At 41.2% G+C, this 57,671-nt stretch carries 53 protein-coding genes, 4 pseudogenes and 2 riboswitches (1 of these 59 running past the window's edge); of the genes and pseudogenes, 48 read left to right on the top strand and 9 right to left on the bottom strand.

Annotated features, from left to right (window positions below):
* Positions 1-415, bottom strand: the beginning of a protein-coding gene (locus tag DSBG_RS07455) for an aminopeptidase (protein ID WP_068963537.1). It extends 815 nt beyond the left edge of the window; the window shows 415 of its 1,230 coding nt (coding positions 1-415); its start codon is at positions 413-415; the stop codon falls past the left edge of the window.
* 204 nt (positions 416-619) lie between these two features.
* On the opposite strand from DSBG_RS07455, the gene DSBG_RS07450 reads away from it, so the two are divergent.
* From DSBG_RS07450 to DSBG_RS21715, 3 genes and pseudogenes are all read left to right on the top strand, one after another.
* Positions 620-1,372, top strand: coding sequence for an AAA family ATPase (locus DSBG_RS07450; protein WP_068963536.1), 753 nt, complete (start codon positions 620-622; stop codon positions 1,370-1,372).
* 132 nt (positions 1,373-1,504) lie between these two features.
* Complete coding sequence (locus DSBG_RS07445; protein ID WP_068963567.1) at positions 1,505-2,092, top strand: DNA-3-methyladenine glycosylase; 588 nt, start codon at positions 1,505-1,507, stop codon at positions 2,090-2,092.
* 299 nt (positions 2,093-2,391) lie between these two features.
* Positions 2,392-2,706 (top strand): annotated as a pseudogene (locus tag DSBG_RS21715) (arsenate reductase family protein); the annotation flags it as partial.
* Positions 2,707-2,839: 133 nt separating this feature from the next.
* Here the strand turns inward: DSBG_RS21715 and DSBG_RS07440 are convergent.
* Positions 2,840-4,003: a DUF4317 domain-containing protein gene (locus tag DSBG_RS07440; RefSeq protein ID WP_068963535.1), complete on the bottom strand. Its 1,164-nt coding sequence runs from the start codon at positions 4,001-4,003 to the stop codon at positions 2,840-2,842.
* Between the two features lie 195 nt (positions 4,004-4,198).
* On the opposite strand from DSBG_RS07440, the gene DSBG_RS07435 reads away from it, so the two are divergent.
* The 20 genes from DSBG_RS07435 to DSBG_RS07330 all read left to right on the top strand — a co-directional run bounded on the left by DSBG_RS07435 (position 4,199) and on the right by DSBG_RS07330 (position 30,313).
* Complete coding sequence (locus tag DSBG_RS07435; RefSeq protein ID WP_068963534.1) at positions 4,199-4,585, top strand: GntR family transcriptional regulator; 387 nt, start codon at positions 4,199-4,201, stop codon at positions 4,583-4,585.
* Positions 4,578-5,477: an ABC transporter ATP-binding protein gene (locus tag DSBG_RS07430; RefSeq protein ID WP_068963533.1), complete on the top strand. Its 900-nt coding sequence runs from the start codon at positions 4,578-4,580 to the stop codon at positions 5,475-5,477. Before DSBG_RS07435 ends, DSBG_RS07430 begins: the two co-directional genes overlap by 8 nt.
* Positions 5,478-6,066: 589 nt before the next feature.
* Entirely contained in the window at positions 6,067-7,464 is a 1,398-nt protein-coding gene (locus DSBG_RS07425; RefSeq protein ID WP_242877465.1) for a DUF6449 domain-containing protein, read from the top strand.
* A gap of 188 nt (positions 7,465-7,652) precedes the next feature.
* Positions 7,653-7,850, top strand: a riboswitch (cobalamin riboswitch).
* Between the two features lie 95 nt (positions 7,851-7,945).
* A complete protein-coding gene (gene grdA / locus DSBG_RS07415) occupies positions 7,946-8,416 on the top strand; it encodes a glycine/sarcosine/betaine reductase complex selenoprotein A (protein WP_083236771.1) in 471 nt (156 codons plus the stop codon).
* Positions 8,413-9,879, top strand: a complete 1,467-nt coding sequence (gene grdC / locus DSBG_RS07410; RefSeq protein WP_068963529.1) for a glycine/sarcosine/betaine reductase complex component C subunit beta — start codon at positions 8,413-8,415, stop codon at positions 9,877-9,879. The genes grdA and grdC overlap by 4 nt, the downstream gene beginning before the upstream one ends.
* Before the next feature lie 83 nt (positions 9,880-9,962).
* Positions 9,963-10,139: riboswitch (cobalamin riboswitch) on the top strand.
* A 289-nt stretch (positions 10,140-10,428) separates the two neighbouring features.
* Entirely contained in the window at positions 10,429-11,886 is a 1,458-nt protein-coding gene (locus tag DSBG_RS07405; protein ID WP_068963528.1) for a sodium:solute symporter family protein, read from the top strand.
* Positions 11,887-11,901: 15 nt separating this feature from the next.
* A complete protein-coding gene (locus DSBG_RS07400) occupies positions 11,902-13,206 on the top strand; it encodes a glycine/betaine/sarcosine/D-proline family reductase selenoprotein B (protein ID WP_242877463.1) in 1,305 nt (434 codons plus the stop codon).
* 14 nt (positions 13,207-13,220) lie between these two features.
* A complete protein-coding gene (locus DSBG_RS07390; protein ID WP_068963525.1) occupies positions 13,221-14,513 on the top strand; it encodes a glycine/sarcosine/betaine reductase component B subunit in 1,293 nt (430 codons plus the stop codon).
* Between the two features lie 519 nt (positions 14,514-15,032).
* Positions 15,033-16,403, top strand: coding sequence for a DUF4830 domain-containing protein (locus DSBG_RS07385; RefSeq protein ID WP_068963524.1), 1,371 nt, complete (start codon positions 15,033-15,035; stop codon positions 16,401-16,403).
* A gap of 144 nt (positions 16,404-16,547) precedes the next feature.
* Positions 16,548-16,742, top strand: a complete 195-nt coding sequence (locus DSBG_RS07380) for a hypothetical protein (RefSeq protein WP_068963523.1) — start codon at positions 16,548-16,550, stop codon at positions 16,740-16,742.
* Between the two features lie 304 nt (positions 16,743-17,046).
* Complete coding sequence (locus tag DSBG_RS07375) at positions 17,047-17,673, top strand: TetR/AcrR family transcriptional regulator (RefSeq protein WP_068963522.1); 627 nt, start codon at positions 17,047-17,049, stop codon at positions 17,671-17,673.
* Between the two features lie 40 nt (positions 17,674-17,713).
* A complete protein-coding gene (locus tag DSBG_RS07370) occupies positions 17,714-20,380 on the top strand; it encodes a PEP/pyruvate-binding domain-containing protein (protein ID WP_141694258.1) in 2,667 nt (888 codons plus the stop codon).
* 236 nt (positions 20,381-20,616) lie between these two features.
* Positions 20,617-22,170: a sigma 54-interacting transcriptional regulator gene (locus tag DSBG_RS07365; protein WP_068963521.1), complete on the top strand. Its 1,554-nt coding sequence runs from the start codon at positions 20,617-20,619 to the stop codon at positions 22,168-22,170.
* 268 nt (positions 22,171-22,438) lie between these two features.
* A complete protein-coding gene (gene ald / locus DSBG_RS07360; protein ID WP_068963520.1) occupies positions 22,439-23,590 on the top strand; it encodes an alanine dehydrogenase in 1,152 nt (383 codons plus the stop codon).
* 228 nt (positions 23,591-23,818) lie between these two features.
* Complete coding sequence (locus DSBG_RS07355) at positions 23,819-25,237, top strand: amino acid permease (RefSeq protein WP_068963519.1); 1,419 nt, start codon at positions 23,819-23,821, stop codon at positions 25,235-25,237.
* 401 nt (positions 25,238-25,638) lie between these two features.
* Positions 25,639-25,827 carry a DUF4177 domain-containing protein gene (locus DSBG_RS07350; RefSeq protein ID WP_242877461.1) on the top strand — a complete coding sequence of 63 codons (189 nt, stop codon included), beginning with the start codon at positions 25,639-25,641 and terminating at the stop codon, positions 25,825-25,827.
* A 134-nt stretch (positions 25,828-25,961) separates the two neighbouring features.
* Complete coding sequence (locus tag DSBG_RS07345; RefSeq protein WP_068963518.1) at positions 25,962-26,564, top strand: BsuPI-related putative proteinase inhibitor; 603 nt, start codon at positions 25,962-25,964, stop codon at positions 26,562-26,564.
* Positions 26,565-26,762: 198 nt separating this feature from the next.
* Complete coding sequence (locus DSBG_RS07340; protein ID WP_068963517.1) at positions 26,763-27,428, top strand: Crp/Fnr family transcriptional regulator; 666 nt, start codon at positions 26,763-26,765, stop codon at positions 27,426-27,428.
* A gap of 114 nt (positions 27,429-27,542) precedes the next feature.
* Positions 27,543-29,507 (top strand): anaerobic carbon-monoxide dehydrogenase catalytic subunit, encoded by a 1,965-nt coding sequence (gene cooS, locus DSBG_RS07335; protein WP_068963516.1) that lies wholly within the window; start codon positions 27,543-27,545, stop codon positions 29,505-29,507.
* 17 nt (positions 29,508-29,524) lie between these two features.
* Positions 29,525-30,313, top strand: a complete 789-nt coding sequence (locus DSBG_RS07330) for an ATP-binding protein (protein WP_068963515.1) — start codon at positions 29,525-29,527, stop codon at positions 30,311-30,313.
* 79 nt (positions 30,314-30,392) lie between these two features.
* Here the strand turns inward: DSBG_RS07330 and DSBG_RS07325 are convergent, their stop codons facing one another.
* The 3 genes from DSBG_RS07325 to DSBG_RS07315 all read right to left on the bottom strand — a co-directional run bounded on the left by DSBG_RS07325 (position 30,393) and on the right by DSBG_RS07315 (position 34,813).
* Entirely contained in the window at positions 30,393-32,063 is a 1,671-nt protein-coding gene (locus DSBG_RS07325) for an ABC1 kinase family protein (protein ID WP_068963514.1), read from the bottom strand.
* A gap of 353 nt (positions 32,064-32,416) precedes the next feature.
* Positions 32,417-34,399 carry a M56 family metallopeptidase gene (locus DSBG_RS07320; protein ID WP_068963513.1) on the bottom strand — a complete coding sequence of 661 codons (1,983 nt, stop codon included), beginning with the start codon at positions 34,397-34,399 and terminating at the stop codon, positions 32,417-32,419.
* Between the two features lie 18 nt (positions 34,400-34,417).
* Entirely contained in the window at positions 34,418-34,813 is a 396-nt protein-coding gene (locus DSBG_RS07315; RefSeq protein WP_068963512.1) for a BlaI/MecI/CopY family transcriptional regulator, read from the bottom strand.
* A gap of 102 nt (positions 34,814-34,915) precedes the next feature.
* Between DSBG_RS07315 and DSBG_RS22975 the strand changes: the two genes are divergently transcribed.
* The 9 genes and pseudogenes from DSBG_RS22975 (at position 34,916) to DSBG_RS07290 (ending at position 39,381) form a co-directional block, all read left to right on the top strand.
* Entirely contained in the window at positions 34,916-35,071 is a 156-nt protein-coding gene (locus tag DSBG_RS22975) for a hypothetical protein (protein ID WP_176716208.1), read from the top strand.
* 81 nt (positions 35,072-35,152) lie between these two features.
* Positions 35,153-35,284: pseudogene (locus tag DSBG_RS24290) on the top strand (DUF3298 domain-containing protein); the annotation flags it as partial.
* Positions 35,285-35,472: 188 nt separating this feature from the next.
* A complete protein-coding gene (locus DSBG_RS07310; protein ID WP_068963511.1) occupies positions 35,473-35,769 on the top strand; it encodes an ArsR/SmtB family transcription factor in 297 nt (98 codons plus the stop codon).
* A gap of 83 nt (positions 35,770-35,852) precedes the next feature.
* Positions 35,853-36,509 (top strand): NAD-dependent epimerase/dehydratase family protein, encoded by a 657-nt coding sequence (locus DSBG_RS07305; protein ID WP_068963510.1) that lies wholly within the window; start codon positions 35,853-35,855, stop codon positions 36,507-36,509.
* Positions 36,510-36,546: 37 nt separating this feature from the next.
* Positions 36,547-37,602, top strand: a complete 1,056-nt coding sequence (locus tag DSBG_RS07300; protein ID WP_242877459.1) for an NADH:flavin oxidoreductase — start codon at positions 36,547-36,549, stop codon at positions 37,600-37,602.
* Between the two features lie 195 nt (positions 37,603-37,797).
* A pseudogene (locus DSBG_RS23630) lies at positions 37,798-38,001 on the top strand (pentapeptide repeat-containing protein); the annotation flags it as partial.
* Between the two features lie 33 nt (positions 38,002-38,034).
* The gene (locus DSBG_RS21700) at positions 38,035-38,202 is read left to right on the top strand and encodes a hypothetical protein (RefSeq protein ID WP_282434203.1); all 168 of its coding nucleotides are present in this window, start codon (positions 38,035-38,037) and stop codon (positions 38,200-38,202) included.
* A gap of 98 nt (positions 38,203-38,300) precedes the next feature.
* Positions 38,301-38,615: a hypothetical protein gene (locus DSBG_RS07295; protein ID WP_068963508.1), complete on the top strand. Its 315-nt coding sequence runs from the start codon at positions 38,301-38,303 to the stop codon at positions 38,613-38,615.
* Positions 38,616-38,898: 283 nt separating this feature from the next.
* Positions 38,899-39,381 carry a GNAT family N-acetyltransferase gene (locus tag DSBG_RS07290; RefSeq protein WP_068963507.1) on the top strand — a complete coding sequence of 161 codons (483 nt, stop codon included), beginning with the start codon at positions 38,899-38,901 and terminating at the stop codon, positions 39,379-39,381.
* Between the two features lie 577 nt (positions 39,382-39,958).
* On the opposite strand, the gene DSBG_RS07285 is transcribed toward DSBG_RS07290, so the two are convergent.
* Both DSBG_RS07285 and DSBG_RS07280 read right to left on the bottom strand, forming a co-directional pair.
* Entirely contained in the window at positions 39,959-40,177 is a 219-nt protein-coding gene (locus DSBG_RS07285) for a hypothetical protein (RefSeq protein ID WP_068963506.1), read from the bottom strand.
* Entirely contained in the window at positions 40,155-40,391 is a 237-nt protein-coding gene (locus tag DSBG_RS07280) for a helix-turn-helix domain-containing protein (RefSeq protein ID WP_068963564.1), read from the bottom strand. The genes DSBG_RS07285 and DSBG_RS07280 overlap by 23 nt, the downstream gene beginning before the upstream one ends.
* Positions 40,392-40,536: 145 nt before the next feature.
* Between DSBG_RS07280 and DSBG_RS07275 the strand changes: the two genes are divergently transcribed.
* From DSBG_RS07275 to rnhA, 8 genes are all read left to right on the top strand, one after another.
* The gene (locus DSBG_RS07275; protein WP_068963505.1) at positions 40,537-40,842 is read left to right on the top strand and encodes a helix-turn-helix domain-containing protein; all 306 of its coding nucleotides are present in this window, start codon (positions 40,537-40,539) and stop codon (positions 40,840-40,842) included.
* Positions 40,843-40,991: 149 nt separating this feature from the next.
* Positions 40,992-41,450: a phospholipase D-like domain-containing protein gene (locus DSBG_RS07270; RefSeq protein WP_068963504.1), complete on the top strand. Its 459-nt coding sequence runs from the start codon at positions 40,992-40,994 to the stop codon at positions 41,448-41,450.
* 170 nt (positions 41,451-41,620) lie between these two features.
* On the top strand, positions 41,621-41,878 hold the full coding sequence (locus tag DSBG_RS07265) for a hypothetical protein (protein WP_068963503.1): 258 nt from the start codon (positions 41,621-41,623) through the stop codon (positions 41,876-41,878).
* A 149-nt stretch (positions 41,879-42,027) separates the two neighbouring features.
* On the top strand, positions 42,028-42,594 hold the full coding sequence (locus tag DSBG_RS07260; protein ID WP_068963502.1) for a hypothetical protein: 567 nt from the start codon (positions 42,028-42,030) through the stop codon (positions 42,592-42,594).
* Between the two features lie 95 nt (positions 42,595-42,689).
* Complete coding sequence (locus tag DSBG_RS24000; RefSeq protein ID WP_282434201.1) at positions 42,690-42,821, top strand: hypothetical protein; 132 nt, start codon at positions 42,690-42,692, stop codon at positions 42,819-42,821.
* A 587-nt stretch (positions 42,822-43,408) separates the two neighbouring features.
* Positions 43,409-44,605, top strand: coding sequence for an MFS transporter (locus DSBG_RS07255; protein ID WP_207647221.1), 1,197 nt, complete (start codon positions 43,409-43,411; stop codon positions 44,603-44,605).
* Between the two features lie 604 nt (positions 44,606-45,209).
* Positions 45,210-46,163, top strand: a complete 954-nt coding sequence (locus tag DSBG_RS07250; RefSeq protein ID WP_068963501.1) for an Rpn family recombination-promoting nuclease/putative transposase — start codon at positions 45,210-45,212, stop codon at positions 46,161-46,163.
* A gap of 562 nt (positions 46,164-46,725) precedes the next feature.
* Positions 46,726-47,244 (top strand): ribonuclease HI, encoded by a 519-nt coding sequence (gene rnhA, locus DSBG_RS07245; RefSeq protein ID WP_176716207.1) that lies wholly within the window; start codon positions 46,726-46,728, stop codon positions 47,242-47,244.
* Positions 47,245-47,358: 114 nt separating this feature from the next.
* Here rnhA and DSBG_RS07240 read toward each other — a convergent pair whose 3' ends face one another.
* On the bottom strand, positions 47,359-47,829 hold the full coding sequence (locus tag DSBG_RS07240) for an AraC family transcriptional regulator (protein WP_068963500.1): 471 nt from the start codon (positions 47,827-47,829) through the stop codon (positions 47,359-47,361).
* A gap of 598 nt (positions 47,830-48,427) precedes the next feature.
* Here DSBG_RS07240 and DSBG_RS07235 point away from each other — a divergent pair.
* The 6 genes and pseudogenes from DSBG_RS07235 to DSBG_RS07210 all read left to right on the top strand — a co-directional run bounded on the left by DSBG_RS07235 (position 48,428) and on the right by DSBG_RS07210 (position 55,420).
* Positions 48,428-49,333 carry an NUDIX hydrolase gene (locus DSBG_RS07235; RefSeq protein ID WP_068963499.1) on the top strand — a complete coding sequence of 302 codons (906 nt, stop codon included), beginning with the start codon at positions 48,428-48,430 and terminating at the stop codon, positions 49,331-49,333.
* Between the two features lie 16 nt (positions 49,334-49,349).
* A complete protein-coding gene (locus DSBG_RS07230; protein WP_083236766.1) occupies positions 49,350-50,015 on the top strand; it encodes a cysteine hydrolase family protein in 666 nt (221 codons plus the stop codon).
* A 23-nt stretch (positions 50,016-50,038) separates the two neighbouring features.
* Complete coding sequence (locus DSBG_RS07225) at positions 50,039-51,388, top strand: nicotinate phosphoribosyltransferase (RefSeq protein ID WP_068963497.1); 1,350 nt, start codon at positions 50,039-50,041, stop codon at positions 51,386-51,388.
* 27 nt (positions 51,389-51,415) lie between these two features.
* A pseudogene (nadE, locus tag DSBG_RS07220) lies at positions 51,416-51,958 on the top strand (NAD(+) synthase); the annotation flags it as partial.
* A 343-nt stretch (positions 51,959-52,301) separates the two neighbouring features.
* The gene (locus DSBG_RS07215) at positions 52,302-54,560 is read left to right on the top strand and encodes a DEAD/DEAH box helicase (RefSeq protein WP_068963496.1); all 2,259 of its coding nucleotides are present in this window, start codon (positions 52,302-52,304) and stop codon (positions 54,558-54,560) included.
* A 107-nt stretch (positions 54,561-54,667) separates the two neighbouring features.
* Positions 54,668-55,420 (top strand): NERD domain-containing protein, encoded by a 753-nt coding sequence (locus DSBG_RS07210; protein ID WP_068963495.1) that lies wholly within the window; start codon positions 54,668-54,670, stop codon positions 55,418-55,420.
* Between the two features lie 202 nt (positions 55,421-55,622).
* Here the strand turns inward: DSBG_RS07210 and DSBG_RS07205 are convergent, their stop codons facing one another.
* Positions 55,623-56,006, bottom strand: coding sequence for a LytR/AlgR family response regulator transcription factor (locus DSBG_RS07205; protein WP_068963494.1), 384 nt, complete (start codon positions 56,004-56,006; stop codon positions 55,623-55,625).
* A 105-nt stretch (positions 56,007-56,111) separates the two neighbouring features.
* Here DSBG_RS07205 and DSBG_RS07200 point away from each other — a divergent pair, with 105 nt between their 5' ends.
* Both DSBG_RS07200 and DSBG_RS07195 read left to right on the top strand, forming a co-directional pair.
* A complete protein-coding gene (locus DSBG_RS07200) occupies positions 56,112-56,324 on the top strand; it encodes a helix-turn-helix domain-containing protein (protein WP_176716206.1) in 213 nt (70 codons plus the stop codon).
* Positions 56,325-56,948: 624 nt separating this feature from the next.
* Positions 56,949-57,308 carry a hypothetical protein gene (locus tag DSBG_RS07195; RefSeq protein WP_068963493.1) on the top strand — a complete coding sequence of 120 codons (360 nt, stop codon included), beginning with the start codon at positions 56,949-56,951 and terminating at the stop codon, positions 57,306-57,308.
* The last annotated feature ends 363 nt before the right edge of the window (positions 57,309-57,671 follow it).

Raw genomic sequence — 57,671 nt, 5'->3', positions numbered from 1 at the left:
TATTTTTGTTGCTCATAAGCCGATCTCGGTAAGCTTTAAGGGCTGTATTGCTTGCTTTTTGAGATTTGGTGATTCGTTCGGGATTGACATCTTTGAATAGCTCGGGGTCTGAGGCGGCTATGCTCAAGAAAGCGGCTCCCTGATGGACATAGGAAAGGTAAAATTCCTTCTGCCATTCAGGAAATTCCTCAAAAATCTCTTCCGGTGCATGGAGAAAGCGGATCTTGGAAGATAATTCATCACGCCATTGGATTACAACATCTCGTGCGCCTTCTTGATAAGCCTTTTCAGCGATCAGGCGTGTGAAGGGAGCACATTCGATGGGAGCAGAAATTACAAGCGTTTGTTTCTCTTGGAGGTTGATGCCTGTTCTGACGATGAGCTGAGCATATTTTTCTAACAAATTATTCTGCATAAAGACTCCTTTTAACTTTTAATAAAACTTTAATAGCATCTTTCTATCCTAAACTTGAAAGAAATTATAACATATAATTTTTGTTTAATACAAAGTTATAACGTAGCTATTCGTTTTTAAATCAATAAGACATTTAGACGTAATACATTAACACTCTGCTAAGTCGGCGCGGTTGGAGTTACTATAGTCTTAGGAGATGATGTGATGGACCTAAATAGTATCAAACAGTACATAAGATATATCGAATTAGATAGAGAAAAAGTTCCATCATTTTCTGAATATCCTTTTAAGCTACCAGCGATCAAGAATTTACATAGGTTATCATTTCATCCGCAAGTAACGTTTATTATTGGAGAAAATGGCTCCGGAAAGTCAACAATCTTAGAATCAATAGCCGTAGCCTATGGATTTAATGCTGAAGGTGGAACCAAGAATTTTAATTTTACGTCCAAAGCTACACATTCTAAGCTGAATAATTATATTAAAGTTGTTAAAGGCACCAAAAGACCTCGGGATGGATTTTTTTTACGAGCAGAAAGCTTTTATAATTTCGCCTCAAATATAGATGACTTGGATTCAGAACCTTTCGGCGGACCACCAATAATTAAGTCCTATGGCGGCATATCACTACATCAGCAATCACATGGAGAGTCATTTTTTGCTTTATTTCAAAATAGATTCAGTGGTAATGGTATATACATTCTGGACGAACCTGAAGCTGCCTTATCGCCAACGCGGCAAATGGCGATGCTTTCCATAATGCATGAATTAGTTGAGGAAGGGTCTCAGTTTATTATTGCAACCCATTCGCCAATAATAATGGCCTATCCCAAGGCCCGGATATACGAAATTAAAGAAGGTATTGAAACGGTAACGTATGAGGATACTGAACATTATCAAGTTACGCGTGCTTTTATTAATAACACCAAGAAGATGCTAAAAGAACTGCTAGAATAAGCTTTTTTTACTTCTAGTAACGTAGGGTTATCTGTAGAAAAGATAGGGATTCAAATCCTTTAAGCTCTTCTGAAAGGAAAACTTTAATACGGAGCAGCATCTATGGGTTATGGAGATAATGAGGTAAAGACTATGGTATTTCAACCACTAAGCTATTCGTTTTTCCAACAACCCACGCTTAGTTTAGCTCGTGCTTTGTTGGGAAAATTGCTTGTTAAAGAAACAGAGTTAGGTATGGCGTCAGGATGGATAGTAGAAACCGAAGCCTACATAGGACCTGAAGATCGTGCGGCACATGGTTTTGGAAATCGAAGGACTAAAAGAACTGAAGTAATGTTTGGACCACCTGGGTATGTCTATACTTATGTTATGCATACCCATTGCCTTATTAACGTGGTTAGTGGAGAGATCGGGTGTCCGGAGGCGGTATTAATTAGAGCACTAGAACCATGTTGCGGAATTGACCTGATGTATCAACGGCGCGGAAAAGAGAAAAAGGAACTAGAGCTAACCAATGGACCAGGAAAATTAACGAAATCCCTAGGTATAGTAAAGGAAGATTACGGGAGAGCGATGTTTGAGTATCCACTATTTATCGCAGAAGGAAAAGAAATCGGACCCATTGCAGTTGGTCCGAGAATTGGTATCCATAACAGAGGAGAAGCTGTACACTATCCTTGGCGTTTTTGGGTACAAGATAATCGCTTTGTCTCTAAATAAAATATACTTAGTTTAAGTTTTATCTTAATCGGCATTTTGCTGAGCTATAATACTGCGATGCGAGGGTAGTAAAGCGCTTATCATTAAAGTTACCACTGAAATGGCGAATACTAAAATAAAAACCACGTGCAACCCTTGGGCCATACCGTAAACAGCGCCGCTCCCCAATAATCAATGGTTTTCTTCGAATTATATCACTGCCAAGTCTGTAACATAACCCAGGGTTAGAAATAGAAGCTTGCGAGGAGGAGAAACAAATGTATACATTCTATTGTTTTCCACAGTGAACGACTTGTCGTAAAGCAGAAGCGGGTCTTCTGCAAGAAAATGTTAAGTTTGAGTATCGAAACATTGTTAAAAACCCTCTCTCAGTCGATGAATTGTTTGACTTAGCAAAACTCGGGGGGATTACGGTTCAGGGTCTCCTTAACAAGAAGAGCAAAACTTACAAGGATCTAGGGAAGGAACTTGAGGAGTCCAACGAATTGGCTGTTGCGAATTTCCTGGCCGCCAATCCAAAAGCAATGATCAGACCCTTAGTTGTAGGGAACAACGAACTGATTATTGGATTCAAGGCAGGAATGAAGATTAAAGACCCTTCAAAAATATTTTGAAGTAAGCATATATGAGTCCGCTTTTTTAACAAGAAAAAAGTAAGCAGGAGTTAATAGCTATCCTGCTTACTTTTTTTAATAGGTCCTCTTCACAATGCCTACCCAGTGGTTATGGGCTAAGTCTTTCTCCTGATTAAATCGCCTCAGTGCTTAATTCAAAACCTTCGAGGTTTGCTGTCTCATCAATTTCAATCAGTAAGTACCGCTTGCCATCTTTCTTGACTTGCTTAATGTTTTTTAGGTCTTGGGGACTTACGGAAATGCTCACTGTATTATTTTCGATTTTTATGGATTTTCCTGTAAAGTTAGGGACGATGTTTGATGCTTTAAACTCATACTTATCCGTCCCAGTGATTTTCAGGAAAGCTGTCTCTAAACTCTGAGTAGTTTCAACGCCGCTGGCTTGAAGAATCTTTTCCATATCCTTCAAGCCAACACTGGCGATTTCACTGCTTTCTTCTTCCTCATTCCGCGTTAAAATGTAGTTGACGCTCTCATAGATGTTGGCTATCTTCTCAGCTTCAATCTCTTTACCTGCAACTTCTTGAACAATTTCAAGAAATTGAGCTTTTTCTGTTTGAGCTGTTGAATGGAGATCGCATTCTAAGACCTTTGCTAAAAACTCCAGGTTTGGGGTATTCGCTTTATTTGAGTAATAAACGACACAATTAACATCTGCGGAATTATCATTCCATGAGGGAAATATAAATCCGTCTAAGGGAGTAGTTAAGTTAATATTGACATCCATTGGAATATCAGCTTTAAAGGCTTTACCTTCAAAATCAAATCTGAGGGCAGTTTTAGGGATTGTTACGGGATTAACACATGCCATAAAAAATTTAAAGGAGAATACTACGTCATCCAGGCCTGACTCATCTTCTCCTCTTTCCGTCCGCATCGGTTTAAAGACCTCACCTCGTAAAAAGGAAATCATAAAATCACTTGGATAATCACAGTTGTTGATAACTTTAAGCGCTATTTCCTCAGTTTGTTCGATAAAATTAGTGGCGTGGAGTGTATCAATTAACGCTCTTTGGGTAGGGTTTTGTCCTAATTTATTGTCCGAAAATTCAAGTTCAAATAGTTTGGAGTCAAGTTGTCCGGTTAGAAGCTTTTTGAAATTTTTGAGATAAAGGTCTTGCTTCTCTGTATCCATCCTGTCAAAATACTCTTTTTCGAACCCGATGATTTGCTTTATATCCCCCTTAACGTAAATACCTACAACTTCTTCGAGTTTTAATTTCGGATTATCTAATTTAAATTCTTTTCTAATACTTGAGACATCGTTTTTCTTCATCACGTTATTCCTCCTCTAAGCTGCCTATCTAAAATAGCAAATTTCTTGGTTTATAGCAATAAAGTGAAGGCTAATAATATCTGGCGTTGGGCAGACGACGCACATTTTATTGCCTATTGACAATAAAGGAAATTCCTGCTAGCATACAAACTGTATTAACTGTACTAATGAATATAGAACAGACGGGTGGTAACTATGTTTCAATTGGATTATATGGATCATAGCCCTTTGTACGAACAGATTAAGGATAAGATGAAAGCACTCATTATTAGCGGAGTATTGAAACCTAATGAGAGGGTTCCATCTGTTCGTGAGATGGCCCAGTCCCTCACAATTAACCCCAATACCATTCATAAGGCCTACAAAGAACTTGAGCTCGAAGGATACATATACTCCATCCGGGCCAAAGGAAGTTTTGTAACCCCTATAAACAGTAAACTCAATCAAGCAAGAAAGGATGAATTAATACTGGAGATCGACAAACTAGTCTCAGAGCTGGCCTACATGAATATTCCAAAGGAGCAGCTCATTTGCAGAATTGAGGAAATATATAGTAGAGGGAGGCAAAGGGAAAATGATTGAGGCCCAAAAACTAACGAAATCCTTTGGCAAATATAAAGTTCTGGATGATCTGAATTTGAGGGTCAAGAAGGCATCAGTCTATGGTCTGCTAGGGCCTAATGGTGCCGGTAAAACTACTCTGATTAAACATTTAACTGGATTATATCGTCAGGATCAAGGAATAGTGACGATTGATAATCAACCAGTCTACGAAACTCCTGAGGTTAAGGCTCAAATGGTATACATTCCTGACGATTTGTACTTTTTTTCTCAATACAGCATTGATGAAACAGCAAAGTTTTACTCGAAAACTTATCCTGAATGGAATTGGAACAGATACGAGCAATTAAAGCAGGTATTCCCTATAAACAGCAAGAGAAGGGTTGTCAAACTGTCTAAAGGAATGCAGAAACAGGTGGCCTTCTGGTTGGGAATTTGCACAATGCCGAGGGTTATGATCCTTGATGAACCTGTCGATGGTCTTGATCCTGTCATGCGCAAAAAGGTATGGAACCTTATACTTCAGGATGTAGCTGAAAGGCAGGTAACCGTATTAGTATCATCCCACAATCTGAGAGAACTAGAAGATGTTTGTGATCATATCGGAATACTTCACAATGGGAAAATCGTTGTTGAGAGAGAACTGGATGATATGAAATCGGATGTTCACAAGTTTCAGCTGGCATTTTCTGCTGAAATTCCAGCAGGATTCCTTGAAGGTCCGGAGGTTCTGCACAGAACACAGACAGGAAGCATCCTGTTGCTGATTGCCAGAGGGGATAAGCATGAGTTGTTACAAAAGGTGAAATTAGCTAATCCAGTTATTTTGGATGTACTTCCTCTGACACTTGAAGAAATATTTATTTATGAATTAGGGGGAATGGGTTATGACATTCAAAATATCATTCTTTAAAAAAGCTTTGATATTAAGTGATTTAAAACGTTATTGGTGGGTAAGTGCTCTCTATACACTGGCTCTTATGGCTAATATTCCTTTCAGGCACCTGATGGAAACCATGGAAATCGACATGCAGAGAACTCAATGGATCCAAGACAATATAGACAGAACTCTAAATCTTTCACAGGATGAGGTTCAAATTATTCTAATGTGTATTGTGCCAGTTGTTATGGCAGTTTTAATCTTCAGATACTTACAGGTAGACAAGTCATCCGTTATGATGCATAGCCTGCCCTTTAAAAGGAGCTCGCATTATGTCAGTCATTGTTTTTCAGGCCTTGTTCTTTTATTAATACCTTCAGTTCTAAATTGTCTAATTATGATATTGTTAAATTATTTGACCGTACTGGGAAGCTTTTATACTCTGCCTAAGATCTTTATGTGGCTTGGATTCAATACATTTTTCAATGTTTTGTTTTATAGTATCGCTGTATTTGTAGGTATGTTTACTGGATCTTCCGTAGCTCAAATCGCATTCACTTATATCGTCCATATTCTGCCGGTAGGAATTTATACTTTGCTTAGATTTAGTTTAGCGCAATTGTTGTACGGATTTGGTAATGCCTCCTATTCACTTTTTATCGAGGATAATTATCCATTATTTTTGCTGCTCAATGGAACCTCCTTGAGAGACGTGTATACTGTTGGATACTTTATGACTTACATAATTGCAACAGTCCTGTTTTTAGTACTGGGATGGTTCGTATATAAATATAGAAAGCTGGAAACGGCCGGAGACATTATTGCATTTCCAGCCTTATACCCGGTATTTAAATATGGGATGACGTTCTGTTTAATGCTGGTTGGAGGAACCTATTTTTGTGGTTTTTCCAGACAATCCTTTCCCTTGCTGATTATCGGATATATTTTGGGTTCGGTTCTAGGGTACTTCGTTGCGGAAATTTTGATCCATAAATCTTTCAAAGTTTTGCATTTCTATAAGGGTTATCTGTGCTATTTAGCTGTAGTTTTGATCCTTTTTGGAGGTATATCACTGGATGCTTTTGGTTTTGTTAACCGTGTACCAAACCCTGAGGAAGTAAACAAGGTTTATTTTGGCAGTAACTTTGATGAGTGGATTTATTTTGAAAAAGAAAAAAAACCTGAATATCTGGAGTATAGATACGGGAAGGGATACTTTGAAAACAACAAACCCCTGTTACTAGAAAGCAAGGAGAATATTGCCGGAATTACTGAACTTCAGAGACATTTAATAAAGGAAAGGAACAAGGGGGAAGGCTCATCCCGTTATATAATTTATACGCTGAAGAATGGAGGATATATCATTCGGCAATACAAAATTAATGAAACTGATCAGAATGATGCCGCTTTGCTTAAGCCGATATATGAATCCGTTGAGTATAAAAAATTTAGATTTCCGGCAATGGGTCTAGTGCCGGATGATATAAAATTGCTGACACTCAGCGACTATCGCAGCGGCAAAAAGCCAGTAATTCTCACAGAAAACACGGATATTCAGGAATTCACAGAACTTCTGGAAAATGAAATAATTAAGATGCCCTATGAGGATATGATATCTGGAAAGGACCAATATATAAGGATATCTGTATTAGACAATAATGCTAAAGAAACAAACATCTTAATTCAAAGCAGTTTTACCTCACTGATAAATTGGCTTAAGAACAAGGGGTATTATGACAGATTTGCACTTTTATTGGACGACATTGAATCTGTTGAGCTGGAAAAAGCAGATAGTACAAGAACTCCAAACCAAGCAGTAATTCCCAAAAGAGTAGAAATTAATGAGCGAGAAGTGATTGAGGAATTATTAAATATTGATTCTAGTACTGATTACAACAGCAACAATACTGTCCTTGTACGCTTTAACATACGGAATAGTACCTGGGAAAGACATGTCAACATTAATGCAGCTGTTTCAGAAAGATTAAAAGGATATTTCGGGGAGTTGGAAAAGAATTAGCAACATTTATCCCAAGTTTAGCAATCAATAGACGGAAAAGTCGAGTCAAATAGGTAGACACACCACGATATTCCTCTTCGAGAGTATTTTCGTAAGAAAATGAAAATTCTCCTGTGAACAATGATCACTTGTGGAAGCATAATCTGAGCGACTTGACAATCTATTCAGATTATTATAAGCTCAATTCAATTATATAATCCTATTAAGGTGCCCCGTTAAGAGGGGAGAATAGGAAATTCGAAAATAGCTTATTTAGGCTATTAAACGGAGCGGACCCACCACTGTAATCGGCGAGCTATCGAATGGTCACTGGCATAAGCTGGGAAGGCCTTGGAAATTAGCAATGACCCGTTAGCCAGGAGACCTGCCTTATTATTATTGTCTTCGGGGATGAAGGTAAAGTCCTACGGTCAAATTATTTAATTTGATTGTAGGACTTTTTTGATTTTAAGAAAAAAGAGAGGTAAAGGAGTTTTAGTTTATGTTAAAAGGGAAGAAAGTTGTTATTATTGGTGACCGGGATGGGATTCCGGCTCAATCTTTAGAGGAGTGTGTCATTAGTGCTGGCGGAGAGGTAATTTATGCGATGACGCATTGTTACGTTTGAACATCGGCTGGAGCAATGGATCAAGAAAATCAGGTTCAAATCCGAGCACTTGCTCAAAAGTACGGTGAAGAGGAACTTATAGCTGTACTTGGTAGTGCTGATCCTGAAATGGCAGTTATCGCAGCTGAAACGGTAGCAGGCGGTAACCTTACGTTTGTTGATTCGTTCGCAGGAGCCCAGTTAGGGCTCAAAGCTTATCATATCGTAGAACTCAAAGAATTTATTGATCATCAAGTCTATTTAGGACATATGGAAATGATCGAAATGATCCTTGATATCTCAAGAATTATTCATGAGGTCTCAGCCGTACGGAAACGTTATTTCCCATCGGAAGTGAGCCTATGAAGTATCCAGTCATCAAAGGGACAGGCTATGCGTTAATTCAAACCCCCGGACTTCTTCTGCAGCAAGCAAACTTAGAGGGTTCATCGTTAAGTCATTTGCTTACGGATCAACTGAGAAGTTTTGATAGTGCAGTCCGTTATCCACCGAATCAAGCGTTTATCGGTAATCTTTTACCTGAAGATTTACCAAATATTCCTAGACCCTGGTATAATAGTCTTTTGCCCAACGCAAAGCGCCAAGGTCATTTCGGTGAAATTTTCCCTGAGGACGAATTTTTAGGTTTGCTAAATGCGGTTGATGTTTATGGACTCGTGTGCTTGGAAGCAGGATTTAAGCAGGCCGTCCTAGAAAAACTTCGTTCTCATCCTGCTTTATGTAGGCTTAAAGGGATAACAATGGCTCAAGATAATAGGTTCTCCTCTGAAGAAATTGAAGAAATGATTAAAACACGTGAAGCCCTGCCACTAACTTTTGGGGGAAGGATTATCGGGTGTGTTCGGAAGGCGAACGCGTCGGATTCTAATCTAGCCGCATCTAGGGTATTGGAAAACCTTACGGCAAAAGCTTCAGCTGTAGTGGCTATTCAACTCCTCCTTTGGAAGACAGGGCTTAAGTCCCAGGACGTAGACTATATCATCGAAGCTTCCGAGGAAGCCTGTGGAGACATTCGACAGAAGGGAGGCGGTAGTTTTGCCAAGTCTATTGCCGAAGCCTGTTCTTGTTCCAATGCCAGTGGGGCCGATACGCGTGCATTTTGTGCTGCCCCAGTGCATGCTTTGATGCAAGGTGCAGCGTTGGTTCAGTCAGGGATTTTTAAAAATGTAATTGTGGTCGCCGGGGGATGCAGCGCGAAACTCGGGCTTAATGCCGGGATTCACCTTGAACACGAGATGCCCATATTAGAAGACATGCTAGGAGCATTTGCAATTCATATCAGTGAAAATGACGGGATAAACCCAATCTTGCGTACTGATCTGATCGGTGGAATGAACGTTGGCTGCGGTGATTCACCTCAACAGGTTTATCATTCTCTTGTCGCTGAGCCTTTAACAAAGGGTGGATATAAAATCTTAGATATTGATCGTTATGCTGCAGAACTTGTGAATCCAGAAATTATCGAGCCAACGGGGTGTGGTGATATAGCTAAAAAGAACTATAAAATGATCGCTTCTCTAGGTGTTCTAAATCGAGAGCTAGATCGTACCGAGATCGAGGAACAGATTCACCGCTTTGGTGTACCTGGATTTGCGCCAAACCAGGGTCATATTCCTTCAGGTATACCCTATATCGGGCCCGCCCGTGAACTTATACTGAGGAACAAAGTGAAGCAAGTGATGATTATTGGTAAAGGGAGCCTTTTTTTAGGTAAACTCACTCGTCTCTATGACGCTATTTCTTTGATTATTCAGAGGAACCCGAAACAAACTCCAAAAGAGCAGCAAAAGGTGATCCCTGAACTGTAACCCGAAGATAATAAAATGCAAATTTTATGTTTGTCTTAATATTTACATAAATGTTTATTTGTGTTAGCATGAAATAAGAAAATTCAATAATTTTGTTTACAGGTGCCCGTTATAGGGAGAATAGGGAACCGGGTGTGATTCCCGGACGGACCCGCCACTGTGAAGGGGAGCTTTTACTTATACCACTCTATTTAGTATGGGGGAAGGAAGTAAAATGCTATGATCCTAGTCAGGAGACCTGCCTGTAAATTTTCTATGTCGGCTTCGTGAATGGGTCGGCTTAGGTGAGGATGATGGAAAAATCTGCACCCTATTTGGGATGTGGATTTTTTTTATTTATGCTAGGGGGGAGAAACTTAGTAAGTTAACTTATATAAAAATTATCTTAAAAGGGGGAGAAAAAAGTGAATGCCAGTACCATTTTTATCTCAATATTATTACTATTTTGTGGCTTAGCGATAGGAATATCAATATTTGGTAAGAGTTTCTTTAAAAAGTTTGACTAGACAATTAACTAATTAAAACCTTTAAATGAAAGGGGAATTCTCTATGGAAATAAGTAAAATAGCAGCATTATTTGTGTTTTTTATACTATTACCGGGCTGGGCTTTGTTTTACACACGGAGTGGTTTAAAAAGTGTTGAAGGCTATGTTTTTGGTGGCCGTTCATTAGGTCCTATCACATCAGCCTTTACGGCAGCAACTGGAGCGACTAGTGCCGGTTTGTTTGTTGGTGGTGCAGGTATGGCATATCAGTATGGTTGGGGTGGAGGTACATGGCAGATCGGAGCTGCTTTTGGTGTCTTTATCTGTTGGTTCATAGTAGCTCCAAAAATTAGAGAAGTATCCCATAAAATAAAAGCGATTACGACGCCGGAACTATTTGTTAAACGATACGGATCAAACCGCTTTTACCCAATTGTTGCCTTTTGGATTGTGTTTTTTACTCTTCCCATGCTTGTTGTACAAATGAGGTCAGCAGCATTAACAATCGAAAGTTACCTGGGTATACCATACATTTGGGCATTAGTCTCATTTAGCATTGTGTTAGTAATTTTCTCTTCTCTTGGTGGACGTTCCGCAATTGCCTATCTGGACACTGTACAGGGGATGATTATGATTATTGGCGTTACGGTAGCCATAATCGTTGGTCTAAAAGCCGTTGGAGGTATCGCTGGGATGGACCATTTATTAGCTCAGCAGAAGCCCAGCTTGACCACCTTTTTTGGAGAAATGCCCCGCTCTCTCTGGTACAATTTAGCGTTTGTATATCTCTTTGGTTTGTTTAGCGGCCCTCATATTATTCCGGCTTTTTATGGGATGAAAGACGGCAGGACCGCACGATTAGCTTTCCCAATTGGGGTCGTTATCTCCCTTTATTGGACTTTCGCTGCTGTTTTAATTGGTTTGGTTCCCCGGGCGTTAGGCATCAGCATAGAAACCCCGGACAAAGCCTTCGCTGTATTTTTAACTCATGTTGCTCCGGAAATCGTTGGTATGCTGTTGGTTTTCTGCCTATTGGCCGCTGTTTTTACGACTTTGGATGCTTTGTTAATGGCAGCTGGGTCCAGTATTGTGCACGACATTATTGGTCGTCTAAAAGGGCAAAGTTTTACGGAAAGTGAAGAGCTGCGTTACTCAAAGATAGCTACTGTAGTTATAGGCATCTTGGCGTTAATCTTAAGCGAAATGCAGATGCCCCTAATTTCAATCCTTAACGCGTTTGGTTTTGGGGCATTTGTTATTGTGATTGGAGTACCATTGATCATGGCGTTGTTTTGGGATAAGGCCAACCGTGAGGCGGCTTTTTTTTGCACCACAATAGGGCCAATTATTTATATGCTGTGGCGTATCTATTTGGTTAAAATCACTGGCCTGGGTGAACTTCCCGGGACCCTTTTAGTCGTCCTGACTGTATCGATCCTATGCAGTTTGGCCAAACCGGCCAAGAATGAAAGCTATTTCCAGGAATATCGGAAAACCTACTTTAATAAAATTGGAGCTTAATGAGGAGGTATAGTCGTGAGGATACTTTATTACATAAATCAATTCTTTGGCGGAATAGGTGGTGAAGATAAGGCCGATCATTCCTTATTTTTCGTGGAAAAACCTATTGGACCGGCTGCTGGTCTATGTTCACTTCTAGACGAAACATTTTCCGTGCCGGTTGTCGCTGTATGCGGAGATAATTACTTCAACAATAATAAAGATGAAGTATTACGAAAAATAGTTGAAAGGGCCAAGGAGTATCGTGTTGATATGATCATAGCAGGACCGGCATTTAACTCAGGCAGGTATGGTCAGGCCTGCGGAGCTATATGCGAGGCAGCTGTCAGGGAACTTCGCATACCTGGGATCACGGGTATGTATCAAGAAAATCCAGCGGTAGAAATTTACCGGCAAGGGGCTTACATCATACCAACATCTGGAAAAGTAATAGGTATGAAGGATGCACTTCTTAAAATTGCGAAATTTGCTGAAAAAATTGCGACTAATAAGACCTTGGGTCCTGCCCGGGAAGAAGGTTACATCCCTCGGGGGATCAGGAAACTTGTTTATCGCCAGGAGGAAGCTTCCAAGCGGTTGGTAGATATGCTTGAAGCAAAGCTGCAGGGCCAACCTTTTATTACCGAGCTGCCCATCCAAAAAACTGACAAAGTAGCACCGGCACAGCCAGTTGCCGCGCTTAGAGAAGCGACAATTGCCCTTGTGACGACCGGGGGACTAGTGCCTCGGGGTAATCCTGACCGGATACGTTCCTTTGGAGCCGATGTTTGGAAAACGTATGAATTTTCAGAAAAAAAGATGCTGGATAGCTCGGAGTATGAGACGATTCACGGGGGCTACAATCCAAACTTTGTTAATATGAACCCGAATTATGTAGTGCCCGTTAGCATTATGCGAGAATTGGAAGCTGAAGGTTTGATCGGGCGTTTGTACAACAGATTTTATTCGACTTCTGGGGTAGGGGCGGCAGTTAACATCTGCCAGAAAGACGGCCGGGAAATGGCTTCACTACTGCACCAGGCCAAGGTGGATGGAGTTATTCTTACCTCTACCTGAGGTACTTGTACTCGTTGCGGAGCAACGATTGCCAAAGAATTAGAGAGAAACGGGATACCAACAAGCATTATTACTGCCATGTATTCCTTAGCCTCCAATGCAGGGGCCAATCGGGTGGTTTCAGGTACAAAGATTCCTCACCCCTGTGGTAATCCGGAATTACCGGCAAAGCGTGACCAAGAAATCAGCCGCAAAGTATTATTAGCGGCACTTGGATTACTGGAAAAAAGATTGGAAAAGCCTCAAATTGTGATAGTAGATTGATGGGGAGTTGGATCATGAAATTAGAAATGGGTTCTTTTAAGGTTAAACAAATTATATTTACTGATAGAACATGCTTAAATAATGGGGTATTAGAAATCCATCGTGAAGAGTTGATTGCCTCCCTTTTGGAGGATAAGACCTTTTCCGAAGCTGGTATTGAAATTGTCTCTCCTGGAGAAAATGCCCGGATTGTTCACGTGGTCGATGCGGTTGAGCCACGGTTCAAGGACGGCGACGCGGCACCTTACGCAGGAGTGGCCTCCCCGGTTGGACAACTGGGTCACGGGACAACCTATCGGATGGAGGGCGTTGCTGTGCTCACTTCCTGTGAATTTCCCCTTATCCGACATGGAGGGTTGAATATTGTGAGGGACAGCGTCCTGGATATGATGGGACCGGCTGGACCCATTACCCCATTTAGTTCAACAATTAATGTGGTATGTACTTTGAAATTACAGCCGGGAATGGATGAGGACCAGTACGAACAGTCGGTAAGAATTGCCGGAATTAGGGCAGCCCGGTATTTGGGTAAAGTTCTGCGAGGTCAGGTTCCGGACAGCATCAATACATATACTTTGGAGGGAGCAAAGGATGGTCTCCCTAAAGTAGCCTACATTTACCAGGTCCACTCGGTGGGACTTAACCTAAGTAGTTTCTTTTACAACATGCGCTTTGACAATTTACTTCCGATAGTTGTTCACCCCAATGAAATCCTGGATGGCGCTGTGGTTGATGGTAATTGGAGCCACCCCAATGTTAAAACACCTACCTGGTTTCATACGAATAACCCTTTAATCAAGGAATTATATCAAAGACACGGGAAATCCCTAAATTTTGTTGGCGTAGTGTTATTTCGAGGACGTTTCGAGGAAATGGAGGGTAAAAAACGCTGTGCCAATCTCGTTGCAGCATCAGCTCAGTTATTAAACGCTAATGGTGTCGTGGCTAGTTGGGAAGGGGATGGTAACGCTTTTATCGAAACAATGTTGAGCCTAAAGGCTTGTGAAGAGAAAGGAATCAAAACGGCGTTGATGACCTTTGAGCACGGTGGGGCTGAAGGCGTTGACGACCCCTTGTTTTACAGCGAGTCTGAAGTTGATGCTATTGTAAGCTTAGGAAGCTGGGACCCTCCTATAACCTTGCCTCCTGTGGATAGGGTAGTTGGAGGTGATTACCTGCGGATCAGTCCAGAGCAGGGGGGAATCAATTTACCTGCTAAAGATGAAATAAAACTGGTAGATCGGTTGGAATACTTTACAGCTGCCAATGAATTGGGCTTCTCTAAACTTAGTTGTGACCAGTTTTAAACGTTTGAACAAAAATCAATGAGAATTTGCAAAGTTTAGTGATTTGGAAATGCGAAAAGGAAAAGTTGATCAGTTTCAGATTTAGTCTTAAACCAACTGAATAGGGAAATCCGGCAGGATGAGCGGGCGTACTTAAAAAGGAAGGTACGTCCGCCTTTTTCCAATATCCTGGAAGGGAATAAACAAATCACGCGGAAATATTAAAGGGATAACTCGAAAAATAGGATTAGGAAGATCCACGGCTTCTAAGGAACAGTTAATACTTTATTAATATCTTGTTAAGAAATAATCAAGAGCATTAGGATAAAATATACATAGAAAAATGCCTCAATAACCATAGCACTACCTGCGGCCATGCCTATCTAGAGGTGCCTTCTAAATGTTGAGAATCATTTCAACGTTACTTATAAATGGTCGAAAAGAATTGGTCGAATAAAGTGAGTATGATTGGTAAGTTTGATGCGTTAAACAACAGTTTGGCTGAACGTCCTAAAAATATAATACTAAACGAGGTGTGTAATGCTTAAAAAAGTTTTAACAGTGTGGATTATCATCATGGTTTTTACTTTAACAGGTTGCTCTCAAGAAACGAACTCTCAAGAAACGAAAATCGAGAATGAGGAAATATCAAAGGAACTAACAATTGTAAATCAGACAGCACAGAAAAAAGTCAACGAGATGAAAAATTCTGCGGTACCTAATTTCGAAGAAATATATAAGAATACAGTTGAGATAGATGTCAATTTTGACTCAGAGGGTATGTTTCGTACATATAAAGCAAAAATCGCAGATAACAAAATGCTGTCAGATATTTTAACGATGATTGGCAAAAGCCAATTAATAAAGGACGAATCAAAAATCAAAAAGATGAGTGGTATGGCAACAAAGAACAATAGTTTGATACTTGTAGCAGGAAATGGGAGCAAAAAGGAAATCAAATTTGCCTTTGATGACCCAGCCTTTGCAGTGGGGTATTTGGAAATTGATGATCAGAAGTATGACCCTGGTTTTAGTTTTTTTAGGTATATTAAGGACTTTACAGAATATAGACAGTTTGATCCAAACATAGACAATCAGGTTGAAGAATTATTTAAAAAATATAATTGGACGATTGACTATCGAGTCAATACAATGAATGAGACACTCCCGTCTAACCTCAAACACGATGCGGGAGAGTATCCTGTGAAGATATACTGGGCTTACAATAACGAACTTTCTAAAAATATCGGCCTGGACTATAGTGAATACCTAGGGAAGGAAGTAGAGGTTGATATTTACAGGCTTAGGGAGCCCTTGCCTGATTATATGAATCCAAGAATGAATTCACGAGGAATCGTTTTGCAATACAATAATAAAATCGTTGGAGCATATATAGATGCGGGGAGACACGACTGCTTTGCCTGCTCACTTGATAGAAAAAGCTTAACAGATATCACCAATAACGAATGGGATCATTGGATTAGTGACTATATCAATTATAATAATGAACTAGAAATAGAATTATCTAAAATGAAACCAGAGGACATCATCAAACAATATTATAAAGCGATAAATAGCCATGATCAAAAAATGCAGTTTGCCTGTTTGACTCGCCAGAATCTATGTAATTATTTGTCTACAAATATGGATAATAATCTGCTAATGAACGCTGGTTATAATAATGTTTATATGGATGGCGAACAGAATGTAAAATCAGCAAAATTTATTAGTTCGCGAGAAATAAGCGGCTTGGGTAATCCAAAGGGGGCTGTGGAGTATGCAGCAACAGTAGATTTCAAATTTAAAAAAGAGATTACTTCAAACAGCGGGAAGCAACCCAGATTTATTATTCTGAAAAAGGAATCGGATAAAAGCGGTTGGAGGATTGATAGTGAAGGAACAGGACCTTAAATAATAAGCTGCCGAGAGGCTGTGAGTCAGATTTAATGGCTCTTACTGGGGTGTGAACATTTGAAGACAAAAAGCAAACCAAATTGATAGTGACCAGCTAAAATAACAGCAATATCTGCTTGGGTACGGGGCGCTGGCATTGCAATGTTAGCATTTAACAATGCGTACCGATTTAGGGATCTGGTATATAAACAAATATTTAAGTCCAACGAAGAAGATATCAGGCCCCAACTGCTTGTTACTATCGGAAGTTGGATATTACTGATCGGGATAATTATTATTGCCATTGCTTCTCAACAGAAAGCAGAAGAACCTGGGTTAAAATCTATACTTGGTTAGAAGCTATCAGATTTAAAGGATGACCCAAGCAAACAGAAATTGCTTGGGTTACTTCAATCCCTTTTTTCATGTGTGCTATGCTATGTTCAAGCGATTAAGTAGAAAAACCGAGGTAATCAGTCCTCGGTTTTTTGTCGCCGTAGAGGAAAATTTGTCTTAAGAAAAATCATAATTAGGTATTGACACACCAGTAAAAAATAAAGATAATAAAAATATACACATTGTGTAATTACACCCAATGTGTATTAAATATCTACATTAACATTGGTTTTTTGTAAGAGAACAAATACAGAGGAGGCGTAGTGTGGAAGCAAGAGATATACCGGTCGAAGGCAGGGTCGAAAGAAGGAAAAAGGAAACACAGCAAAAGATTATTAAAGTAGCGATGGATTTGTTTCAAAGCCAGGGATTTAGCAATACAACTATGGAGCAGATAGCTGAAGAAGCCGATATTGCAAGGAAAACTCTATACAATCACTTTCCTGTTAAAGAGGCTATTGTCGACGACTATGTCAGAGGCTTTTCCAAAGAATTTGCACAGCAGGCCTTGGCCACACTGCCTGGCTTCCCTGATACAAGGTCGCGTCTGCTAAATACATTGGACAATATATATGAACAGGTAGAAATTAACCCGGAGCTTATAGGAATTAGCTTAGGCTATCGTTTCAAAAACATGTCTCAGGGGGCAGGATACGAAAACGGCGGTACCCATAGCCTTCTTGCCGAGGTTATTAAATTAGGCCAGGAGGCAGGTGAAATCAGGCAAGATATCTCGGCTAAACTGTTGGTCAAACAATTAGACTTTCTGCGCGGCTTTATTGTAATGGAGTGGTTGAATGACTCATCAAAGATAGAACTGCGCAAAGAGATAGCTAATATGGTCGATCTATTCTTAGAGGGAGCCAATTTCAGAGGAGGGTCCAAGATATAATTCCGTACAGGCAATATATAGTTTGAGGGGAGTGGTTTAAGTGATTAAATTCACAGAAAAATACTTTTTAACGTGGGATGAAGCTTTCCAGTGTGGAAGACAAGAGGTCGGCGGCAAGGGCTGGAATTTGGGACGTCTAGCTCAATACGGCTTTAAAATCCCCATGGGAGGGGTCCTTGCTACCCGTGCTTACGATGAGTTTATCAAGCACAACAGATTAGAGGACAAGGTTAAAAACATTTCTGAATCAGTAACTTTCGGCAACATAGAGGAACCTGAAAACCAGGCCAAATTGCGTCAATTAAGGGAAAAAATCAAAGCGGGCTTTATACCTCAGCTTATCATGGAAGAATTAAGAACCATGCTCGACAGCCTGGGGATTCTTGAAAGACCAATGGCCGTAAGATCGTCCGCTTCAGCGGAAGATTCCGCACAGGCATCCTTTGCGGGGATCCATGAATCGTTTCTAAATGTCCGTGGTTTGAGTAATATCCTTGAATCTATCAAAGGGTGTTATGCCTCACTGTGGTCTAATCAGGCTATAGTATACCGCAGGAAACTAATGATCAGTGATGATGAGGTAGTTACTGGGGTGGTCGTGATGGAGATGGTGGACGCCCAAGCTGCCGGAGTCGGTTTTACCTGTGATCCCCAAACCGGACGGCGGGATATTTTGGTTATCAATTCTAATTTTGGTCTGGGCGAAAGCGTTGTAGCGGGCAATGTGGAGCCGGATACATATTATCTGGAGGCCAATCCAACGTGTGCAGTGCCACAGTTAATTGAACGAAAAACTGGGCGGAAAGAAGGAGTGACCTGTCTCAAAGAGGGTGGAGGAACTCAATTTGTGCTGACCACAGAATATTTTACCAGACAGGTGTTGTCGGATGAGAAAATTGAGAAGTTGGGCTTAATTCTTTTAAGGGTTTTCGAAGCTCTGGGGCATTGTGATCAGCACCAGGATGTGGAATGGGTTTTTGACGGTCGGGATTTTGTTTTAGTTCAGGCCAGACCGGTAACTTCCTTACCCCGTAAGACCTTTGATGCTTTAAAGAACCAAGCTGACATCTGGTCCAACGGAAACTATAGGGATGCCGTGCCAATGGTTCTATCACCACTCAATCGTCGTTTAGCGATTAATACCATCGATACAATTCTCAAATTAAATTTTACCGAAACCGGTTATCGCTTGCCGGAAGGATTACAATTCTCCAGGTTTTTCAACGGCCGTCTGTATTGTAATCTATCGGCGCTGCAATGGGCTATGTTTGATGTGATGGGGACATTGCCAAGTGCCTTTAATGTTGGATGGGGAGGCCACCAGCCGGAAATTGAGCTAAAGGACCCCAAACCTTATGAAGGGCTTATTGGCTTGCAAAGATTAGAGCGTGGAAAAAAATACATGGATTTAGTTAAAACGGCAATGAAGAATGCCTCGACAATTCATGCGCGGGTTGAAGGTTCCGTCAACCACCTGACCAAAGATGGATTTGGGCATTTAGCAGATAAGGATTTTATTCAACTATATAATGATCTTGGTAAGATTTCCGGAGGATTTGCCGGGGAGTTCTCCTTTTTAAGCGGAGCGGCTTCTATGGCCATATTTGGGCTGACTCAAATCCTCATGGAATATTTCGCTTACAGGACCCCGATGATTATCAATGGCTTAATGGTTGGTGGAACGGCGGACATAACCAGCGCAGATCACGGCTACAAACTTGTAGAATTGGCCGAAATTGCTCGCCAGGATAACGATGCTGTTCAATTTCTAACCGGCTCAGCCTTTGACCCGATGGGCTGGGAAGTATTACCTGAACGATCACCTTTTAAGCAGGCCTTCCGGGAGTTTTTAAAAGACTACGGGCACCGGGCAGTCTACGAGCTGGATATCATTAACCCCAGGTGGAAGGAAGATCCTTCTTATCTAATGGACATTATACGTAGTACACTAAAAACTGCTGATCTGGCTAAATTGAAGGCCAAGCAAAAGGAAAAATTCGAACAAGCTTGGCGGGAAATTGAAAATAAAGTACCCTCTAATATGCATAGTTCGATTAAGAAATTAATTAGGGAAGCTCAGGAAGGAGCTGCCGTGCGGGAAAAGAGCAAATCGGTGATGGCCGAAGTGATGGAGGCTTACCGGATGATAGCCCAGGAGGTGGGTTCGCGTTTCTGCGAACGGGGTATTATAGAAAAACAAGGCGATATTTACTTCTGTACCTGGCCTGAGCTGGTAACGATATTAATGGGCGAATGGGAAGGTGACGGGCTCCGGGCACTGGTTGCCGAACGAAAGATCTTCATGAGTGAAATGGAGGCCATTGCACCGCCTGATGTTATTATGGGAGATACTCCTAAGTATTCGGAACCTGCTGCCCGGACTTCCGGTAATTTCTTGGCAGGCGTGCCTGTTGCCGCCGGAAGAGCCTCCGGTACAGCCCGGTTGATCCATCATCCGGATGAAGGAAGGAGGTTGCAGCCGGGTGATGTAATGGTAGCGCCATCCACTGATCCGGGGTGGACGCCGTTGTTTTTAAAAGCCAGTGCGGTGATCATGGAAACCGGAGGTTTCTTATCCCACGGGGCCATTGTGGCTAGGGAATATGGCATTCCCGCTGTGGTGAATATACCTGGAGTCATGCGAGTCATTAAAGAGGGCTGGAAAGTAGATGTCGATGGGGATGAAGGTAAAATATTTCTACATTAACTAACAAATAACCGTCCATTTTCTTTGTTTCGGGTTGAATCGGATAGAACCTTGTAGCATTCCTCCTACTTGAGTGGGAGGAATCTTGCTTTTTCATCGAGTCAAACTGGAAATTCGGAAAATTATCGTCGCGTTTAATAAGCGAAAACGCTTAAATATTGGGAATATTTATTGAGGATGCATTATGGTATCATTTGTATTATGATATCATTTATGGAGAGAGGAGCGTAGGAACAGTGTATTTGCGCATATCATTTATCGATCGTGTCGGCATTGTCTATGATATTACGTCGATTTTGACGAAGCGTGAGACTAATATTGTATCAATGGAAGTGGAAGAGGGCGTCGTATTTTTGGAGTGCCAGACTGTTCTCCAAGACCAACGTATCGGGTTTATTCAAGAACTGAGTAGCATAAGTGAGGTGCAAAAAATAGAGGAAATTTCCTTTATGCCATCAAAAGGACGAGCTGAACAACTAGATGCCATCTTAACCTCTGTACATGATGGCATTTTAGCTGTTAATCAGGATGGTATTATTACACAATGCAATCCCGCGGCAGTTCGTATGCTTAGGTTGTCGGCTCAGCAGGTTCAGGGACAACCTTTAGGATCTACGCTCTTTAAAAATTTGCTGATACAAGAAACTCTCCAAACTGGTTGTCAGCATAACAATCGGGAAGTATTCATTGCCTTAGATCATGGTTATTGTGTTGTCAATACCATACCTCTAAGGAATAAAAGTGGTGATGTGGTTGGTGTGGTTGCAGTAATTAGGGATACTCAGGATGTAAGGAACTTGATGCGTAGTATGACAACTTCTTTACCGATGACCTTTGACGACATTCCTTTTGCCAGTCCAGTCATGGAACAGGTGCTGGGACAAGCTCGCCGCTATGCTGCAAGTGACTCAACGATACTCATTAACGGCGAAACAGGAACAGGTAAGGAATTATTTGCCAGAGCCTTACATAGTGCTTCAGGAAGGGCTAATGCTGCCTTTGTACCTATTAACTGTGCGGCCATTCCGGATACGTTGCAGGAAAGTGAACTGTTTGGGTATGAAGAAGGCGCTTTTACTGGGGCGGTCAAAGGAGGTAAGCCGGGGCTATTTGAACTAGCCAATGGCGGAACTTTATTTCTTGATGAAGTGGGAGACGTATCTGCTCATTTACAAGTGAAGTTGCTGCGTGTACTGCAGGAACAACGCGTACGGCGGGTGGGGAGCAACAAGGAAGTAGCCGTTGATGTGCGGATTATTGCTGCTACTAACCGTAATCTGGAGGATATGGTGGCAGATAAGACGTTTCGAGAAGATTTATATTATCGACTGAATGTGATCTCCTTGGTAATACCGCCTCTGAGGGAACGATTTGAAGATATCCGATTGCTCAGTGAACTTTTTCTAAAACATTTTGCCGACAAATTACAGCGTTCGGTAAAGGGGTTTTCTCCCTTGGCCTTACAACGCTTAGAGGGTTATAATTGGCCAGGTAATGTGCGGGAATTAAAAAACATCATTGAGCGGGCAGTGAATCTGGTTGACGGCGCCGAAGTACAGTTAGAGCATATATTTTTAGGTCGTCGGTTATCTGGCTCATCGACAGTGCCAAATTTAGTACAGTTTGAAACATATCAGACATTAGAAGAACGCTTAGGGGAAATAGAGCGCGTTATTCTACAGGAAACCGCACTGCGTTTCCCATCATCCAGGCGTATGGGGGCGGTACTAGGACTGTCTCATACAGCAGTACTAAAAAAAATGCGCAAATATGAGTTGTCTTTAAAATAGTAACTCGTTCAGCTAAGTTGAATAAATACAAGCAGCATCTCTAATTTGAGGGTTCTGCTTGTATTTATTTTGGAAACTTTTCGTAACAGTGGAATCATCTTTGGAAACGGAAGTTTACAGAACAAACAGATAATTATAGTTAATTCAGACAGAATGGGCGTTGGAGAATTGGCACGCTTCTTGCATTAATAAGTCGACAGGAAGATAAAGGTGGATTTAGAGAACCGCAAACAGTGTATGATGCAAGAAGAAATAAGGGGGATTAATCATGATTATTGGTGTTGTAAAGGAAATTAAAAACAATGAAAACCGTGTAGGGCTGACTCCAGCAGGCGCAGAAGATTTGTGCAGAGCAGGGCATACAGTATTAGTTGAGCATAGTGCCGGCTTGGGCAGTGGTTTTTCAGATGAAAGTTATACTGAAGTTGGCGCAACCATCATTGATGACAAGAAAGAGTTATTTGATCGTTCGGAAATGATTATCAAAGTGAAAGAACCATTAGCTGCGGAATATGATTTATTTCACGAAGGGCAAATCTTATTCACATACTTGCATTTAGCACCTGAGGCTGCGCTTACTAAAGCAATGCTGGAGAAAAAGGTCATTGGCATTGCTTATGAAACCATTGTAGGACGGAATAATACCTTGCCTCTCTTATCCCCTATGAGCGAAGTTGCGGGCCGTATGGCAGTGCAAATTGGCGCACAAATGCTAGAAAAACCTTGGAATGGCAAAGGTATCCTCTTAGGTGGCGTACCTGGCGTAGAATCAGCCCAAGTTGTCATTATTGGTGGTGGTGTTGTAGGCACCAATGCAGCTAAAATGGCTGTTGGTATGGGTGCCCGGGTTACGATTATTGATAACTCAGGCGACCGTCTTGCTTATCTGGATGATATTTTTGGTGGTAGAGTCACGACGGTCATGTCCAACAGTTATAATATCGGAAAGTGGGTTGCAAAAGCTGATCTTTTGGTCGGGGCAGTGCTGATTCCTGGTGCTAAAGCTCCTAAGCTTGTGAGTGAAGAAATGGTCAAATCCATGGAAGCTGGTTCGGTGATTGTTGATGTAGCCATTGACCAAGGCGGTTCTATTGCGACCATTGACCGGGTCACCACTCATAGCGATCCTACCTATATGAAGTATGGTGTAGCGCATTATTCAGTTGCCAATATGCCTGGCGCAGTGTCGCGTACTTCCACCTTTGCTTTAACGAATGCTACACTCCCATATGCTTTGAAAATCGCCAATAATGGTTGGCACCAAGCTCTTAAGGAGGATGCTGGATTAGCACGTGGGCTTAATGTTTATAATGGCCAGGTAACCTTTAAGGCTGTAGCTGATGATCAAAATCTACCTTATACACCAGTAGAAGAAATCCTGGCTCAGAACCCAGAAAAATCATTGCCTGCAGCAAGATAATTAGTGATAAGAATACTAAGGCTTGAGCCACACACTGACCAAGGCGGAAGTCTTAGCTCTTCTTTACTTGCCGTGGGAAACTTCGATATAAGTTTTAATCTTTGTAAATCAGTTTGATTAAAAAACATGCTCACGTTTGTATCATGGGTATGTTTTCTTTTTCAGGGGAGTTATCAGAAAAAATAGAAAATACTGGCTATAAAATCGAATAACTGGAGGCGTAAGTTTGTGGAAAACAATAATGCATTGCATGAGGATTTACACCGTGGCTTAGAAGAACGTCATATTCAATTGATTGCACTTGGTGGGGCTGTTGGTGTAGGGTTGTTCCTTGGTTCTGGCGCCGCGTTAAAAACTGCTGGTCCATCAATATTGTTTATGTATTTCTTGGCAGGTATCGTTATGTTTTATATTATGCGGGCGCTGGGCGAAGTAGCCGTTGAATATCCGGTTTCTGGTACGTTTAGCGCACACGCGAATACTTTCTTGGGACCACTTAACGGTTATATTACTGGCTGGACTTACTGGTTTATGTGGGTGGTTACGTGTATGGCAGAAATTACTGCAGTGGGGGTTTATGTTCATTACTGGTTGCCTGAAGTTGCTCAATGGATTCCTGCTTTATTGGCTCTTGTTATCATGACAGGTGTTAATTTAATTAGTGTTCGTCTCTTTGGTGAATTTGAGTTTTGGTTTGCCCTGATAAAAGTTGTAACGATTATTGCCATGATTATTGCTGGTGCAGCCATGATTTTCTTAGGTATCGGCAATGGTGGTATAGCAATTGGGATTTCCAATCTGTGGTCACATGGTGGTTTCTTCCCACATGGTGTCACTGGTATGTGTATGTCTCTGGTTATGGTCATGTTCGCATATTTAGGTATCGAATTGATTGGCGTTACAGCAGGTGAAGCTAAGAACCCAGAAAAAACATTGCCTGCGGCTATCGATAAAGTATTTTGGCGGATTTTGATTTTCTATGTTGGCTCGTTGTTTGTTATTATGTCTTTATATCCGTGGGATCAAATCGGTACCATTGGTAGCCCCTTTGTTTTAACCTTCAGTAAGATTGGAATACGGTCAGCTGCTGGAATTATTAATTTCGTGGTGCTGACAGCGGCGCTGTCTTCTTGTAACAGCGGGCTTTTTAGTACAGGACGGATGCTTTATAATTTGTCACTCCAAGGTAAGGCGCCGGTGATGTTTAGTAAATTGAATAATCAGAGTGTTCCCAAAAATGGTATCTTAGTGTCAGCTGCGTTCTTGTTGATTGGTGTAGTGCTTAATTATCTGGTTCCTGCACAAGTGTTTACCTATGTTACTAGTGTAGCTACTTTCGGTGCACTCTGGATATGGGGAGTCATTTTGATGATTCAACTGAAATATCGGGAAAGCTTGACTGCTGAGCAGATTATAAAGATTAAGTATCCTATGCCTCATTCTCCCGTATCAAACTGGGTATGTATGCTTTTCTTGGCTCTTGTCGCGGTGGTCATGTTCTTTAATGAAGGTACCCGCATTGCCCTATATATTGCCCCAATCTGGTTTGGTCTTTTAGTTGCTTCATATTATGGATTCGGCATGAAAAAGGTGACGCGCGTAATAGCCCCTGCAGCTACTAAGCCCAGTGTCCCTGCAAAGCGATGATAACCATAACAAAAATTAATTCCATTAAAGTCAAAACACCTAATACAACATACCATATTGTGTTAGGGCCTCTTAAGCTGTTTCAAACGCTTACATACAAATTGTGGGCCGTTATCAGTTGGGTGGTTTGGAGAGCATCCTTTTCAAATAGTTGGCGTTTCACAATGTCCTTTGGACTAGCTGAGCTGATATACCGAGAGAGAGACCGCATTAATTTGTAGGTTTTCTCTCGGTATAGAAAATATACGTAACAAGCCCTAGAAAGGTAATTTGTTTATTGTTGGCGAATCAGCTTCCCATTAGGCTAAGTGGAAGTTATGACAAACCAGGATAAAGGCGCAAAAAGTAGGATAATGGGAAGCGGGTGTCTAATACTTATGTATGGATGAAAGTGGAGAGGAGTGTTTCAAATTTATAAGTATATTTATGTAGAATCGAAGGCAGCAGGCTATTTCTCATTTGGTAAACATAGGAAGATGATCGATGAATATAGTAAAGAAGGCTGGAGATTTGTCACTGCTATCCCAACAGTCTTTAATATTGTTGGGGTTATTAAAAAATATGATTTAGTATTTGAAAAGGAAGAATAAAGGTTCCCTAGTCATCTGTAATGAGCGGAAAAAGTACGTTATTCTTAAACCATGACTCAATGTAGGATAATGTAAAATAATTTTATATCGATGTAATAACCGTTAGATTTTTGCCATAAGAGGAGGGATATATAGTGCTAAGTGGTGGAGGTATCAAAATGAAAAAGCTTTTTTGGGTACTTGCATTGTTGTTATCGTTAAGCTTTATAGGCTGTAGTTCAAAACCTAATGTCCAAGTTGACCAATCAACCGTCCCTAGTGGAGAGTCGGTTGTACCTGTTGAAAAATCAAGTACCACAAGTGTTGGGACGGTGAGAAATCAGGTAAAAAGTAATTTGCAATATTCATTAGACCTAACTCATAATATATCCATGATGAAATTTATGATAATAAATAACTCATCTGAAAATATTGAACTAGTATTTCCCAATACCCATACATTTGATTTCATATTGACAAAGGACGGAAATGTAGTATTTGACGATTATAAAGATAATCCAAATGTTGCTAAAAATAATTGGGAAACTCATCAACTACTAAAAGCTAATGGAGATATAAATTATGTTGGGCAAGGCTATGACGTTTGGTATGAAAGTCTAACGAAGAAGGTTAGTAATGGAATTTATAACTTCGAGTTTTATTCTACATCAGAAAAGCTAAAAGATGTTCCTCACTTAAAAGGGCAATTAGAAATAAAAAATGGAAATGTAAATGTCAATAGTATCCGACTTAATTGAACCTCGCCGTTCCAATCAGTAGTCATGCCCAAGATATCCCGGTAAAATGGCGGGGGGCAATGCAAGTAACAACTTGATTTACCATGGTTGAATGATGAGAAGGGACATCACGGCTAGTGAAGTTGGTGGAGCTTATATCCTGTATGATATAATTAATCGATGTACTTGAGTATTAAAGACGCTAGGAGTTCTGTCTACATGAATTTAAATGAACTGAAGAAAATTCCACTATTAAGAACTTTAAGCGATGAACAATTGGAAATTCTTCAAGGCAATGCCCGGGAAAGAGATTATAAAAAGAATAAAAATATCTTTGAACCTGATAGCAAGGACAATTTCATCATGATCGTGCTGGAAGGTAAAGTACGCATTTATCTTGCCTATCCAGATGGAAAAGAATTTACCGTCGCCTTTTTAGAACAAGGTGATATTTATAGCAGTCATTCCAAAACCTTCGCCGAAGCGAGAGAAGCTACCAAGATCTTAACAATCAATGCTCAGGCTTTTCATCTTTTTATGCTTAATAACCCTGCCATACTCATTAGTATGGTTAAGGCTTTAGGAGACAGCTTAGGGAATACACTGCGTATTATTGAAAATCTGGCTTTCCTGGATATCGATAAACGTCTAGCTCGCTTTTTACTGGATGCAGCCAAGGAAAAGGGAGTTGTTGGACAAGAGGGCACGTTTATCAATCTAGGTTTATCGGTGGAAGATATAGCCCTAGCCGTTGGGAGTTCTCGGCAGACCGCTTCCATGCTCTTGAATCGCTGGGAAAGGGATGGGGTTATAAGACGTAATCGCAAAACCGTGTTTTTGTTGAATATGCTAAAGTTGCAAGAATTGGGAGGAAGAACAGAATAGATTTATATTGTCGAAAAAGTATGAAAACCGTCAGATATTTGATGGTTTTTTTATTTGTAATGCCCTAAGATGATTGTCAGAGAAGAGAAACTTTTTCGACAAGGAGAGGATACGATGTCAAGACAAGTATTAATTACTGATCTTTCAATGGATACCGGAGTTCAGGAATTATTAGTGAAAGCAGAACAAGAAAATATTGAGACAGCTTTTCAAAGGGCGAAGGAGCAAGAGCCCCATTGTAAATTTGGCTTAACGGGTGTTTGCTGCCGCCGTTGTCTTCAAGGGCCCTGCCGAGTGACCTTTAATGGGAATAAAGGGGTAAAACGTGGAGTTTGTGGGGCTACAGCAGACCAGATTGTGGCTCGTAATTTACTGTCACTGATTGTGGAAGGCACGACTCCTCACGTAGAACATGCTCGGGAGATCCTGCACACCCTTTTAGAAACCGCTGAAGGGAAAGCTCCCTATGAAATTAAGGGGAAAGAAAAACTTATCAGTATTGGCAAGAAACTGGGATTAACAGTGGATGGCGTAGAGTTAGATAAATTAGCCCAGGAAGTTGCTTTAATCGCTTTACAAGATTTTCAACAACAATCCGGAGTGTCTCACTGGCTACGTCTTCGGGCCCCAGACCAATCGATTGAAACCTGGGAAAAACTGAATATATTGCCCTCCAACGCTCATTTAGAAATAGCCAATGCCATTAATAAAACGGCTATGGGCTGTGAGAGTGATCCGGTTAGCCTTTTATTGGAAATTATGAAAATGGGATTAGTCGAAGGATATGATGGCTTGCATCTTTCTACGGATCTCCAGGATATTTTGTTTGGTACGCCACGGCTTGTCAAAACCCAATACAGAATGGGTGTTATTAAAGAGGATTATGTAAATATTGCCGTGCATGGTCATATTCCAATGGTCTCGGAAAAGATCCTGGAGTGGAGCCGAAAGTTAAATAATGAGGCCAAAGCATTAGGGGCAAAAGGAATTAACATTGTAGGGATTTGTTGCAGTGCTAATGAACTTTTAATGCGTCAAGGGGTTGCCGTAGCGACAAACTATGCGAGTCAGGAATTAGCGATTATTACCGGTGCCTTAGAGGCCATGGTGGTCGATGCTCAATGTATCATGCCTGGCCTGGTTCAAGTGGCGCAATGCTATCACACAGAACTTATTTCCACCTTGCCCAATATTAAGATAGAAGGAGCAAGCCATGTGGATTGGACACCGGAAGATGCCGATAAAATGGGAGAGGAGATTGTCCGTCGAGCTCTTGCCCACTATCCGGAGAGAGACCAATCTAAAGTCCAGATTCCAGGAGATACCGTAGAAGCCTACGCAGGTTTTTCCGTTGAGCAGATTGTGGAGCTTTTGGCCGCTTTAAATGGGCCAGATCCTTTACTCCCCTTGATAGAAGCTATTGCTCAAGGTGATATCTTAGGAGTTGTTGCTATTGTCGGCTGCACAAATCCTAAAGTAAAACAAGACTGGGCTAATACGGAAGTGGCCAAAGAGCTTATGAGAAATAATGTATTAATTGTTGCTACCGGATGTTCAGCTCACTCCTTAGGGAAAAATGGCTTATTGTCCCCTGATGGCTTGCAATATTGCGGTGAAAAACTAGCCAATGTTCTGACAGCCATTGGGCAAGCAAACGGTTTACCGGCCTTACCTCCAGCTCTTCACATGGGAAGTTGTGTTGATAATTCCAGGATTGATGATTTGCTGGTTGCATTAGCCAATAGAATGGGTGTAGCTGTGAGAGAATTACCCGTGGCAGGCTCCAGTCCTGAAAATCATAGTCCCAAAGCCTTATCGATTGGAACCTTCTTTATCGCTCAGGGAGTGGATGTTCACATCGGGGTTAATGCACCTATTACCGGTTCACCGCTGGTAGAACAGGCCCTTACAGCGAATAAAGGCGAGTTTTCCGTGACTACCGATGAGCTTTTCGGGGGAAAACTAATTTACGAAGCGGACCCAATTCAGGCTGCCCAAACAATGATTGCTCGTATTATGCAAAAACGCAAGGCTTTGGGACTTGTTTGTCCGGAAATTAAGGAAAGTGCCGTAAAATAAAGGACAGGGTGAGTATTATGAGGGAGAAAAGCATTAAGATTGCCATCTCTGGTAAAGGTGGCGTGGGTAAAACGACGTTGTCATCACTATTATGCTATCTGTACGCTCGAGATGGACAGAGAGTTCTGGCGGTAGATGCTGACCCTGATGCCAATTTAGGAACGGCTCTAGGATTTCCCCCAGAATTGTTAGCCCAGCTAACTCCTATTTCTGAAGAACGAAAACTGATTAAAGAACGTACCGGAGCTGAACCGGGAACGATTGGAGCCATTTACAGTCTCAATCCCCGGGTAGATGATATTCCAGATACCTATGTTGCAGAATATCGAGGGATTAAACTTCTCCGGATGGGGTCGATTACCCAAGGAGGAACCGGCTGTGCCTGCCCGGAAAGTACCCTCTTAAAAAGTCTCTTGGATCATATTGTCATGGAAAGAAACGAAATTGCTATTCTGGATATGGAAGCAGGACTGGAACATTTTGGGCGGGGGACAGCCAGGGGTGTGGATGCGTTTATTGTTGTGGTGGAACCTGGGCGACGCAGTATTGAAACAGCCCATGCGGTGGTAAAACTCGCCAATGACTTAGGGGTCAAAAAAGTCTATGCAGTCGTAAACAAAGTGCATGAAGGACAACTCGCCGAGATCGAACAGGTGATTGATTTTCTGCCGATTTTAGGGCATTTCCTCTATGATCCCGTTGTTGTAGATGCTGATTTTTATGGCAAAAATCTGTTTGATCTTAGCAAAAGTTTTGTTCAAGAAGCTGAAAAGATAAAAGATAAAATTGATTCGTTTCTTAGGTAGAAAACCGACCTTAGAACAAGACCTCCTTCTGTAGACTATAACCGTCTACAGAAGGAGGTCTTGTTTACTTTCCCTGAACCTAGGACTTACGTCGGCGATGGGAATGAGTATGCCATTTTAGGGGCTTTTCTGCTCGTTTACGCAAGTTGTTGATTAATAAGAAGGCAAATGCTCCCATCAGATAGAGTAACTTGGTGGCCAAGCTCTCTTGTCCGTTACTCAAAAGGATACTATATCCTATTCCAGTAGATGCCAATAAAACAGTCCACATCAGACGGTTTGCCAAGGTTTCTTGAAACCTCAATTGCCGAAGAATCGGCCCCATCTCGACCTTGACTTGGATGTCACCGGTACGAAAGTCCCTTAGAGTCTTTTCCAGCAAGGGTGGAATTTCCACGCCGGCTAGAGCTACAGTCTTTGCCTTTTGCCAAACCAATTGTAACGGCGTGAAGTCTTGACCAAGAACTTGCTTAGCATAAGGCTTAATCACGGATAGGATATTCATGTTGGGGTCTAGTCCCGCTGCGATCCCGGACAGAGTACCAACGGCTCTGCCTAAGAAGGTATAGTGGGCAGGAATTTGAAACGGTTCGGAATATATGAACTCCCGCAATTCCCCAAGAAACTTGTCAATCTGTAAGTTCCCTAATTCCTCAAATTGAACCCCTTTAAGCTCGGCCAGGAAAATGGTGATTGCTTTTTGCAGGCTCAAGAGGTTAGCGGCAGGCTTGATAAACCCCATTTCTTGCAGGGCCTGGGACAACTCTTCAGGATCACTGTTGATTACTCCACTGATCAGTTTGCGAACGGATCGTTTGTTGGCATCGGTAATCCGTCCTACCATCCCAAAATCAATAAAAATGATTCCGCCGTCCGGTCTCACAAACAAATTCCCGGGATGCGGATCAGCATGATAAAATCCATGGATTAATGCTTGCTTTAAGTAAGCATCGACTAAGGTTCCCGCTACCTTTTCAGGTTCAAGTCCTGCGGCCAGCAAACCGGCTCGGTCGGTAACCTTATATCCGTCGACAAACTCTAAGGTTAAAACCCTCTGCCTGGAGTATTTCGGATAAACAGCCGGCGCTGAAATCAGCGGATCGCCCTGGAAATTAACCCGAAAACGTTCCAGATTAGCCAATTCCTGTTGGTAGTCCAGTTCTTCTCGGAGCGTAGCGCTAAATTCAGCATAGAGGTCGTCAAAATCCGTGTACTTTTCCCACTTGGTAAAAACTTTTAACATCCAGATCACGCCCCGGAAGGCTGTCAGATCAATGTTAATAATTTCCTCAATACGGGGACGCAAGATTTTTACGGCGACAACTTCTCCGGAACGCAAGACGGCCCGGTGTACCTGTCCCAGGGATGCTGCGGCGATATGCTTGTCCCCAAACTCGGCAAAAATAGTTTCCACCGGAGCGCCAAGTTCAGTGGAAATCACGTGCTTGATTTGGTCAGTTCTCACGGGCGGCACTTCATCTTGAAGCAGGGCTAGTTCTGAGGTATATTCTACGGGCAGTACATCTACTCGGGTGCTAAAAAACTGCCCGACTTTGATCAGTAATCCTTCTAAGTGAAGGGCAGTTTCACGGAAACGAATCGCCTGGTTACGATAAAGTTGGGGTAGCCGAGCCTCCTGGCGAGGACCATGTAACTTGCGCAAAAGTTTATACCAGGCGATTTCCAGGAGAAAGCCAGTAAACAAGTGCAGAATCGTCACTGTTCGACCTACTTTTGAGTGGGATGCCATAAGTGTTGCCTCAACTCCTGTAAAGTTATCTATTAGCACCTTTGAATCTAAGAAGCTTGATTTTGTTATTTAAACTCTTAATTTAATATACCATAGGTTCATAGGCAAACAACTTTAGATTACCCCTAGGGCAATTATTTTAGTATGCTAACCCATGCCCATAAAATTAATACACAAGTATTAAAATCAGATACCCCAGGGAAATCACTGCGCGCAATATTTGCAGTCTTCCGTGCAGCGGCCGCTTTTCCAAATATACGTCGAAACCGGGAAAAAATGTTTGGTACAATGTATATTGTTTATAAGGGGCTGCCCTGAAAACGATCCAAGGGTAGCCCCCGTTTCAGGAGCAATTATTTATACAAGTTTTTAGACCATTCATTATTATCAAATAGTACTTTACCATCTTTATCACTGACAATTGCATTGATTAATTCCAATTTTTCTTGCGGGAAGGGAATCAGAAAGGCAATATGATGATCAACCAATGTCGTTGTCGTTATGTTATTTTCGTAACAGCATTTCACCGAGTAAGCATGCTTCAACATATCAAAGTCGTTAATGATCACCTCAGAAAACCCAATATAGCCCTGCACTGATTCGTGATTACTGCAACCGATGGATACAGGTACAATATCTGAGTTATCATCTCCACTGCCGCCACCACAATTGATGATATTCTCAGCCTGATCAGATGACAGTAGGATTGTTTTTGTCAGCTTACGTATGCTTTCCGGGGTATTTATTTTTTCCTGATCACTTAGTAATTCTCTTTCAACTTTATAGAGCACTACCGTATACTTGCCAATGTTTTGGACAGCCAGCGGTGATATAGAATTTTCTTCCAGATATTTTTGGAGCTGGGCCTCTGAGAGCGAAGAATAGTTCTTTTCGCTTTCCCCGGTATTATTTAAGGCAATAGCTTTACCTTGTACGGTGTCGGTTTTATCAATCGCCCAGCCTTGATTGTAAGCAATCGTATAGAGATAATTAATTCCGTCAACTTTTTTGGCAAGGATATAGCCACTCTTGCCATCCTGTTTCAGATAAACGCTGGGCTTGATATCCCCGTAGCCCTGGGTTCTTCTGACCTGATTCAAAACACCCAACATGGTAGAAGCATAGGGATCTTCTTGTTGACCATATAGGGGCTTTTCATCCACCTTATTTAGATCTTCCAAAGAAAGATTGAATGAATCAGCAATATCCTTTTCCACATCCTGCATGAAATTGCTTGACTGAACGATCGTTTTTTGTGATGAGTAGGGTGAATTTGCCGATGTCTTGGCATTCGTCAGCAATACAGCACCTAAGACAATAATGAGCGCAAGAGATAATCCAGACCATCTATAGGAATACTTGCTAAATAATGATATCATTTTTATCCTCCTTTTTAGGTGGGATTTGCCTCCAATCATGCCAATAGTGCCATAAGCATTTTTCTGAGAACAGTCTTCCAGCAGTTTAATGATTAACCATCCGTAGTCGTCAGCATGGTTGGCACCTATTCTGGACAAGACATAGGCGTCACAAGCTATTTCAATGTCTTCACGCCAACAATAAAATGCATACCACAAAACCGGATTGAACCAGTGAATAATCTGCATTATTCCTATTAAGCAATTTATCCATATATCTTTTCGTTTAAGATGAGCCAGCTCATGCAAAATGATATATTTGAGTTCATCATTCGTAAGCTTGGTTTCAATGCCTGCAGGCATCAGCAGCTTGGGCCGGATGAAACCGCTGACAGAAGGTGTTTTATAGTTATCCGGTTGGAGGACGATGATGTTGCCTGATAAACCCAGACTGTTTTGACAGGATGTAATAAGAGCTAAGATATTCTCATCAGAGCAAAGCTTGTAACTTTTTAGTTGGCGTATGAAGCGCCTCCCTTTCAACAAAGTGTAAGAACCGAAGATCGTCGCTCCCAACAGCCAAACAGTACAGAGGTAAATATCAAGGTTACTACTGCTGTTTGCTAAGCCAGAGCTGCCTCGAAGATTATTCTCGTATACACTGTTATGTAAATCCGGTCGATTACCGTAATTATTTGGCAATAATACTGGATCATCAATATGTTTAAGCGGTTCAGCCATGATGACTTCGTGAGGTACATCAGAAAAAAATCCTAAAAGATTGAACGCACTGAAAGAGCACTCCGGAGCATATGGCAGCAATAAACGTATCAATACCAGAAACCAGACATAGTAATGCCATTTTACATTCAATTTATTTCTAAATACTAGTTTAAGTAAAATAATAACAATCGCCAGTAGGCTGGCCAAGGCTGATGAGAAAAGCATCCATCTGAAAGCCGGCAGCAAAAAACTCAAAATAATCCAATCCTCTCCTCAAGTTGTTTTTTTCTTTGTCTTTTCCTCAAGGATTTGTTTTAATTCGGCGATATCCTGTTGAGATAATTCACATTCACGAATGAAATTAGCAAGCAAAATATTAGGTGAACCGTCAAAAACGCGTTGTAAAAATGAGTGACTCTCCGCCTTGACACACTCTTTTTCTGCAATTAAAGGATAGTAATGATAGGTTTTTTTATCCTGTTGGTCGATTTTAAATCCCAGGACCTCTTTCTTGAGCAGCCGGTTAATAAGCGTCTTGATGGTTTTGGAGCGCCAGGCAGTAACTTCAGATAAATAGTCAACGACCTGATTAGCTGTACAAGGTGCTTTAGCCCATATTATTTTCATAACCTGCCATTCAGCATCCGATATCTGCGGTAATTGAGACATATCCAGTCTACCTCCTATTACTTTTGTAATCCATATAGGAACATATTACAAGAGTAATAGGTATTTGTCAAATAGTTCTTATTAGGTCTAAGGGGAGCATCCGTGCAGCCGAGAATTGCAGCCAATGCAGACTGGGAATGTTTTAACTGGCTACCTGATGTTATCATCATCGCAGTAATGATGATTTGTCCAGTCGGGAAAGGCCCATTCGGTTATCACAGATATATTCGGCACAATGATTATAAATATGATATATAGGTATGTACCCAGCGAATTTCATGGTTCGGAAGAAAATAGTACCCTGGGCAGAATGGGCAACATTAAGGGTATCTAACAGGTAAGTCCCTTGTCGTTTTTTACCCCAAATACTCATTGGGGGCTGGTGCTGCCGGAACATTTAAGTTCGAAATACCACTTGATTCGATAAAGGACAAATTGAAAATAGAAACATCAAAAATACGATTGTTCTAAGAGTGTTATTTAAGAAGAATTGAGTAGCAGACTTACTAGATAATGTAGAGCCAGTGAGTGACCTTAAGGCCCGCTCGCCAACACTCGCTTATGGGGTATATTGCTAAGGTATTGACAAAACTCCAATAGAGGATTACTATTGATTCGACAGATATCGAAGTATAAAAATAACCTTAGGGGCTATAAGAGTGGATACTAAAAAAGTTGCCAAGATATTTAAAGCACTTTCGCATCCAAATCGATTAGAATTGTACCTGAAAATTGCCGAAGCACACGAGGCTGGTTTTCAAAGCGGGTCTGAATGTTTTATTACAGACATCATCGATTGCCTGAACATTGGTGCGCCAACAATTTCGCACCATATAAAGGAACTCGCGAATGCTGAGCTGATTACCACTGAAAAAAGGGGCAAATTTTTAGTTTGCAAGATCAATGAAGAACTCGTTGACGAAGTTAGCAGGATGTTGACATTAAAACATAAATAGTCAACTGCGGCTTCATTTTTTTAAATTACGTTTCGATAGTTGTAAAAATGAAGAATTGTGATGTATAGGAGAAAAAAAATATAATGAAAGTTATAATTTTCGGTGCCACCGGTATGATCGGCAGAGGTGTCTTACAGGAGTGTCTACTTGATGCCGAAGTTGATGATGTTCTGACGGTGGGACGCAGTGTGACCGGGCTTCAGCATGAAAAGCTGAACGAGATTCTACACAAAGACTTGCTAAATTTGTCGGCAATTGAAGGTGATCTTGCGGGCTATGAAGCGTGTTTTTTCTGTCTCGGAGTTAGTTCAGTCGGTATGAAAGAACAAGAGTATCAGCGAGTGACCTATGATATCACAAGGGCGGTAGCGCAAACACTGGTTAAACTTAATACCGAAATGACGTTTATTTATGTATCAGGATCAGGTACCGATAGTACCGAGCAAGGACGTGTCATGTGGGCAAGAGTAAAGGGCAAAACTGAAAACGCATTGCTACGCTTGCCGTTCAAGGCTGCCTATATGTTTCGCCCAGCATTCATTCAGCCGTGTAGTGGTATTGTATCGAGAACTAAGTTATATCGGGTGCTGTATCGTGTGCTGGGCATTTTCTATCCTATATTGAAGAGGCTTTTCCCGCAATATGTTACAACAACAGAAATATTGGGACGGACGATGATCAAAGTAGCTAAACAAGGCGCTCAAACTTCTATTATCGAAAGTAAGGACATTCGTTTATAACGGTAAATTTTGAACAATAAATATAATAGGAGTGATTATGATGAAAACATTATTAGATTCGACGCAAATTGGAAGTATGGCTCTTAAAAACCGCTTTGTTTCTGCTGCTGTTGGTGATTTTGTGGAGGCTGGAGGTCATCTGACAAAAAACATGCTGAAGAAATATGAAACTCTTGCTAAGGGCGGAGTGGGGACTATTATTACAGGGTTCACGCTAGTAGATGAAACAGAAGGATCATTTAATATACCGGCCATGTATGCCAACTCATTTGTTGACGAGTATAAAGAGCTGATCGATACCGTACATGCTTATGAGGCTAATATCATTCTCCAACTGGTATATATAGGTTCCTATGTCATGGGTGATCCTGGAGTTCGTCCTATCCTTGGGCCAAGCGCAGTGGCAAATCTCAATAACGGAATTGTGCCGCAAGAAATGAGCCTCAGTGAAATCAAAGATGTCCAGAATAAATTCGCGCAAGCCGCCGTTCGTGCCCAAAAAGCAGGATTTGATGGAATTGAACTTCACGCAGCACACGGATTTCTTCTTAGTCAATTCTTAACGCCCTATTATAATCACCGAAGCGATATTTATGGGGGATCTATTGAGAACCGTGGGAGAATGATACTGGAAACCTACTCAGTTGTGAGGGAAGCGGTAGGAAATGACTATCCTATTTGGATTAAGATTAACTGTACGGATGGTATCGAAAGGGGAATATCTTTGGATGATTTCCGTTATATCTGTGCTGAGCTAACAAAATTAGGTGTAAACGCCATTGAGGTTAGCGGAAACTGGATGGATCGATCGAAAGATAAGACCGCATATTTCAAAAATGAAGCGGCGATGATATCTGAAGAAAATAAAGTGGTTGTCGTTCTAACTGGTGGAAATCGCGATTATACACAAATGGAGCAGTTACTCAATAGCACTAATATAGGATACTTTGGCATGGCTCGTCCTTTTCTATCAGAACCCAATCTGCCAATTCACTACGAAAAAGATTTTTCAAAGAGGACGCGATGCGTAAGTTGTAATGCATGTTTGAACCATGAAAATGCCGGAAGCTGTATCTTAAATCAGAATCTTTAACGTATCTTACGTTCACAAACAATACCCTTTTATAGATAAGGCACTTCCTATTTTCTTTGGTACTTCACGTATTGGCGAGGTATTTGAAATATCCACAAGTCTGATGCATTGGTAGGGAAATACGTAGCATTCCGTTTTTTGGATTGTAAACAGGTTGATTTTAAGAATAGTTCTCTTTGAAGTGCTGACTTCTACAAAGCTAAATTTTCAAAAGTCGGGTTTCACAATTCTAATCTACAACAAACTGGAATGTCAGGAGCAAGTCTAAAGGGAATTGATTTAAGCAGTTGTAAGATAGAGGGCTTAGGGGTTACCGTGGCTGATCTGGATGGCTGTATTGTTTCCCCTGAACAAGTAATATCATTTTCAAAATTATTAGGACTTATCATTAAGAGGTAATTTTCGGAAGAAAACCTTGGTTGCTACGGGCAAATATATACAAACGGTCAGGCGGCGTTCCTGTTCCTGTTGACCTCGGCACTTGCTCCCCTGATTCGTCTGTCTTACATGGAGATGGTGAAATTGGCTCTACCATACACCATCGGTATGTCTCTTACAGGTGTGCTGGCAACAATATACTGTTATAATCCTAAAGACTAGGAACCAACAGATCCCAGATGTTACTAAATATATTACCCTTTGCAAAACGCACTTATGGTATAATAAAAAGGCTAGAACCTATATAAGGCGGTGAACTTATGAATGAAAATCAGGTGGGTGTAATACTTGAAGAAGTTCGGGATATGTTCAAAACCCTGGCTGAGGGACAGCGGATTATTGAAAATAGGTTGGGCAAAGTAGAAGAAGGACAGAAAGTACTAGAAGAGGGACAGAAAGTACTAGAAAATGGACTGAAGGTACTAGAAAATGGACAGAAATCATTAGAATCTGATATGAAGAAAGTAAAATCAGATTTACAAATAATTAAGTCATTCGTTATTGCTGCTGATAATAGTTTTAACGACTATGAGAGCAGAATTAAGGCTTTAGAGAAAAAAACTGCCAATCTATAAATATAAGACAAAGCACCCGCGCAATTCGCTGGTGCTTTTTAGTTGCCTCGCAGTGTTTTCGATTTCTTTGCCTTCGTGTAGCAAGGGCCCATAGACAACAATCCAAATTCGTCATTGCTGACGAATTTGACCTACACCCGGCATACGATGATCTACTGAATAAATATTTGGTGATCGGTAGAAGGAAAAGCGAGAAGTTTGGCGAAGAAGTCCTCCCGAAGGAATATTTGCTATGATAAAACCATGTTCTAAATAATTGCCCATCAAAAAGGAGACTATTACGATGATTTTCAGACAGGCGCTACCCCAAGAGATAAATTTTATCTTCAGTGAAGGGTACAAGGAATGGAGCAAAACCAGGACGTTTGAACAATATTGTAGCGATAATGCCAAGGAAGATGTGTATGGTACAAGGTATGTCCTAGATGTTGATAACGAAATTGTCAGCTCTCTGATAATATTAAAACTTAAGGATATTATTGAGAAAAAAGCATATGGTATTGGGTCTGTATTAACACCAAAAATTTACGCCGGCCAAGGTTATGCCACGGAATTGTTAAAAAATTGCATCCAAAAAGAACAAGAAGACTCCTTTATTTTTTTATATTCAGATATAAATCCTGAATTCTATAAACGATTTAACTTTAAAATATTGCCTACGAAATTTCAAAGATACGAAAAAAGCGTCTGCATGGTATATTGTAACGATCTTAACTGGAATGAACTTTTATATTGTTCAATAGATTCAATACCAAACTATTTTTGAACCAGCCCAGCAGTGATCCAAAAACCGGGAAGTTTACTTGGCTCTCCTTACTAAAAAACAATTAAAGAATAACTTAGCTAATATGAGTGTACAATGACGCTAGGGAAATGGCGGAAAAAACCTAGTTTCATAATCCCCCTACTACTGGAAGTTATATGGAAAATAAAAATAAACCTCCTGTAAAATTTATTGTTGTAAAATACCAGAAAGATGGATAAAGACATAAAGGTAATTGCTTGTTACTGACTTATCACACAGTTATGGTATTTCTACTGGAAAATGGCGAGTATGGGGGGAAATGCCAAAGCTCCTGGTCAAGGCAAAAAGCAATCCTTGATGAAAAGGCAGCGATAAGAAAAGTTATGCCTATTCTAAAATGGACAGCAAAGTCCAATTTGGAATAGGCATTTTATATGAGGCATTTCACCCTCATGAGTCTGGCCACATTCAAAAAAGGAACAGTAGGGACATACAGGTACAGTGTCTGCAAGAAAGGCAATTTGTGCAAAGACAGTGTCTGCAAGAAGGCTAGTACGTGCGAAGACAGTGTCTTCGTGTGTGGGCGCAGCTAAGTTATCTAATTGTCCGGGATAATTGCAGAGAGGCGAGTTTTAATTCCTAACTCCAGGAAATAGAAGCCCATGCCTCGGGAAAGCTCGGCGTTAGACCCCCTTGTCTGCAGATAAGCGATTCCCAGCGCCCATAAATCCTGGCGGCTGCGTTTAGCTAAAATAGAATATCGCTTGCGGACATATTCATAGCCGATCTCAAAATCACTGAGGTCTCGTCTGGACATCGTTTTCCTCCTGCTGTTCAGGGGATTGTTCTCCGATCAGTTCGGAAATACTAACACCGAGGGCGGCAGCGAGTTTGGTCAGGGTTTGGATTGAGCCTGCTGAATGACCATTTTCCATTTTATTGATCATGCTCTCGTCCATATGAATTAAATCAGCAAGCTGTTTTTGAGTCAATATGAGTGATACTCTTAGCTTTCTAATTTGCTTTGCCATTGTATCCACAATAATACCACCCCTAATCAAAAGATTATAGAATTATATTCATTATGTCAATATATAAAGTGAATTAAAATCATGATATTTACATTTGTGTGATTTAGATATAATTGAACATGAATTATATTCAGGATGTGATGAGATGAATTACGGACAGCGAATCAAGTACTTTCGTACTACCGTCGGAATTTCCGCCAATGCTTTAGCGAAAAAAATCAGACTGGATCCGACTACAATTTATAAAATTGAAGCCAACGATTCAAAACCTTCACTGGGTTCCCTCGAAAGCATTTGTGCTGCTCTGGACATTAGTCTTGCCGAATTCTTTACAGAAGAAGAACAGGTCTTGGGCCCGGAGATCCAAAGACTGCTGGGTACCGTGAAAAAACTTTCACCGGAACAAATCGATTATCTGCAGAAGTTCTTGGAATCGCTGAGTAAGGATTGATTATTGCTTGAAAAACAATCTGTATGTGCTTGATTAACCTCGTGAGTCTGGCCACATCGGCTAAAAAATTACAGCTTGAAAGGGTGCCATACAGTTTTTAAGACTAACTGGCACCCTTTTGCATAGGGTTTAAGAATATTTGGTTATCTATGAAAGAAAAAGGCGAATCAATTGCGGAGGAGTCCGTCAATAGTATCTTTGATAAAGATAATTTTTTTTCGGTATATTCTAATGATGTTATGAATGCAGCAAGGGAGATATTGATTGTCAGCCCTTTCATTACGAGGAAGCGAACCTTACAAATGATGAAATATCTTACAGTTGCCTTGGAAAATAAAGTAAGAGTTATCGTGGTAACACGACCTGGTGAAGATTTTAAGGAAAAGGATAGAAGTAGGATACAGGAGACGGTAGATATAATGAAAAATGCCGGTATTAGCATTATCTTTAAATCACAGATTCATCAAAAATATGCAGTTATTGACCAAAGGCTTGTGAGGTACGGAAGCATTAATCTTTTGAGTTTTGGTAATGCAGAAGAAAGTATCATGCGGCTTGATAGCCTGAATATTGCTAGTGAATTGACATGTAGTATAGAGAACATGTAAAGGGAGGCGGTATTTCGCCTCTCATTCTTGTTGTGGTAGCGATGATAGAATTAGAACTCCGCCCAACGTTTTGTGCGACGCACTTTCTGTCGTACGCACACAATAGGCAATCATTATAGGTTCTGGAATACTGTAAAAATGAATAGATTTGGGCAGGGATTAGCAAATGAATGAAGAATTTGCTGAGTATTATGGGTCTAACCATTCCCTTTTTGGATCAGTGGTCAATACTTAAATCCGTGGATATTATCTTACCTGTTCCCCCTTCAATTCAGAGACCATTCCAACCCGCAGCGGAAATAGCTCGAGCGATTGCGACGTATTTAGATATTAGTTTTACAGATCAAGTGCTACAAAAACCTCAAATGATCAGGCTGAAAATATGGATAGAGGTCAGAAAGACTTATCCGGCACTATCATCGCAGTAAAAAAAGCTAAGAGGCCCTTTAGACTACTGCTTATCGATGATTTATATAGTACGGGTGAGACCATAACTGAATGTGTGAAAATACTGAGACAGGATCAGAATTTGAGGAATATCTATATACTTACCATGACAAAAACGAGGTGATCCAAAATGAAAGTATTTATAGCAGGACCTAGGGCAATTTCTAAGCTTAATAAGCGTGTTGAGGAAAGACTTAATAATATTTATTCGAGACAAATGAACGTTATTGTCGGTGACGCAGCTGGAGTTGATAAAGCGGTCCAAGATTATTTCTTTCGCATGAAATATCAGAATGTATCTGTATATGCAACTCAAGGAAAAGCAAGAAATAATATAGGAAGTTGGAAAGTTGTAAACGTAGAAGTTGAAAAGATACTTAAGGGGTTTGAGTTTTATGCTGCTAAAGATATAAGGATGGCAGAAGAAGCGGATTACGGTTTTATGATTTGGAATGGGAAAAGTAAGGGTACGCTTAACAATGTCATAAACCTTATTAATAGAAAGAAGAAGACATTAATTTATTTCGTCCCAGGTAACGAATTTTTTACGGTTAAAACTTTAGAAGATCTTGAACGTATCGTAAGTCTATGTGAGGAAGATACAAGAAACTTATTTAATAATTTATCTCAGAAGAATGTCCAACTGGTAAAAGATGAGATGAAGGAATATATCACCGAAGAGCAACTTTTATTTTAAACAATCTAAAATCATAAGAAGGACTAACCCAGGCTATTTCAATTTGGTGGGCTGGTACTTGCCCTATAAATAGAAAGCGCGAAGGAGTTTACAAAATGATTCAGGTATATACTAATTATGTTGCATGTGACACTTATGAGGAAGCCATCGTTGCTCAGGGGATTATAGTTAACGAAATTGTGTTTCATCCCCAAGATTTGCAACGATCGTGGCATGTTTTTAGTTGAACATGAACTGGATGAGAACCAAATGAAAGAGTTACTAAATCAAGTAGGTTTGAACTGCAAATAGATTACCTACGAACTGATGCTAACCGGGTTGATGAATTCAATCGTATGATTAAAATGAGGGTTGAAGTCTGTAGTATCTTCACCTAACGTTTCGAGGAGGAACGGAGTGGCAGCATCCAAATAGGAACGCTCTTTCGTTTGATGAATGCGGGCTGCCCTCAGCTACAGTTTTATAGAATTAAATAACTTGTAATATTCATATCTGAATTTAATTCTTCATTTATACCAGTATTACATATATTTCGAATGGTACGCTAGTAACAAACCCTTATAATGTCAAGGAAAGCCCACTTCATAGGTGGATACATTATTTGCTTCAAGAAAGGAGATTTTTATGTCTAAAAACTATGAGTCTGACTTTAAAGTCAAAGCTGCCTTTTTGCTAAAAGGGATACTGCCACCGCCTCCTGTAAGCGACGTTAATTCTATGAACAATCTCTTTTAGCCGGGTAAGGATTGCCTGACTTATACCATATCACCGGCATCCTCCTCGGCCGAAAAGGGTAAAAAGGAGGAGCTTACGAATGGTAACTATGCTTCGGGATAAAACCCTTTGGGGATTAATCTTCGCGGTCCTGTTAATGATGGTCGGAGTAGGCATGATAGTTGTGATATTACCACAACAAGTCGTGTCTTTGGATGGAAATGGGCATTCGGTAGGATATCTGGCTTCGGCTTTCGCCTTTTCCTATCTACTGTTTCAAGTTCCTATCGGCAGCTTGTCGGATAAATTTGGCTTCAAGCTGTTTCTAATCATTGGATATTTGTTGTGTTTTTTAGCCGGATTGGTATTTTTCTTTGCAACAAGTTCAGGCGTGATATTTTCCGCCCGGCTCTTGCAAGGAGTCGGCGAAGCGCCGGTTTGGGCGTTAGCTCCGGCGTTACTGTCAGTAAAATTTCCAATGAATAAGGGAAAGGTAATGGGGATATACAACGCCGCTATCCATTTCGGCCTAACTTTGGGGCCTGTTTTGGGATTGGTATTGGCGAAGGCGAAGGTATTGACCGGGAATGCGGTATTTCTGATCTACTCGTTTGGCTGTTTAGCTGGCGCGGTTGTCATCAGTCTTCTTGTGGAGCCTCTCACGAAGAAAGAAGCAACGAGGACGAGCTTGGTTGATCTTCAGACTATCTTAAAATTGATCAAACAGCGAAAGACTTGTATTTCTTTGCTGGGGATCACTTTATATGGAGCTGGTTACGGAATTTTCCTCACGACGATTCCTACGTTTTTATTGCAAGAAAAGTCCTTAAGTGCAGTGGCTATCGGCTTATTCTTTTCCTTGTTTTATGTGGCCATAAGCATTTCGCAAATTATCACCGGCTCATTAGCGGACAGATTTGGCTGGAATATATTGATGATTTTAGGACTTCTGGTTGCCGTAGGCGGGATAATGATTACTCCATTCTTAAGCGGCCTGCTGATCTTCTTGCCACTGACGGTCGCCAGTTTAGGAATGGGCGTTTTTTATCTTGCCTCAATGGGCTTCTTAAATGAAATCGTGCCCAACTCTTTAAAGGGTACCATTTCCGGGGCATATTATCTCTTTTGGGGAGTCGGGATGTTTTTTGGTCCCCCGATAATAACTAAAATTGCAGCATACTTCAGTTTTCAGGCAGCAATGACCGGTTATTCGTTGCTTATGCTGTTAGTCGCAGCCGGGATGGTGAAATTATTCGGTTGGGATAGAGCCGCCGGTCAAGCGAAGATTTCAGACTAAAAGATTTCGCTAATTTTTGAACCAAAACACAGGGATTATATGGTTACATTATTTTTAACTGCTTGGCGTCTATTTCAAAATGAATAGACGCCTATTTTTCAGCTTAAGCATGCTCACATATTCTATGAATGAAATTAGCTCCAAGGAGTGTGATATCATGCCTGATCCGGGAACGGATGACAGCAGTGGACGCACCACGTAGGTCAGCTCAGCTATCCGGACAGCTTGTCTCCTCAAATTCGGATTCGAATCCGAATTTGAACATTAACTCCACACTTGAGGTGGGGTTTATAATGACCTTGGGATAAGCCCAGTGACAGGATCTTGAGAGAAGTTCTATAATCCTTGCGGGGATGATGAAGTCAATCACTTACTGGAAATTACGGCGAGAGGAGATTGGCCTGACTCGCAGTAGGGCTTCAGGAGTGTATTGCAAAAAAAGATTTGTCAGCTTTTGAGCTAATAGTTGACAGCGCAAAATACCTAGGTGAAAGAAAGAGAGATTAGTCAAGATCGTTGGTGAGAAGTCCCAGGTACAGATAATATACTAAGCACCCATATTATGGTATAATTAGAGCGTAAGAAAGTATGGGGAGAATGGTTTATGAGACAGTTAATCGACCTGAAAATTGATTATGCTTTTAAGCTTATCTTTGGCAAAACGGGTAATGAGCCAATTCTTATAGCCTTCTTAAATGCTGCGCTCAAACTTCCCCGCGACAATCAGATAACCTCAGTTCAATTATTAAATCCTGAACTCGACAAAAACTATCAGGATGATAAAAAGTCTGTCTTAGATATCCGGGCAGTGACTAATGAGGGGATTCAAGTTAATATTGAAATTCAACTGGCCAATAGGTATGATATGGATAAACGGACGCTTTTCTACTGGGCCGAAATGTATACTCGTCAAATGCGGGAAGGAATGGCCTATCAAGAGCTGGCCAAGACTATAACCATCAATATCCTGGATTTCAGATATATTAAACAGACGAGAAACTATCACAGTGTCTTTAGACTTTTCGAAATTGAAGAGGGGTTTGAGCTGACCGAGGCCCTGGAAATACATTTCATGGAACTCCCCAAGCTCCTGGTAAAGTGGAGAGAAGGACTGGTTAGTCCTTGGGAAGATGCTTTAGTGCGCTGGCTGTTCCTGTTGGAAGGTTCAGAAGATGAAGAAATCTACAAAACCTTGGAGGAGATCGCTATGCAAGATCCTGTCTTAAATAGAGCCATGGAAGAGTGGGAAAAATCCAGTGATGACCCAAGAATCCGTGAAATCTACTGGTCAAGGCAAAAAGCAATCCTTGATGAGAAAGCAGCAATAAGGGAAGCAGAATTGAGATTGAAAAAAGGGATGGAGGAAGGCTTAAAACAAGGCTTGAAACAAGGAATAGAACAAGGAATAGAACAAGGAATAGAACAAGGAATAGAACAAGGAATAGAAGAAAGTAAACTTACAATAGCTCAAAAAATGCTAAAAAGAGGACTGGATATTCGAGTAATCTCCGACATTGTAGGTATGTCGGAAGAAGAAATAAAAAATTTAAAAGGATGAGTGGGATATAGGAATCAACAACGACAAGAGTTCTTGTACCCTTACAGAATTTTTTGCCGAGGAACGACCGCAGCTTGAGCCGGAACTTCGCCGCCTTGTGGATACAGCCAGAAAGCTGTCACCGGAACAACTCGATTATCTTCAGAAGTTATTGGAGTCCATGAGCAAGGATTGATTTTGTTCTATAGGCCATAGGGAAAACAGAGTAAGTGATCTAATTGAAGCCCGATTTTATAGTCGGGCTTTTTTTCTTTCAATAAATAAAGCTTCGACGCAGTTTGATATACGTGGCTTTATCATAGTGTCACTTGAAAATAGCAAAGAGATGTCATTCAGTTTTCGTGACTGACAAGCACCCCTTTGCTATAGTTTTTGAAATATTTGGTGAATGGTGGAAGGAAAAGAGAAAAGTTCGGCGAAAAAGAAACTATGCGTCAAAGGTTGTTCGTAAGGATTGATAAACAGTCTAGGGGGAGTATTCGGTGCATCGTAATATCGAACAGAAAAAATTAGGCCAAACACGCTCAGGAGCTCACGCCTTGATAAAAGAAGCTGACCGGTCATGAATGATCAAGAACTGAAACAAGTTGACATCTATACCGATGGAGGATGTATCAGCAATCCCGGCGGCAATGGGGGATATGGGGTTGTACTTTTATACAATAACAAGAGAAAAGAATTATCCGGGGGATACGCCAATACAACCAATAACCGGATGGAGCTAATGGCTGCTATCAAAGGACTGGAGGCTTTAAAGGAAAAATGCAGAGTGACCATCTATAGTGATTCGAAATATTTGACAGAAGCCATTGAACAGAGATGGATCATTAATTGGATGCGAAAAGGGTGGATGAGGACTAAGACAGAAGAGGTCAAGAACGTAGATCTTTGGAAAAGACTATGGGCGATGATCCAAAAACATGAGGTCAAGTTTATTTGGGTACGAGGTCATGCAGGGAATCCAGAAAACGAGCGCTGTGACCAATTGGCAACAATAGCAATGAATTTACCCAATTTAGAGGAAGACCTTAGAGAAGAGGTTCAAGGTTCTTCGCAAATCGGGATAGACCTTTTTAGCTAACCGCTCTTTTGGAGTTTTTCAATAAAGACTGAGATCTGATTCGTACTAAAATCAATTCCCAGGGTGTAGACGGAATGACGTCGTTGCAATCAGGAACCGTTCCGATAGATCAGGTTAGCATATTGCTAAACAACAAATCGGGACACAGATTTCGCAAAGATGCTGCTCAACCTTTTCAGCCGCATAACGCTCCAAAATCGGTCGTGTAGTGTCAGGAAGATAACCGCTTTCGGACAATACCGGGAAGATTTCTACCCAAGCCCGCTCTACAGCTTCGGCTGTGTGTTTCACTGTAAAAACCGAATACTTTCCTCCGGCGATTTCACCATGCTGTACATTAGCGCCTGCCGGAAAGTGTTCATCAGCAAGGAGAATGCAAGCATCATAGCGACAATTCTCAGGTGATGTTGTTTGCGGATTATCATGTGCAATGCCAAAAATCACCGCTTTACTGTTCATTAGGTTGTTGGCTTTTGCCCAGTGTTTCAATTGTTCCATAGTCTGAATATTTTCCTCACCATAAGCTCCTATTTGTCGTATATACGCAATAGAGCACGATTGGATAGTTTCAATATTCATGTTCATTGTCTGGTATCCTCTTTCATAACATTGTGACCGGTCCTTTTTCACCATACAATGCTTAAAAATGAAATGCAAACTAATTTTTAAAAGTTGTATATTTTACTAGTAATTTCACCATCTTTACGCAAGTATTGCCTGGCAAATCCTTAGAGTATAGTACTAAAACGGGTGGCGGTTTTATATCATATCGCCGCGCGCTTAAAGAAATAGAATTATATGTGAACGCCTGCGATTTTCCGCGGGCTTTTTTGTACTACCAGAAAGTATAAACTTGCGTTATATACTGCAAGAAGTCTTAATACGCGCGAAGACAGTGTCTTCGTCTAAGCATAAGTGCAACCAACGGTTTCGCCTTCGCAGGCTCGGCGAAGCCGGGTTTTCTTTATGTGTCACACCCCCTGCTTCAATGACTTCTGAAATGCGGTCCCTGATACGTAAATTGGCTATACTCAGGGATAGCCTTCGACGACATAACGGCGAAATCAATTATAGTTAGTATATTTTTATTACTAACTCTTGACGAATCAATAAGATAGTATTAAAATAATACTAACAAAAGATAGTAATAAATTAATACTAAGTAAGTTAAGGGGTGCTTTCAATGGAATTAAGAGACCATCAAGGGCTTACAGCAGAAGAATTTCTCAAGAGCTATGATGCCGGGAAGTTTGAAAGACCTTCCGTTACTGTTGATACTGCGATTTTTACGATTACCAGTGATGATGAAGTCAACCAACGAAACCTTTCGAATCGTGAACTCCAAGTGCTGCTAATTAAGCGCGGCGGACATCCTTTTTTGGGTCAATGGGCATTGCCGGGGGGATTCGTTAATCCTGCAGAAGATATTGACCAGGCAGCCGTCAGAGAGCTTAAAGAAGAAACCAACCTGGACTGCAGCTACATGGAACAGCTGTATACCTGGGGCGAAGTGAATCGTGATCCAAGAACCCGGGTGATCAGCATTTCTTATTTAGCGTTATTGGATTCCACAAAGTTTGATATTCAAGCCGGTGACGATGCAGCGGATGCCAAGTGGTATACGGTTAAAGATACTGTACTTAAAAAAGAAAAAACTCTAACCCAAGATGGTTTTATTCAGCAGAAATGGGTACGGCTTGAACTGATGAGTGATGAAGTCACGTTATCTGCGGTCATTAAGATCATCAAGATTGTCAAAGGCACTACCATTGAGTACCGGCGAGAAGTTGTTGAACAGACGGGAATTGCCTTTGACCATGGGCGCATCATTCAGTACAGCATCGAGCGCTTGCGTAACAAGGTTGATTATACGGATATTGCGTTTGGGCTGATGCCCCAACGCTTCACCCTAAGCGAATTGCAGAAGGTCTATGAAGTTATTCTTGGTAAAAAACTTTATAAAGCCCAGTTTCGTCAAAAGATTGAGAAGATGGTCAACGGGACCGGAGAGTTTCAAAGGGGAAAGGCACATAAACCCGCTGAACTCTTTCGATTTAACCCCAATTGGGATGAGGACGATAATTTTTAAGTGAGGGGGAATGGCAGTGTTTAACAAAGGTGACTTTTTAGGACTTGCGAATCAAGTTCTCAGCAAACAAGTGGATGTTCTTAACAACCTGGGAGCATTATCGGCCGGCGATTTAGACCAATCGAAGACAGCTCTGGTGGTCATTGACATGGTTAACGGGTTTGCCAAGGAAGGTGCACTTTACAGTCCCCGAATTGAAGGGCTTATCCCTGAAATCGGGAGAGTCATGCAAATTTGCCTCGATCGTCGTATCCCCATCGTAGCTTTTGCAGATAGTCACACCCCTGAAAGTCCTGAATTCAAACGCTATCCCATACACTGCGGGTATAACTCTAAGGAATCAGAAATCGTGGATGAGTTCCGAGGCCTTTGTCGGGTCTTTCCTAAAAACTCAATCAATGGTTATCTTGAAGAGGAGTTTCGTGAATGGCTGAATGCCCATCCTGATCTTAATACCTTCATCGTTGTGGGCGACTGCACGGATATTTGTATCTCCTCATTCGTTCTAACCGCTCAAGCAGATTTTGACGGTCGAAACAGGGACTCTTCGGTGATCGTTTTAACCCAAGGCGTGGAAACCTTTGATATCCCAGAGGTTCATGATGGCGACGTTTATCAGATGCTGGGACTAATGTATATGTCCTCGAATGGCGTGAGACTTGTCTCGACGTTAGTTGAATAGATAGAAAGGGGAGTGAAGAGGATATGAGTGTTTTTAATGGTCAACGACTGCCGGCTGAAATCTTTAAAATTGACACTGAACGGATGAGAAAAGGGTGGTACTCTGACGCCTATTTCTTAAATATCGTCAAAATCCTCGAAACTTTATCAGAAGAAGACTATGTGTTTGCAGGCAAAAGTGACCTTCAAGATTTTCAAGAGGATAAATTGGCCCAAGTAAAAAACGGTGATATTGTCGTTGAGATGCAATTTTTCACTCGACGGAAACCCTATAGTTTGGTGGCTGGGGTCGACGAGGCTTTGACGATTCTTAAAGAATGCACCGGTTATTTTGATGATCTGGGTGACTTTGTCAACATGTACCATACTCTTGAGATCGAAGTCGTTGAGGATGGGACATTCGTTAAATACGATGGAAACCCCATGGGCGTAGAGCCTGTGCTTAAAGTGAGAGGAATTTACCGTTATTTCGCCTTACTGGAAACTCCAATCCTAGGGGCTCTTTCGGAGGCATCACGTGTAGCTACGAACGTTTTTAATGTTCTTAAAGCGGCGAAAGGGAAAGATATTCTCTTCTTTCCGGCTCGTTTCGTTCACTACAAAATGCAGGCGCTGCACGGGTATGCTTATTCCTTGGCAGTACAAGGGTACAACGAGAAATACGGTAAGACATCTAATACCTTTGTTTCTACGGACGATCAAGGTGATTGGTGGGGAGGGAAAGCCGGGGGTACAATAGCCCATGCCTCCATCGCGGCTTTCCTCGGCGATACGGCCGAAACCATGATGCAATTTTCGCGGATTATGCCGGTTGAAGTCCCCAGGATTGCCCTCGTAGATTATCACAATGATTGCCTTGGCGACACTCTTGGGGTGATGAAAAGGATGTTCAACAAGTATTGCAGCCTTTTAAAAGAGGGTAAAAAGGAAGAAGCCCAAAAGTATCAGCTCTTTGGCGTTCGCCCAGATACCTCGGGGAATATGCGAGATGTGTCAATTCCTCCCCTGGGTGACAAGAAATTAGACTGTGGCGTAAATCCACGTTTAATCTGGGCACTGCGCAACGCGATCAATGATGCTTTTAAACAATGGGATATTCCATTTGAAGCGATTCAGGCAGCTAAAGAGTGGTGCCATGCGGTTCGGATTGTGGTTACAGGAGGCTTTAACGCCAAAAAAATCACGATGTTTGAGGAATTAGGTGTGCCGGTTGATATTTACGGGGTCGGTTCTTCACTTCTGGAAAACTCGGATGAAACAAATAACGATTACACATCGGATATTGTCCGAGTAAAGTTAGACGAAATATGGGTGGAAGTGCATAAAGTTGGCCGAGGCCCTTGCGATAACCCAAATCTTGAGCGAATTCAATAGGGGTGAGGGGATGGAGCAGCGCTCCGTGTCGCTGAACAACTGGGAATTAAGACAGTCGAAGTCAATCTGAAGGATGGTTATTCAGCGCTGTCACAGAGCCTCAAAGAAGGAATGGGGGGACCTCTTTCTCTGATGGCTTCGGCAAATATTAAACCGCGCCTTCGTATGACCACCCTTTATGCCATTGCTCAAGAAATGGGGTACTTGGTGGCCGGTACCGATAATCTCTCGGAAGCTGTGATGGGATATTTCACCAAGTGGGGCGATGGTTCCTTTGACTTTTGTCCGATTTCTGACTTAACAGCAACTGAAGTCGTGGAACTGGGCAAGGAACTCGGTATCCCCAAAGAGATTATTGAGAAAGCACCTTCAGCCGGGCTCTGGGAAGGACAGACTGATGAAGGCGAAATGGGGATTTCCTATCAAGAAATTGATACCTATATTCGCTTAGGTATCGCGAAACCGGATGTCATCGCAAGAATTAGAGAAGCCTACCACAAAACCGCTCACAAACGGCAGTTACCTTATAGCTATGGGACGATTGAGTCACCTGTTTTAGCAACTCTTTGAATAATCACACGAGCGCATAGTAGTGCCCATTTTATCCGCTAGAAAGTGACAAAATTAGTTGAAAAGAGAAAGGGTGCCAATCAGTTTTGCAAGACTGACTGGCACCCTTTTGCGTAGTTTTTGAAAGATTTGGTGAATGGTGGAAGGAAAAGATAAATGTTCGGCGAAAAAGTAACTATACGTCAAACGTTGTCCGTAAGGTCTACTACGCTATCTTGGATTATAAAGGGGTATCCCGGCAGGAATTTGAGTGGATCAGAAAGCAAAAGGTCGAAGAGAAAGGTGCTTTCCGGGATAAACTCCTGCTTAAAGAGGTTAGCGACAGTTGAGGGGTTGAAGCAAATTGTCAGAAAAGATCAAGCAGAAGGGCAGCCTGGGCAGCATCGCCGAAGACCTCTTTGTCGAGCTGTTCTGTGATACCTTTGGTCCGGATCAAGCGGAGTATCTCTTTCTGCAGTATCCGGTCACAGATATTTATGGACACAGACGTTCCCTTGATTTTGCACTGGAAAGTGAAGACTTGAAAATCGCAATCGAGATTGACGGTGAAACCTATCATAACCCCAGTAAGGTTTCTTCTAATAAATATTATGATGACCTCACTAAGCAAAACAGCTTGATCTATCAGAACTGGAAGGTTTACCGCTGGGTTTATACCCAACTGAAGCACCAACCGGAAAAGGTTAAGGACGAACTGCGGATTTTTGTGGGGGAAATACCTGCTTTTAGAATGCTGGAGGATTATCTGCCTAAGCAGAAGGGCAAGGTCATCGAACTGCGGGAGCATCAGCAAGCAGCTTTAGACAATCTTCAGACCATGCGCGAGCATGGGGAGAGTATCGCCCTGCTTTATCATGCTACGGGAACCGGAAAAACTGTGACCGCCGTCAGTGATGCCAAACGTCTGGGGAAACGAACCCTGTTTTTGGCTCATACCAAAGAACTAATCACCCAGGCAAAAGGCACCTTTGAAGAACTTTGGGACGAGGCGGAGACAGGTCTTTATGTAGCTGAAGAAAAGGTTGCAGACACTTATGTTGTCTGCAGCAGCATTCAGAGTGTGGCCAGAAATCTGGAAGGGTTCAAACCCAATGACTTTGGCTATATCATCGTCGATGAATGTCATCATGGCACGGCAGATACTTATAGGAAGGTTTTGAGTTATTTCAAACCTGAATTCACTCTGGGTCTCACGGCTACCCCGGACAGAGCTGATGGCGAGAGTATCCTGGAGGATTTTAAAAATGTGGCCCATAAACTGGATTTGCAGCAAGCTGTGGAATTAGGGGAACTTGTTCCCATCAGGTGTATCCGGGTTAAGACCAATGTGGATCTTTCCACGGTGAGAATCAATGGCATTAAATATTACGCCCAGGACTTAGAAAGTAAGCTCTTTGTGCCGGAGAGAAATAAGCTTATTGCAGAAACTTATCTGAACTATGTTAGGGATAAGAAGACCGTGGTGTTCTGTGCTTCCGTACATCACGCTCAGGAGATTTCTGACTTGTTTAAGGAAATGGGAGTTCATTGCGAGGCTGTTTCCGGTTCTATGAAGTCAGGAGAAAGGGCGAGGATTTTAGATCGTTATGAAAATGGGGATATCCAAGTCTTATGTGCCTGTGATCTCTTAAACGAGGGTTGGGACAGTCCGAAAACAGAAGTGTTGTTCATGGCTAGGCCGACTCTGTCTAAGACACTTTATGTTCAGCAACTGGGACGGGGGATGCGCAAGTGCGCGGGTAAGGACAACCTGATGGTCTTTGATTTTATTGATAATGCCGGATTGTTCAACATGCCTTACTCCCTGCATAGGATGTTCAACCTGAAGGAATATAGGGCGGGAGAGTACGTTGTTGCTTCTCGGAAACAGTTTGAGCTGGACAGGGATTTAATCGCCAGAGGAGAAAAACCTCCTGTTTTTCTGGATTTCCCGGTAAATGCAGCGGACTATGAGCTGATTGATCTCTTTAACTGGCAGGATGAAGTGAAAGGGATGATATCACAGCTGGAGTTCGTGAGGATGGTTGATGTGCAAACAGAAACCATTGAACGGTACCTGCGGGAAGGAAAGATAACCCCTGATTTAGAGGTACCCTTTGGGGATAGAAGGAGCTTTAAATATTTTAAGGAAGCAACTGTGGAGAGCTATGCTAAACAGTACGGCTGGGAGCTCATCAATCCTGCCAATATGAAAGATAAGTTTATGGACATGGTCAGGACCATGGATATGAGTTTCTCCTATAAGCCGGTATTGATCAAGGCCATGCTTGAGCACGTTGACGATAGGGGAAGAGTTAGGGTAGAGGACATGGTTAATTACTTCATGGATTTCTATAAGGCTAGAAAAGAGAGCGGCCTGGTTGTTGAGAAGAAATCCAGTCTGTATTGCAAAGACGGTTATACGAGAAAGGATGTTGAGAGAAATATCTTTAGCAATCCCTTTAAGCGGTTTGAGGATATGCGGTTTATGAGCCGGTGCCGGGATATTGAGTATGTGGAGTTTAATCGGCATGTTTGGAAGAGGATGACGCTGGAGGAGAAGGACTGGATTGTTGGGCGGTGTGATGAGAAGCTGGAGGAGTATTATAGGAAGCGGGTTTAGAGCTTAAAGAAGAGTGATTTTAGCCGTGCTTAGAAAAGCTTAGGGTTTAAAAAAAGACTATAGGCTTTGAATACGCCGAGAGATGAAAAGAGGGAGGAGACACTCAAATGATAAAGGCTTTCGTGGAGCTATGGTATTTGTGGCTTTTGGTTTTAGTGGTTTTTATTTATCGATTGTATAAGGCCAAAATCAAAGGAATCATTGGGGAGAAGACTATATCGGCGTTTCTGACGAGGTTAGATCCAACAAAATATAAGGTTATAAATGACCTAATGTTGAGAGTTGATGGGAAGACATCCCAGATAGATCATGTAGTCGTATCAAATTACGGGATTTTTGTAATAGAGACAAAGAATTATAAGGGCTGGATTTTGGGAGATGAGCACGGGGAGTCTTGGACACAAGTAATCTATAAACGTAAAGAAAAGTTCTTCAATCCGATAAGACAAAACTATGGGCATATTCAGGCTCTGAAGCAGAATTTGCAAGAATACCCAGAGTTGAATTACGTGCCGATTATTGTCTTTTCCGTTGATGCTGATTTAAAGGTTAAGACAAATACCAAGGTGATATATTCAGTGAAATTGCTTAAAACGATTAAAGAGTTTACAACGGAAACCATTACTGAGCAGCAAAAGGAAGAGATATATTCGAAATTACTAGCTCTAAATGTAAGAGATAAGGAAGCCAGAACTCAGCATGTCGAAGGAATACATAAAAAGAAAGCTGAAGCGGCGAACCAAATAAGCGCTAATAGTTGTCCCAAATGTGGTGGGGAGTTAGTTACCAGAAAGGGTAAATATGGAGATTTTAAGGGGTGTAAAAATTATCCGAAGTGTAGGTTTACAATTACCAATTAGGAGAATGCTATCGGACGGTTGAGAAAATAGAGCACAAGCAAACAGGCTGAGAAATAACTATACAGGTTTGAAATCAAATTACCGGGAAAGAAACCAAATATCAGCAATATTTTCAAGGCCTGAACCAGCTTTGGGATAAGTATGTATGACCTTTGATGATTTCCAAGCCGATGAATGAAGTGCATGTTCTGATTATCCCCAATTAGAGATCGGTCAGAACCTTCTCTAGAATAGCTTCAATATGTCCTTGAGTACAGGGCTTGCATACAATTTGTAAAGGCCGGACCTGCATGAATTGGTCGTGATCATCTGCTGATGTCACAAATACTATACTACACGCTGACATGGACTTGGATTGCCGTATTTGTCTGGCGGTTTCAAGACCGGTCAGCTTTTTCATACTGTTATCAAGAAAAAGGAGGTCAAAAACCAAGCCTTGCTTCTCAATTTCTTCGAGAAGCTCCTCGCCGCTACTGTATTCGCAAATATTAAATAAAACGTCTTTTTTTTCTTCAAATAGATGTATTAATGATTCCAATAAGAGACGGCACAATGGCCTGTCATCGCAAATGCCGATCGTATACAAAACATCTCCTCCAACATCAGGCTTTGTTGGAATAATCTTAGGACAAATAGTCCAATATGTCAATAGGACTAATCGTCCTAAGATATACTTGCTTTGGTGATGATAATGCGATTAAGAATACGTGATGTTCGAGAAGATCATGACTTAACCCAACAGCAAGTTGCGCAATACTTGATGTGCGACCAATCTTTATACTCCAAGTATGAGCGAGGAGAGCGTGATGTTCCGCTGAATATTATGATTAAACTTGCCCAGTTTTATAAAACCAGCGTTGACTATCTGGTAGGGCTTACAGAAAATAAAAAGCCTTATCGCTGAGGAGAAGCTAAATATACCTTGCTGTAATTACATAGTTATTGTAGGCTCCTCGAGGCACGTTGGTGTTACTTCATAGCAATAAACGCTGCACGGGAGACGGTAGTTCTCCTCAATAGAAAACACACCACAATATAATGTGTTAACCCAGTCATATCAACACTATATGCTGTGGTTTCGATGAAAATGGATATGTTTCCGTGTACATAAGGGGTAGAGTGGGGTATACCTTTTCTGCGGTCATTCAATTAATGGTATAAAAAGTTTTTGTCAATAAACGTAAATAATTAACGTTTTAACGATATTTTTACCCAATTCGTTAAGGGTTTTTTAGAATGTGCCATTTTTGGTCGTTTTGAGCTAAATTTAGGCTTGTTGAACTTTGTGGTCAAATTATGAACGAATTTGGGGTATTATCACCTGTTTTTATACTAATCAATAAATGGGTAATGGGTGTTATTTTAATTGATAATGATCTCCCACAAAATATAATGTATCTTCCATTTTTATTTTAGGATCCCCTAGCTCTAGCTTATCAACTTGCAAATAGCAATGTTTTTCTGTTTTCCCTATAATTAAAGGCACAAACTCAAGTTGCGAAATCAAATTATAGGGGAGGAAAGAACGATGTTATTTATGCTGGATCGTGAAGAAATCTTTGCTTTACTTAGGGACAATAATTTGGAGCCAGTTTATCTTGAAGGTTCTAAAACGGTTATTGAAACCAATCGCGGGGAAGTTTTTTATGTCCTTCAGTATTCGGGAGATTGCCGTATCGGTTGGACATTATCATATTCCGTTCTGAAAGAGTTAAAAAGCTATGCTAAAGCCACTATTCTTCTCATTAATTCTGGCGCAGAAGAAATTTTCATACTAGGACCAAGGTTCTTTAACACATTACAGCCCATAAACGGTTGTTACAAAATTGACCGAAACCAAGTTGAGAGCCGTAAGATTTCTTTTGAGAGCTTTGATGATTATTTATAATATCCCAAGAACTATAGTAAAATTTACCTTCCCGAGAACCTATGTTATACTACTTGATCCTACAGAGTTTATAGAAACGAAAAAGTAAGGGAAGCGTTCATTCAGGTTGCAATTTGGTTATTTAGCCATAAATTTTGGCTGGAAACCCGCATACTCGCAAGACCGGGTAAATGATAGGAGGGCAATTAATTGTGGATGCTGATTAGCTTGAAATCAGCTTGAAATCAGCTTGAATCCAGACGGATTGTGTTGGTGCGGGTGCAATAAAAAATGTTAAGGAATGTCACATGCTTTCTGATTTTGCGCGCTTTCGGAAAGTTTCTTTAAGAGAAGAAAGGTAACGATCACCGAACTGGCAAATCG

The sequence above is a fragment of the Desulfosporosinus cupriresistens genome, from assembly GCF_001707885.1.
Classification (GTDB): domain Bacteria; phylum Bacillota; class Desulfitobacteriia; order Desulfitobacteriales; family Desulfitobacteriaceae; genus Desulfosporosinus.
The sequence above is the reverse complement of the archived record's forward strand: the minus strand, read 5'-3'. Positions and strand labels throughout refer to the sequence as shown.

Coding starts and splice junctions, on each gene's coding strand:
- DSBG_RS07255 (WP_207647221.1), top strand. CDS start 43,409: ATGGTAACTATGCTTCGGGATAAAACCCTTTGGGGATTAATCTTCGCG.
- DSBG_RS07390 (WP_068963525.1), top strand. CDS start 13,221: ATGAAATTAGAAATGGGTTCTTTTAAGGTTAAACAAATTATATTTACT.
- DSBG_RS07290 (WP_068963507.1), top strand. CDS start 38,899: ATGATTTTCAGACAGGCGCTACCCCAAGAGATAAATTTTATCTTCAGT.
- rnhA (WP_176716207.1), top strand. CDS start 46,726: ATGAATGATCAAGAACTGAAACAAGTTGACATCTATACCGATGGAGGA.
- DSBG_RS07200 (WP_176716206.1), top strand. CDS start 56,112: ATGCGATTAAGAATACGTGATGTTCGAGAAGATCATGACTTAACCCAA.
- DSBG_RS07250 (WP_068963501.1), top strand. CDS start 45,210: ATGAGACAGTTAATCGACCTGAAAATTGATTATGCTTTTAAGCTTATC.
- DSBG_RS07210 (WP_068963495.1), top strand. CDS start 54,668: ATGATAAAGGCTTTCGTGGAGCTATGGTATTTGTGGCTTTTGGTTTTA.
- DSBG_RS07330 (WP_068963515.1), top strand. CDS start 29,525: ATGAGGGAGAAAAGCATTAAGATTGCCATCTCTGGTAAAGGTGGCGTG.
- DSBG_RS07450 (WP_068963536.1), top strand. CDS start 620: ATGGACCTAAATAGTATCAAACAGTACATAAGATATATCGAATTAGAT.
- DSBG_RS07385 (WP_068963524.1), top strand. CDS start 15,033: ATGCTTAAAAAAGTTTTAACAGTGTGGATTATCATCATGGTTTTTACT.
- DSBG_RS07315 (WP_068963512.1), bottom strand. CDS start 34,813: ATGTCTCAATTACCGCAGATATCGGATGCTGAATGGCAGGTTATGAAA.
- DSBG_RS07300 (WP_242877459.1), top strand. CDS start 36,547: ATGATGAAAACATTATTAGATTCGACGCAAATTGGAAGTATGGCTCTT.
- cooS (WP_068963516.1), top strand. CDS start 27,543: ATGTCAAGACAAGTATTAATTACTGATCTTTCAATGGATACCGGAGTT.
- DSBG_RS24000 (WP_282434201.1), top strand. CDS start 42,690: ATGATTCAGGTATATACTAATTATGTTGCATGTGACACTTATGAGGAA.
- DSBG_RS07380 (WP_068963523.1), top strand. CDS start 16,548: ATGTTAGCATTTAACAATGCGTACCGATTTAGGGATCTGGTATATAAA.
- DSBG_RS07275 (WP_068963505.1), top strand. CDS start 40,537: ATGAATTACGGACAGCGAATCAAGTACTTTCGTACTACCGTCGGAATT.
- DSBG_RS07435 (WP_068963534.1), top strand. CDS start 4,199: ATGTTTCAATTGGATTATATGGATCATAGCCCTTTGTACGAACAGATT.
- DSBG_RS07270 (WP_068963504.1), top strand. CDS start 40,992: ATGAAAGAAAAAGGCGAATCAATTGCGGAGGAGTCCGTCAATAGTATC.
- DSBG_RS07305 (WP_068963510.1), top strand. CDS start 35,853: ATGAAAGTTATAATTTTCGGTGCCACCGGTATGATCGGCAGAGGTGTC.
- DSBG_RS07240 (WP_068963500.1), bottom strand. CDS start 47,829: ATGAACATGAATATTGAAACTATCCAATCGTGCTCTATTGCGTATATA.
- DSBG_RS07405 (WP_068963528.1), top strand. CDS start 10,429: ATGGAAATAAGTAAAATAGCAGCATTATTTGTGTTTTTTATACTATTA.
- DSBG_RS07235 (WP_068963499.1), top strand. CDS start 48,428: ATGGAATTAAGAGACCATCAAGGGCTTACAGCAGAAGAATTTCTCAAG.
- DSBG_RS07265 (WP_068963503.1), top strand. CDS start 41,621: ATGAAGAATTTGCTGAGTATTATGGGTCTAACCATTCCCTTTTTGGAT.
- DSBG_RS07225 (WP_068963497.1), top strand. CDS start 50,039: ATGAGTGTTTTTAATGGTCAACGACTGCCGGCTGAAATCTTTAAAATT.
- DSBG_RS07430 (WP_068963533.1), top strand. CDS start 4,578: ATGATTGAGGCCCAAAAACTAACGAAATCCTTTGGCAAATATAAAGTT.
- DSBG_RS07195 (WP_068963493.1), top strand. CDS start 56,949: ATGTTATTTATGCTGGATCGTGAAGAAATCTTTGCTTTACTTAGGGAC.
- DSBG_RS07445 (WP_068963567.1), top strand. CDS start 1,505: ATGGTATTTCAACCACTAAGCTATTCGTTTTTCCAACAACCCACGCTT.
- DSBG_RS07260 (WP_068963502.1), top strand. CDS start 42,028: ATGAAAGTATTTATAGCAGGACCTAGGGCAATTTCTAAGCTTAATAAG.
- grdC (WP_068963529.1), top strand. CDS start 8,413: ATGAAGTATCCAGTCATCAAAGGGACAGGCTATGCGTTAATTCAAACC.
- DSBG_RS07325 (WP_068963514.1), bottom strand. CDS start 32,063: ATGGCATCCCACTCAAAAGTAGGTCGAACAGTGACGATTCTGCACTTG.
- DSBG_RS07340 (WP_068963517.1), top strand. CDS start 26,763: ATGAATTTAAATGAACTGAAGAAAATTCCACTATTAAGAACTTTAAGC.
- DSBG_RS07285 (WP_068963506.1), bottom strand. CDS start 40,177: ATGTCCAGACGAGACCTCAGTGATTTTGAGATCGGCTATGAATATGTC.
- ald (WP_068963520.1), top strand. CDS start 22,439: ATGATTATTGGTGTTGTAAAGGAAATTAAAAACAATGAAAACCGTGTA.
- DSBG_RS07280 (WP_068963564.1), bottom strand. CDS start 40,391: ATGGCAAAGCAAATTAGAAAGCTAAGAGTATCACTCATATTGACTCAA.
- DSBG_RS07440 (WP_068963535.1), bottom strand. CDS start 4,003: ATGAAGAAAAACGATGTCTCAAGTATTAGAAAAGAATTTAAATTAGAT.
- DSBG_RS07295 (WP_068963508.1), top strand. CDS start 38,301: ATGAATGAAAATCAGGTGGGTGTAATACTTGAAGAAGTTCGGGATATG.